Here is a 57,671-nt window from a genome sequence, read left to right on the forward strand (position 1 = left end):
TGCTTGATCAGCATAATGAGTATCTACAAGCCCGCTATGCTCTGTATGATAATATTGCCAACCTAGCGAAGGATGTCGATAACGCCATGGTCATTTTAGACTCCTTTAACCAAGCAGCAACGCAAGATTTAAATCATGCATTGTATGATGCGGGAGAAGTGTATGACTCTGGCGTCTATCGAGCGATTGCGATCGGTTTATTGGTCACTCTATTAGCCGCGGGGATTGGCTATCATATTGCTCATAGTGTAAGAAGCCCACTTAAATATATCCTCACAACCTTAGAAAGCTTAACCCAAGGCGACATGACCAAACGTATTGAAGTTCGCCATCATAATGAATTTGCTCGAGTGAGTTCGCACATTAACTCTTTAGCGGATAATCTACATGATATCCTAATGAAGCTGAACACCGCATCCGATGATCTCACCCTGACCGCAAATACTAACCAATCAACATCACAACGTGCGCAAAATAAACTCAATAGCCAGCGTGAGCAAACCGCGAATGTTGCGACAGCAATGACCGAAATGGCTCATTCGGTACAAGAAGTGGCGAATAATGCGCAAAACTCTTTGCATATGGTCCAACAAGTAGAAAGTGCGTCAGAATCTGGACGACGGATCATGAATGACAACATCACCACTATCAATCAACTTGAATCGCGCCTGACCGATTCTGTCAGTGCCGTCAGTGAACTGCATAAAATGAGCAGTAAAATTGGCTCGATTTTGGATGTAATTCGCAATATCGCCGAGCAAACGAATCTGCTCGCATTAAATGCGGCTATCGAAGCGGCACGCGCAGGAGAACAAGGACGGGGCTTTGCGGTTGTCGCAGATGAAGTGCGTGTATTAGCGCAGCGTACTACGCAATCGACGTCTGAAATTGAAACCATGATCAGTAATTTACAATCCAGTTCAAATACGGCCAGTAAAGTGATTGAGAGCTGTATGCAAGATATGGATCAATCGGTAGAAAAAGCTTCAACGGCCAATAGTGCCATGGAGGAGATCCAAGCTCTGATCATCGAGATTAGCCAAATGAGTACCCATATTTCCCAAGCGGCACTCGAACAGAGTGAAACCACCAGCTCAATGGCTCGCAGTATTGAAGACATTAATCATATTGCCGATGAAAGCTATCAAGCGATGAGTGAAATCGCCCAAACCAGTGCGAATTTAACCCGTCTAGCCGAGCAACAAGGACAATTGGTACACCGTTTCACCTTGTAATTTATCCAACCATTATGCCCTGAGTTTTCAGGAACCACACCCAGCCCCGTGAACATAGATACAGCTTGTGAATGGGGCGCTTACTCATACCCCCAGCTAAGCGTATTGTTCTCTCGCGTTGGGTTAGCTCTGTGTCAAAACTGCGCTTCTCTGGTACTTTTATTCACTCTTCTGGTTGTTTTTTCACTGCCTCACCGTTATATCAACACAAAGGCTTGCACACTTCTTATTTCCCCTCTCCACTTTGCAAGCCACACATGAGGATTATCTATGGCCGTTCATGTTGGCATTATTGACCAAGACCCCGTGCGTTTAGTCACCCCCTTACTCGACAATCGGACCATCAGTCGGCACATTGTGTTTATTGGTGACGACTCTCAGCGCCGTCTGTTTTCTCGCTTAAGTACCGTTCTGGATCGGCGTAAGATCACGTCAGAATTTTTTGAAATCCCTGCTGGTGCTGAGATAGCCAAAATAAAAGCCGCAATTCGACAACTGGCAGAAAAACTCAAAAATCGTAAAGAAGATGTAAAATTGAATGCCAGCTGTGGACTTCGTCATCGCTTACTGAGTGTGTACGAGGTATTTCGTACTCATCATTGGCCTATTTTTGTCGTTGAACCCAGCAGCGATAGACTTTGCTGGCTCTATCCAGAGGATGCTGGCGATACACAACTGCAAGATAACATCACCATTGCCGATTATCTGACTATCTTTGGCGCTCGAGGTGAGTTCAGTGAATACCATTTATCGCCTCAGCTCGATCTAAAACTGCACGCTCTAGGACAGCGTTGGGCAAGTCACGCACTGGAACTCGGTCCCGGTCTGGCTACGCTCAACTATCTGGCGACCACGTGCCGAAAAGAGCAACGTTTGGAGGTTGAATTATCAGAAAAGCAGCAAGGCTATCGAGAGTTAAATTTATTGCTCGATGATTTGGTTGACAGTGGAATTGCCACTTATCAACAAGGGATACTGACGTTTGTCAATGAAGATGCACGTCGCTTTGCCAATGGCGAGTGGCTAGAAACCTTAGTCCATAGTACAGTAAAACAGATCCAACACGACCTACCCACTATTCAAGACTGCTCTCTTAATGTACAAGTCTACCGTCAGCTTGGGGAGCGAGAAGTTCGTAATGAGCTAGACGTCGCCACCGTAGTCAACAACAAACTGCACATCATTGAATGCAAGACAAAAGGCATGCGCGACGATGGTGATGACACCCTCTATAAACTGGAATCTTTGCGTGATTTACTTGGCGGCTTACAAGCGAGAGCAATGTTGGTGAGTTTTCGTCCACTACGCCATAACGATATTACTCGAGCAGAGGATTTAGGCTTGGCTCTTATCGGCCCGGATGAGTTAAAGGATCTGAAAACTCATCTTACTCGTTGGTTTAAAGCCGCCGGAGGTGGAGAGGCCGTATAATCTCTTATCGACGACTAGCAGGCGTGAGATGGCAGTAAACCGTCCGGTGCATCAACGCTCAGCAAGATGATGATTCCTCGTTCAATAGTGCATCATGAACGATTGAACGAGGAAAAGGGTCATACTCGAATGACTTGGAGTTGCAGCTTCAAGTAGGAAGGGGATAACTAGTGATCATCTTCGGTAAAGTTCGATGGTAACGTCATCTTCATTTGATTCCAAATCTGCGCACTAGCAATACCATAGTGGCGAATCACATGAGGCAATTGCTCAAAGTTTTCAGTCTGACACACATCCAGCAACTCACGATAAAACGCAAGGGCAAGTTGACGAGCCTCAGGATTAGAAAAATAGTAGCTACCAACACGGTCATACAGCTTCTTAACCCCATTAAAGATCAAGCCATAAATTTGATTGCCCGAATGGAAAGCTAAACGTTGAAAAAGCATGTAATCATAGAAGTTGAACGTTTTAGCGATCAGGGCATCTTGACGTTTTTCTTCATCTTTCTCACCATCTTCTTTGATGTGCTGCTTGATTTTTTCAGCATAAGGCGAAGAGGCAATAAACGCATCCCAACTTTCAGCATTCAGCAGTGCTTCACTGCACTCAATCACATTACTGATCGTTCTTGCCGAGCTCTCTTGATTGTTTTTAAATGCATAACGCATAAAGATTGGGCTGATGTTGGTCCGTGCCGCTAACAGATCCTCAACGATACTGGTGGCATTTTCCGCATCCAATGTCATCAAGGTATCTAATATATGCAAACCTGAGGTTTCCATAAATTGATTCACTTTGGTCGGTTTTCCATGTTGAATGGTTAACCATCCATCACGAGCCAGACGCTGTAAAACCTCACGTAAAGTGGTTCGAGTAACGCCGATAAGTTCTGATAATTCACGTTCTGCGGGTAAAATTGACCCAGGAGCAAAGCGGCCATTCCAAATGCTTTCGATGATGTATTTTTCTGCAAAACCCGCTGGGCTTTTTGCCTTGATAACCATTAACTACTTATCCAGTGTCTGTTGATTTGCGTCGAATAGTACTCATCATACCACCAGTTGTCATTCAGCGGAAACAAACCCTCAGTAAACTTACATGAGCTTTTCTTGGAGTGATTACTCTATTTTTTATGGCAAGGTTTTATTAGTCTTGTCGTATAACTACGATTTTTTCAATGTAACTTACCAAAAACAAAGCGTTAAAAGCCGTGCTACTATATTTACTCTCCAATCCCCATCCTCTACTCTTATCCGTCTCTATCCTCAACGACTGAAAACGCCAACGGCGAAGCTGCTGCGCACATCATGTCATCAAGGTCGCTAAATTAACTGAGAGAAATAACCATGCCGATATCACTCGGAAGTGCCTTTATTAAAAACTTTTTAGGCAAAGCGCCTGATTGGTACAAAGTTGCCATTATCACCTTCCTTATTATCAATCCTATCGTCTTCTTTTTCATCGATCCTTTTGTTGCCGGATGGTTGTTAGTCGCGGAATTCATTTTCACTTTAGCTATGGCGCTGAAGTGTTATCCTCTCCAGCCCGGTGGATTACTGGCGATTGAAGCGATTGCGATAGGCATGACCAGTCCAGAACAGGTCAAACACGAGTTAGTCGCCAACATTGAAGTTCTGCTTTTATTGATGTTTATGGTCGCAGGGATCTACTTTATGAAGAACTTGCTCCTGTTCATTTTCACCAAAATCTTACTCGGCATCCGCTCCAAAATACTGTTATCTGTCGCCTTTTGTCTGACTGCCGCCTTTCTTTCCGCTTTCCTTGATGCGTTAACCGTCATCGCCGTGATCATCAGTGTCGCGGTCGGATTCTATGCCATTTATCATAAAGTGGCTTCTGGGCAGCCCATTCTCGCTACGCACGATCATACTCACGATGAGCAAATCTCTGAACTGACTCGTAATGACTTAGAAGACTATCGCGCTTTTCTACGCTCACTATTAATGCACGCGGGCGTCGGTACCGCTTTAGGAGGCGTGATGACCATGGTTGGTGAGCCGCAGAATCTTATCATTGCCGATCACGCGGGTTGGCTATTTGGTGAATTTTTCATCCGTATGGCCCCCATTACTATTCCAGTGTTGCTTTGCGGTATTTTAACCTGCGTAATAATAGAAAAATTTCAGGTATTCGGCTACGGCGCTCCTCTGCCCGCCAATGTACGGCAAATACTCATGGACTTTGATAGTCAAGCTCGTCAAAACCGAACCAAACAAGATATTGCCAAACTTTGGGTTCAGGCCTTGATTGCCGTTTGGCTGATTATTGGCTTAGCTTTACACCTTGCTGCGGTTGGTCTGATCGGTTTATCGGTGATCATTCTCGCCACCAGTTTTTCAGGTATCGTTGAAGAGCATGCAATGGGTAAAGCTTTTGAAGAAGCGCTGCCCTTTACCGCGTTACTGGCGGTTTTTTTCTCGATTGTCGCCGTGATCATCGATCAACAACTGTTTACACCTATTATCGATGCGGTGCTGCATATTGATGATAAGGGCAGTCAACTGGCTCTGTTTTATGTTGCCAATGGCTTGCTATCGATGGTTTCTGATAACGTATTTGTCGGTACGGTCTACATTAGCGAAGTTCAAGCGGCGTTAACACACGGCATCATCTCAAGAGATCAATTCGATTTACTGGCCGTCGCTATTAATACTGGGACTAACCTCCCCTCTGTAGCAACGCCTAATGGCCAAGCCGCTTTCTTATTTTTACTCACTTCAGCACTAGCGCCATTAATTCGCTTATCGTATGGGCGTATGGTGTTTATGGCGCTACCCTATACCATTGTCATGACCTTAGTAGGATTAGTCGGCGTAATTGTCTTCCTAGAACCGATGACTGGCTATTTTTATGATCTTGGCTGGATAACCCATCATAGCCTCAAAGCGGGAGCCATGCTCAGCAGCCATTAAAATTGTATTGAATAAGAAACCAATCCAAGCTAAAAAGCTCTAATCGACGACGAAATGACTATTTCGTCGTCATCTTAATTTAGCAAGGACAGTCATGTGAATTTTATCTTTCAACTTCAACGCTTTTCCCGCTCTCGCCTATCATGGGCTTTACTGCTTGGCTTAGTGATTTTTTTTGAACTTTGCGCACTTTACTTCCAGCATGTCATGCTACTTGCTCCCTGCGTGATGTGTATTTATGAACGTATCGCTATGCTCGGCATTGTCGGTGCCGCAGGTATCGGCTTAATTAACCCCCAACGCGCTCTATTAAGATGGCTTGGTTTTGCCGGTTGGGGTTACAGCGCTTATCAAGGCTTAAGACTTTCGATCCAACATGTGGATTATCAGTTGAATCCTTCCCCATTCAACACGTGCGATCTGTTTGTTACTTTTCCAAGCTGGGCACCACTTAATCAATGGATGCCGTGGATGTTTGAAGCCTATGGTGATTGTAGCCAAATCTCTTGGCAATTATTCAGCCTATCGATGCCGCAATGGTTAATAGTGATTTTTGCTGGTAATTTACTCGCGTTAAGCCTGATGGTGGCTGTGCAGTTTGTAAAACAGAAATAATAAAAATGCCCACCATCAGGTGGGCAAAATCAGCAGTGCAATTAATTACTTAAAAGAAGTATTTAAAACGAACGCGAACACCCACATCTTGATCATCGTTAGCGTTGTCAACTTTCGAGAAGTAAGAACCCAAGTAGATAGAGAAATCTTGTACATCCATTACGTTAGCAATTTCATAAGATGCCCAAGTTGTATTCATTTTCTCTTTGCTACCAGTATCTGCTTGTGAATAGATATGGCCTAAACCAAAGCGCTTATACTGAATCACTGCACCAATGGAAGTATCTTCTTTGGTACCAGTGACATCAAAATCACGGTAGGCGTAACTCAAATCCAGGCTAAAGTCTTGTACTGAGTAGTTAACCGTTGCACCGTAACCAAGATAATCATTAGCTGCATCGGCTTTATCTGCCGTTAAGTTTGCTTCCAATGCCGCAGCAAAACGTAAGGTATCTGTAGCTTGGAAAGCGACCACTGGGCGAACAAAGACTGCGTTTTTGTCAGCGCCATCATTTTGTTTAAACAGCGAGCCTAATTCAAAATAAAGACTATCGATCGATTTTGCGTAGCTCACTTGACCATAGTCACCACGGCCACGAGCGTCTTTCATACGGTAAGGTTCAATAACGTCACCCGCGACATTAGTACGAGCAAAATCCAGCATCGTATCTTGGCCAACAGGGAACATATCAAAGCCTTCAAAACGACCAATTTTTAATTCCCAATCGGCTTGGCGACCAATAGCGAAGAAAGCATCATCCAGATCCACATCACCACTGGATTTTAGTAGCGGCTGAACTTGAACTTTTAGATAGTGATCATTGGCGACTTCACGTTCTGCAGCGATCTGCACCAAAATACGGCCACTTTGACTAAAGTCTTGAGTACTTTGATTGTTTCTATCTTTATCAACGAAGTTAAGATCATACTCAACATCACCGCCAATCGTAAATAAACCCTGTTCATTCTCAACGCTGATCCCTGCATTCGCAGCCAGTGCAGCAGAGACCAAAACAGAAGCAAGCGAAAGTTTACCAAAGGTATTAAATTTCATTATTATCTCCATTGACCTTAAGGTCATTGTGTTGATTTTATTAGTTTAGTGCTGTCCTTTGCTTTACCCAGACCCCAAGTGTGCGATTAGGGGGTACATCGTTTTCATGTGGTTATCGCTTTGAAGTCCGAGGTCAGTGACCACTGTGCATGAGAATCCCTTCGTGCCGCTGACGAGCTGAGTGTACATTCACCAAATAGATAGAAACCATGAATCTGATCACAATGAAAACCGTTCCCAATTAATAAATTATGAATTATTTCCGTTTCGTCACGCTTATTAAATTAATTTGGATACGAAATTAATTACTGGCATGATTTTTAATGTTAATTTTTTTACTGAAAAAATTAATTAAACTCAAGAATGTTACTAGCTTGATAAAATATATGGGAGTAGGCATAGATAAAATGATGAATGGCGGAGACGAGAATGATATTACTTATGTCTGCCTGATATCGTCAGAGGTGAAATAATGGCTCTCTTCTCTCGGTCTGAAAATAATCTTGCTTTCACCTCGCCATGATTTAGCTTGTCGTCAATCAAGCCTTACCGTCATTGGGCCTGTTACAGTCGACTTGCCGAATTGGTCATGACAAACCTTCCTCTAGCAGCCATAAAAATAGCGCGCCATGTCAATGCGAAAAACAAATATAAATATCCCAATGATCGAACCACTCTCAGTATCCGTAAATGAGCTTAACTGACAGCGAATTAATCGTTTTAGCACTTTTCTTTGTTGACAAAATGAAAAACTGCAGTGAACTCGGTAGCTTTGTTGTGACGTAGAATGCCAAATGGCTACTTAGTTGTAACATACGTGTATAATGTGTTGCAGACTGCTTTGTTTTCTTTAGAATAATGTGCCGAAGCAAACTAGTTGATAGATAATCCCTCATCACTGACTTAGTTTTGACGTTTATTTATCCATTACATAAGACTCTATGGTTTCCTGGGAGGAAAAATGAAAACCAAAAGTAACATTAAAGTTACTTTGATATTGTTAGGGGTTGCGGTTTTAGGTCTTATTGGCGCTATCTTCAGCACTGATATGGTGTTGTTTGATCCCAAAGGACCGATTGGTGAAGCGCAAAAATCACTGATCATTACCTCCGTGCTACTCATGGCAATTATCATTATCCCGGTCTTGTTCATGGCGATTTACTTTCCTTACAAGTACCGTCATAGCAACACTAAGGCTGAGTACAAACCCAAGTGGGAACACTCAACGAAGATTGAAATCATCGTTTGGGCGATTCCATGTTTGATTATTCTCGCGTTGGGCCGCATCACTTATCTTACTGCTTTTTCACTCGATCCGAGGCAAGCAATAGAGTCAGATAAGCCACCGTTGACTATTCAGGTCGTCGCGATGAACTGGAAATGGCTATTCATCTACCCAGAGAAAGGAATCGCCACCATCAACGAAATTTCATTTCCCGTTGATCGCCCAGTGCAATTTCTGGTGACTTCAGATACAACAATGAACTCTTTCTTTATCCCTCAATTAGGTAGTCAAATCTATGCGATGGCAGGGATGGAAAACCGTTTGAGTTTAATGGCTTCTGAAGAAGGTGTTTATCGTGGCATGTCAGCGAACTACAGTGGATTAGGTTTTTCCAATATGCATTTTAAAGCTCATGCCGTCACTGATGAGCAATTTGAGCAATGGGTTAACCAAGTAAAAAGTTCAGGCAACGTGCTTGATGACTATAGCTATCAAGCGCTAGTGGATAATTCCCACGAGCAGATTCGAACTCAGCACCCGATTACCTACTTCTCTACGGTTAATCCACTGCAATTTAAAGACATCATTGAGAAATATTCAGGAGTCCAAAATGGCTTATAAAGGCGATGTTCATGCCGAGCCGAATGCAGTCTTCGGTAAACTGAACTGGGACGTTATCCCGTATCATGACCCGGTTATTTTACCCGTCATGCTTGCGGTTGTTCTCGGCGGTTTAGCACTGCTCGGTTATATCACTTACGCAAAAAAATGGGCTTACTTATGGCACGAATGGTTTACCTCTGTCGACCATAAGAAGATAGGTCTGATGTACATCATCGTCGCAGGTGTGATGATGTTTCGTGGATTTGCTGATGCTGTCATGATGCGTTCGCATCAAGCTGCAGAGAGCGTCGGTCTTGGATACCTTCCACCAGAACATTATGACCAGGTCTTTACCGCTCACGGCGTGATCATGATTTTCTTTGTTGCGATGCCCTTTATCGTCGGCTTAATGAATATCATTGTTCCGCTGCAAATCGGGGCTCGAGATGTCGCCTTCCCTTTCCTTAACTCTTTGAGTTTTTGGTTATTCGTGGCAGGGGCAATTCTTGTCAATATCTCATTGTTTGTCGGTGAGTTTGCGGCAACGGGTTGGTTGGCTTATCCTCCTCTTTCAGGGAGTGAATATAACCCTTGGGTCGGGGTCGATTACTGGCTGTGGGCGCTGCAGATATCCGGGATAGGTACCTTGTTAACTGGGGTTAACTTCATCGCGACGATATTGCGCATGCGAGCGCCTGGAATGAAACTCATGCAGATGCCAGTATTTACTTGGACATCGCTCTGCGCCAACGCCTTAATTGTCGTGGCATTCCCGATTCTAACCGTCACTATTACCCTACTCACCCTTGACCGTTATATCGGTACTCACTTCTTTACAAGTGACATGGGTGGTAACCCAATGATGTACGTAAACTTGATTTGGGCTTGGGGTCACCCTGAAGTTTATATCTTGATTTTACCTGCATTTGGTATTTTCTCAGAAGTGGTGGCGACGTTCTCACGTAAACGTCTTTTCGGTTATACATCGTTAGTTCTTGCTACCGCTGTGATCATGCTGCTTTCTTTTGTGGTTTGGTTACACCATTTCTTCACCATGGGTGCGGGGGCGAGCGTCAATGCCTTCTTTGGTATTGCAACCATGATTATTTCCATTCCAACCGGGGTGAAAATATTCAACTGGCTATTTACCATGTACAAAGGACGGGTCGAGTTCTCAGCCAGTATGTGGTGGACTTTCTCATTCCTTATCACCTTCACTATCGGTGGTATGACAGGGGTTATGCTGGCCGTTCCTGCGGCTAACTTTGTCCTACACAATAGTTTATTCGTTATCGCCCACTTCCATAACGTGATTATTGGTGGTGCGCTGTTCGGCTACTTTGCAGGTTTAACCTACTGGTTCCCGAAAGCAACCGGCTTTAAGCTCAACGAAAAATGGGGCAAGATCTCTTGTGTCCTATGGAGTGTCGGCTTCTTTGTTGCCTTTATGCCTGTCTATGTATTGGGCTTTAACGGCATGACTCGTCGCTTATCGAGCATAGAAAACCCAGAATGGGCACCGCTGTTGTGGATTGCTGCTGCGGGTGTTGGTCTCGGCGCTCTTGGCGTGGCTGCGCAAGTATGGCAAATCTTCATCAGTATCCGTGATCGCAAAGATAACTTAGATACCACAGGTGACCCATGGAATGGCCGCACTCTTGAGTGGGCGACCTCGTCACCACCACCATTCTATAACTTTGCGACATTGCCAAAAATTCACGATCGTGATGAGCATCACTACCGTAAAGAACATGGTATGGCATACGTGAAACCTGAGCGTTACAAACAGATCCATATGCCAAAAAATACTTGGGCTGGCGTCGTAATCAGTGCTTTCTCATTGGTATTTGGATTTGCTTTTGTTTGGCATATCTGGTGGATGGTGATTGTTGGCTTCGTTGGTATGATTGGGGCGTGGATTGCTTACAGCTTCGACCGCAACAAAGATTACTATGTTCCAGTATCGGAGGTTGAAGCGATTGAAACTCCGCATCTAGAGCGCGTTTATCAAGACCACCCGCATTTCAACTCTCAACCAGAGCTTTCTGGCTCTAAACAAACGGTATGAGGATTGAGGAGTAATAATGAGCACACATACTCAAACTAATGACTTACATGATGATCATGATCATCATGATACCGCCGGTGACGATCTCTTTGGCTTTTGGGTTTATATCCTAAGTGACTGTTTATTGTTCGGTACCCTGTTCGCTGTTTTTGCGGTTTTTTCTAACAGCTTTGCTGGAATGGTTGAACCAAGCGCTCTGTTTGACCTTTGGTTTGTTGCTGGCACAACGGCTTTACTATTGCTAAGTAGCTTAACCTTCGGTATGGCAATGCTAAAGCAAAATGCCCATGATATGAAAGGCATGGCGACTTGGCTAGGCATTACTTTCGCGCTAGGCTTTGGCTTCTTGATCATGGAGCTCTATGAGTTCCATCATCTTAGCCTCGCTGGGGCTACTTTTAGCACCAGTGCCTATTGGTCATCTTTCTACGCATTGGTGGCGACTCACGGTCTGCACGTCTTTGCCGGTTTAATTTGGATGATCATCTTATTCTTCCATTTTAAACGCGATGGTTTCACCACAGCGAATAAGACTCGCTTAGCACTACTCAGCTTGTTCTGGCACTTCTTAGATATTATCTGGATCTGTGTATTCAGCGTAGTGTACTTAATGGGGGTAATGTAATGGAACACTCTTATGAACAGACCCATGGTGGTCAAGCGCATGGTAGCGTGAAAGAGTACTTACTGGGTTTCTTGTATTCGGTACTCCTGACGTTAATCCCATTTGCGATGGTGATGGCAGACATTGGCTCGCCAACCACCAAAGTTGTGGTCATTCTGATCTGTGCCGTGGCTCAGATCCTAGTACAACTTGTGTTCTTTCTACATATGAACACCTCATCAGAGCAAGCTTGGAATGTGATTACCGCCGTCTTTTCTGTGGTAATTGTCGCTATCGTCTTAGTCGGCTCTATGTGGATCATGCAGCATCTTAACCACAATATGCTGATGGGACACTAACTGGAAGTAATGATGTTCAAGCACTATTTACAACTTACTAAACCAGGCATCATCCGCGGCAACCTCGTTGCCGCGGCGGGTGGTTTCTTTCTGGCCTCACAAGGCCAGATTGACTGGCAACTTTTTATTGCTGTTTGCCTTGGCACCAGTTTGGTCGTAGCCTCTGGCTGTGTCTTTAATAACTATATTGACATAGACATAGATGCAAAAATGCAGCGTACACGTAACCGTGAACTGGTACAAAAAATCGTTCCCGTTTCACACGCGCTGATGCAAGCTTGCTTACTTGGGCTTGCTGGCTTTGCCATTTTGTATTTTTTCACCTCAAAACTTGCCTTTGGCTTCGGTGTACTGGGTTTTGTCGTTTATGTCGGCTTTTACAGCCTCTATTATAAACGCCATTCTGTGCATGGTACTTTAATTGGTGGTTTATCTGGTGCTTGTCCTCCTGTCATTGGTTACTTTGCCGTCACTCATCAACTTGATATTGGTGGCGCCATTTTATTTTTAACGTTCTGTATTTGGCAAATCCCCCACTCTTATGCGATTGCCATTTATCGATTTAATGATTATAAAGCGGCTAACATTCCTGTTCTTCCTATTCAAGAAGGTATCGCTAAGGCTCGCTACCATATCATTGGTTATATTATTGCCTTTGCTGTGGCATGTTGGGCACTCACTTACCATGGATATGCGGGAAGCTGGTTCGCTTTAGGTATGGGATTGATTAGCCTTTATTGGTTATATATCGCCAAGGTTGGCTTTCAAAAGATGCCGACCGAGCAGTGGGGCAAACAATTAATGTTGTTATCTATTGCTTGTATCATGTTGTTCTGCTTATTGATTTCAGTTGATTTCGCTCATGTAGCAGTACATAACGATATTCAAGCGGCACTGCCAACGTTCAGTTTAGAAGGCCTATCGTCATGAGTTCAAAAGCGATTAAATACACCTTAATAACTGGGGCGATTTTGATCGCCATTGTTATTAGTTTGTATGTTAAATATTCAACCGTCCCCATCGGGGAGCGACCAGTACAACCCAATCAAATCGGTGGTAACTTTAGTCTTCATACCGCACTGGGTGACATTAATTTGGATGATTATCAAGGGAAAGTAGTGGTACTTTACTTTGGTTATCTGAGCTGTGCCGAGGTCTGTCCGGCGTCAATGGGCGTCATGTCGGCGGCTTTTCGCATGCTACCTGCCGAAGTCGGTGATGAGGTACAAGGCTTGTTTATCAGTGTCGACCCCTCGCGCGATGATCTGACATCACTGCATCAATTTGCGCAGCATTTTGATCCCAGAATTAAAGGCGCAACTGGCACTGCAGAAGACATTAATAAAATCACAAACCAATATGGTGTCTATTATGACATGGTTAATATGCAAAATTCCGCATTGAGCTACACCGTTGATCATGTCTCCCGATTCTTTGTTATCGCCCCTAATGGACAGTTTGTTACGTCGATGAGCTACAGTACAACACCGACAGAACTGGCTGCCCGTATCGAACGCACACTACAACGCTACCAAGAAACTAAACAAGGTTAATCATGAATCGTATTGTCCAACTCTTTATTGGCGTCATTTTGCTACTCGTATTAGCAACCATCGTTCGTCATTTCACGGCTGAAAGCGATGCCGCCTCTAGTCATCATCATGCTCATCATTCTTTACAAGATGAACAACTGATTGCTATCGGTAAAGGCTTATCGATTGCAGAGCCTAAAGCGAAAGCCACCATTCCTGGAACCAAAGTCAGTGCCGGATACCTCTCATTGGTCAACCAGTCTGACTCTGATATTGTTTTCATCGCTGCACGTAGCGATGCCGCAACACATACTGAGTTACATCATATGGTGATGGAAAATAGCCGTATGTCGATGCGTCAAGTCGAGAGCATCACGGTGCCAGCTCATGGTCAGTTTGATCTTACTCCAGGTGGCTATCATATTATGTTTATGGATATTGCAACGCCCTTCGTCGCTGGGCAAACTGTTGTTGTCGAATTGATCGATGATGCGCAAAATGTTTATCCTGTTGAGCTACCGGTACTGGATATGAGTAACAACCACACTCACGCCCATTAATCACCTCGGGAGAAAAAAGTGCTTACCTCCGCGAAAAAACTGTCTTTGATTGCGCTCACCAGCACTATATCTTGCTGTGTCATGGCTGAGTCTCCGACAAGACCCACAACCTCAATGGATATTATTGCCGAGCAGCAAGCACTGCCCTGCGAGAGCATGCTCACTGAGTTTGCGGCAGAAGTACTGAAACTCAATCCACACCGCATGCTAGAGCAGATAACCCCTATTAGCCATGATCAGTTGTTTCATGCCTTCACAGTCACCGATTATCGCGACAGAGCGAGCCATATCACTTTTCATGCCGTAGAAAACGCCGCGGGACAATGTCAGGCAACGGCGATCGAAAGTTACTTGTTACAAACCAATTGTGCGGATGCAAGGCACGAAGCGTTCAGTAAGTGGACATTTCAAGGTAAACTGAATCAAGAAACAATGGTTCTTACTAGCGATCGTATCGCTGGTAAACAAGCCTTTCTGACCGATCAGAGTCCCGCCGTTTGCTTGGTGACGACTCGCTATCAAGTGATAAAACCAGCTAGCCAATAACCTACGCGTTTAATGATAAAAAAAGACCCTGTTGAAAACAGGGCCTTTTTTTATAGACTAATTTTAGAGACTACTCTCGGTTAGAGGAAGGCGCTAGCACTTCACGATTACCATTATGGCCTGGTGCACTGACAATACCTTGCGCCTCAAGCTGCTCAACGATTCTTGCCGCACGATTATAGCCAATCTTAAACCGACGCTGAACACCAGAGACCGAACCTCGGCGAGTTTCTACAATATGTTCAACGACTTGATCGAATAGCGGATCCATTTCCTCATCATCGTCCATTTTCTCACCTGGCAACAGCGACTCTGGCCCTTGATCACCGGCGATAATATCACTGATATAGTTAGGCTTACCGCGAGCTTTCCAGTTATTGACCACCGCATGCACATCATCATCTGACGCAAACGCTCCATGAACGCGAATAGTATGGCTCGACCCCGGAGGGAGATAGAGCATATCCCCCATTCCCAGTAATGATTCTGCGCCACTTTGATCAAGAATAGTTCGAGAATCCGTTTTGGTTGATACGGTAAACGCCACACGAGTTGGGATATTTGCTTTAATTAATCCGGTGATCACATCCACTGAGGGGCGTTGAGTAGCAAGAATAAGGTGTATACCCGCCGCTCGGGCTTTTTGCGCCAAGCGCGCGATCAACTCTTCTACTTTTTTACCAACCACCATCATTAAGTCTGCAAACTCATCGACGACGACAACAATATAGGGCAGCTTTTCCAAACGCGGGGGAGCAGTATCCATGCTATCCCCTTCTTTCCAAAGTGGATCGTGAATCGGATGCCCGGCCTCCGCTGCCATTTTGAGTTTATCGTTAAACCCTTTGATGTTACGCACGCCCAATACTGACATTAATTTATAACGACGCTCCATTTCGCCGACACACCAACGTAATGCATTGGACGCATCTTTCATATCGGTGACGACCTCAGACAATAAATGTGGGATGCCTTCATATACCGATAATTCGAGCATTTTAGGGTCAATCATGATAAATCGAACATCTTCTGGCGTCGATTTGTAAAGCATACTGAGGATCATCACGTTAACCCCAACCGATTTACCGGAACCTGTGGTTCCTGCCACTAACACATGTGGCATTTTTGATAAATCGACAACCACGGCTTCACCAGCAATATCTTGCCCAAGAACCATGGTCGTCGGTGACTTCGCCTCTTTAAATTGCGCACTACTGACGACATCCGACAAGTACACCGTTTGTCGACTCATATTCGGCAGCTCTAAACCAACATAAGGCTTACCAGGAATAACCTCCACGACTCGTACCGCCATCGCCGATAAGGAGCGAGCTAAATCCATCGATAAACTCGATATTCGGCTGACCTTGACTCCAGGCGCTAAATCCAATTCAAAACGCGTGATCACTGGCCCAGGAAAAATCCCCACCACTTGAGCTTGAATTTTATAATCAGCCAATTTTGATTCGACTAAACGGGCAATCTCTTCTAACGCTACGCGATCTATGAAGTTTTCACGTTTCTCAGGATGATACAGCAGCTCTAAAGTGGGCATTGGCTCAGCGGGTTTGGGCAAATTGACATTTTGCTGCATCAAAAATGGATTTTGGGTCGCCGCCATATTGGCTTGCGCATCAGACACCATGCTTTGAAATGCCTGTACATCAGCGTCCAATGGCAATGACTCATCTTCAATACTCTCATCGTGGTCATCGCTCATCTCAATATTCTGCTCGTGCTCAGCAGTCAGTATCGGCTCCGATGATGGCGAGTCGCTTAATGTGGGCGACGATGACTCGTCTTCAACAACATCTAAGCGAGATATCACAGGTTGAGTCATGGGATCGTCCCATTCCGTTTCCTCTAACGTTTGAGGATTAAATACAGGTTCATCATCCACGTTCGCTTCGCTCAGCGTCACCGATCCTATCGATTCGACTGGCTGAACAGGATTTTCTTGAACAGGGGGAGTAAAATCCGGTTCTTCAGCAAAGTCGTCGTATTGACGAGCTTGCTGTTCTAACTCTTCTATCGTCGCATTAAGCGAGACTTCCCGCTCCGGTTTCTCTGTATTTTGGTTATCCGGAATATGAATATTGAAGCGTCGCGGTGCTTGCTCTGTCGTTGTTGACTGGCGTTCAACAATCTTATTATTCGTCTCCAAAATACGCTCAGAGATCGAAGTGACGGATGAGGCATTGTCAGGTGCGACATCGGGAGATATGGGCTCAAGATCAACACTCTGTGGCTGAATAAGCTCGTCTTTGTCACCACGGACACGGTTAATCAACCATTGACCGCCTCGGATAACGTTACTGCCGAGCCACTCGACAATCGTTAACCAAGAGATTCCGGTTAATAACGTTAGCCCCGCTCCCCATAAAAAGAGCAGCACTAAGGTCGTACCAAGTAAGTTCAAGGTCGGTAATGCTAAGCTGGTGAGGACATCACCAATCACCCCACCGGACGAAAAATACCAAATATCATCAAAATTGATATCAGCTAACCCACAACTGGTGAGGATCAAAATAACTAAGCCGAGTAAACGGGTCCCCCACAGCATCAAATCAATGCTTTCTTGCTCCTCACGGCGGCGTAACGTTATCCATGCCGTGACAGTAAAAATAATCGGCAATAGATAAGCCAGCGAGCCAAAAACAAAAAAGAGTGTGTCAGCAACCCAAGCGCCGACGATACCACCAGCATTTTGAATCTCAGAACCCCAAGCGGTTTGTGACCAAGAAGGGTCCGCCGGGTGAAAGGTCAGTAAAGCCACCGCCAGTAACACGGAGCAGAGAACCGCCAAGATAAGCCCACACTCTTTTAAACGCTGCTTGCCATTTAAACGTGAGGGAGGCAACTGCTCAGAGGTTTTGATGATCGTTTCAACTTTATTGTTACTGTGTTTGAACATATACCAACTTGACTATGATAATGGCCAGTATAAAAAATACTATAACCTATATTGGAGAGGAGAAAACAGTCTGAGCGGCGATGGCCGCTCAGACTGTTGGTAGATTTAACCATATCACGGTTAAAAACCCAATGTATCAACGTCAGAATGCGGTAAGAAGTCTCTTATTCACATCATCAAGCTTAACGAGTTTTTATCACCAGTTGATTGGTTTGTTTCACTTCTTCCATGACCACGTAGGTGCGCGTATCGTTAACGCCAGGTAACCGCAACAAGGTATCACCCAATAGTTTACGGTAGGCTCCCATATCGGATACTCGTGTTTTCAATAAATAATCGAAATCCCCAGAAACGAGATGACACTCTTGGATGTCATCGAGTTTTTGCACAGCAACATTAAATTGCTCAAAAACATCTGGTGCTCCCCGATTAAGGGTAATCTCAACAAACACGAGCAGTGAGGCATCAAGATACTGGGGATTTAACAGGGCAGTATACCCAGTAATGTATCCTTGACGCTCAAGTCGTCTTACCCGCTCCAAACAAGGGGTTGGCGAGAGACCAACCCGTTTGGATAATTCTACATTCGAAATACGACCATCTTTTTGCAACTCATTTAAGATATTGCGATAAATACGGTCAAGATCCTTGGAGGGCCTTTTATAGTTGTCTGCCATTTTTTATTCCACCTTATTACTTCCTTGCAAAAAAATATATTACAACTTCTTCATATTCAGCATCAAACTTTATATACGCACAACTATACTAGTCATAAACTCGACACAAAATTCCAACAAAAGCCCAACATGAATGATTCATGTAAGGAGTTAGAATGATTATTGGTGTACCTAAAGAGATCAAAAACCACGAATATCGCGTGGGAATGATACCCGCCAGTGTAAGAGAGCTCACTTTACATGGCCACCAAGTGATTGTCGAAACCGAAGCAGGATCCGGTATCGGCTTTTCAGACGATGATTATATCGCTGCAGGGGCATCCATTGTTCCTAATGCAGCAAACGTATACTCGCAAGCCGAAATGCTCGTTAAGGTCAAAGAACCTCAAGCCACAGAACGCGCTATGCTCAAAGAAGGGCAAATTTTATTTGCCTATTTGCATCTTGCTCCAGATTTTCCACAAACTGAAGCACTTATCAAGAGTAATGCTGTCTGTATTGCCTATGAAACTGTAACAGATAGTATGGGTCGATTACCACTACTAGCACCAATGTCTGAGGTGGCTGGCAGAATGTCCATTCAAGCCGGAGCTCGTATGTTGGAAAAATCTCACAAAGGAATGGGAATTCTCCTCGGCGGCGTGCCCGGTGTCGCGCCAGCCAACGTATTGATATTGGGAGGTGGAGTAGTCGGCGCGAGTGCCGCAAGAATCGCCATTGGCTTACGTGCGAATGTCACTCTACTCGACCGTAATCTAGAAACCTTACGCAAATTAGATGAAGAGTTCCAAGGTCGAGCGACACTGCTCTACTCCACCGCTGACGTCATTGAACAACAAATTATTCACGCCGATCTAGTGATTGGTGCGGTGTTGATCCCTGGAGCCAGCGCACCAAAATTGGTCAATGAACAACATATTAAACGCATGAAACCCGGATCGGTGGTTGTCGATGTCGCTATCGATCAGGGGGGATGCTTCGCGACTTCTCATCCCACTACCCACGATCAACCCAGTTATGTCGTGCATGATGTGGTTCACTACTGTGTCGCGAATATGCCGGGAGCCGTAGCGCGAACCTCCACTTTTGCTCTCAATAACGCCACCCTTCCCTACATTGTAAAACTTGCCAATCTGGGTTATCAACGAGCGTTGATCGAGGATAAAGGATTATTGGCGGGACTGAACATCCTCAAAGGACAAGTAACTTGTAAAGAAGTCGCAGACAGCTTTAATTTACCTTATATCAACGCGATAGAGGCGCTAAAATCTACGCATTGAGTTTAAGTCGACGCTAAAACTGGCTGCACGTAACGATAGTGTCGACTGATACGACCGCTTTACCCCAGTAAAGAAGCCTGCTTGGCATGAATGAGCAAGTTTCTTGGTGTTACCTCTCGCGGACAAAATTCACTGACTGACACTTGATAACCTTGCTCTTCTAAGAACAGCGCCTTATCACAAACGAGCCACATTTCTAATAAGCGTCTAAAGCCTTGTTGAACAAGGCTCAATTTTTCCATACGCCAATAACGGGCTAACCCTTGCTGTTCATAGTTCGCAAAATTAATCTTATCTAACGCCAACAAAAAGCCTTTTTGTTCTGCTGCCCAAAGACAAAATGCTTTAAAGCCTTCAGAAAGCTGTGATTTTTTAATGCTTGGTGTCGGTTGATAGTCTATTAAACCTAATTCCGCTTTAAGTAACTCATCCCAGCCTAAGCGATAACTCATCTCTTGTTGACGGTGACGTTTCACTCGCTCACCTCCAGTAACCGTCTCTTGAACAGGAATACGTAACTCTTGGCGAGTGAGATTCAACTCAGACTGCTGACCTAAACTCGATAATGGTTGATAGTGATCCGCTTCGATAAGATGATAACAACAAGGCGCAACACTCACTGCAGACACCGAAGCTTGCGCAGCGTATTGCATTAAGCGCACATGTAAATCACCACAAGCGTGCAAAGCCACAGCATGTTGACAGGGTTTAAACAACTTTTGGCTACTCGGTTTAAAAGCATCGCCTTGCACAAACATCATCGCTAATTGGCGCTTATCCGCTTCAGCTTGTCCTTGTAGACATAAGGCCTCTTGATATTCAAAACTGAGCACTGGACTATCAGAATAAGTGGCTAAAAAACGCCCCAGATACCCTTTACCTGCACACCACTCTAACCATGATTGACCTTGATGCCGAGCGATCAACTGTTGTCCCAATCGCTTAATTTGTTCAATTTTTCGCCCAGGAATACCCGTATAGAGCGAATGCAGCCTTTGCGTATTCTCGTCAGTAGGCAATACCGTGAGTAATGGCTGTTTTACAAGAAAATCGTGAGTGCTGGCAATGATCTCAGCAAGTCCTTCAATATATATCGATAGATGGCAAAGCAAAACATCCGGTTGCTGTTTCAGTTGAGCTATTTGCTGTGGAGAGAGCGAGTTAAGCCAACGATCCAGTTCAGAGTTAACCCCATGCCAATGATCAGTATCATCCACACTATTATGAAAGGGCTCAAAACGCCAAAACAACGCGGTTTGAGAAAGAAATGTATCGAGCTGAGTAAAAAGTGTCTGCATTATGCCCCCTAACTAAAGCGCTATTTTAGGGTCAAGTTAACGAGGAAGAAAGAAGACCATTGGCAAAAAACCGTACTATACTGCCAATAGATCGCCTATCCTCATCTAAAATGACGGCTCGGTTACACTTTTTTATGCTTAACACATAAATAATTAAGATTGTCTATTTGTTGGTGATGTCGATACAGGTAGGATAGTGTATCCTTTATTATCGGGCTCTAAAAAAGATACGGATTTTATGAATATAGGTTTACTTATCGCTCTCGGAGTCGTGCTTCTGGTTTTGATCTTAGGCTACAACATTATGTTGCAGTATCGATTGAAAATAGAAACGGCCAAGAAACAAGAATCTGCACGTTATCTAACCATTATTGATGCTACTGAAGATTTAATCGGTAATGCGCATCATATGCCATTTAGTAAAGATTTGCTGGTTTGTTTAAATAACCGAATTCTTGATGCTCTGCAAAACATGCTTGATTTAGATCCCAAAAATAAGCAATTGGCACAGCGCGTCGAAAATATGCAGGCACAAATTAAACACCTAAAAGAAAACCATCCCGGTGGAGAAAGTACGCCATTTAAAGTTCCAAGTAGCGATAAGCAAGCCATTGTCATGCTCAAACTGGTTAAACGACTCCGAGATACGGTACGCAGTGAACACAACAAAGGTCGCTTTGATACCCAAGCCTTCGTCGCAGAAAACGCTCGGCTTGAAACCATTCAAATTCGAATTAATATTGAAAACGTGATTAAGCGTGCCAACGATTCGATTGTTCGTGGGCAACCAGGTACCGCACTGCAACTTCTCCGCAAAGGGATTGATGTGCTGAATACCAAAAACGACAGCTATTCGACTCAAGCAAGAGAAAAACTGCAAACCATGCATGATGACATTGAACAACGCCGTCAAACTAAAAGTGCTGCTGATGTCCAACAAATGGAAGACAAAGAGCGCAACAGTGATATGGAAGCATTATTTGGTGAGAAGAAAAAGTGGTAAAGGGACAACTCGATACTTTTCCCATAGCCATCCTCCATCATCAAATGCCAGACAGACGACAGTTCACCATTTACCGTCTTTTATCCCGAGACAAGTAACCGTATAGGACGTTACCATTGTTCCCCATGAATATCGACTAATGGTATGATTGGGGCTCCACGTCAAGTTCATCCTATCACTACTGATCCAAATGATAGCTTAAACCGATACTTTTTAATGACCATGATACAGACCGCCATTCAACCATTACTCGCTCCAATTGAGCAATTCCTACTCTGCCCGACGCCCGACTCTTGGATAGTTCAAGCCAAACGACCTGAGAATTTAAACGTTATTTTACGAGATCATTTATTGTGTGAGCTGAAGGCGGCGCAAAGCGCCATTTTTTTACTCAAACGCTATGTGCTAACCGATGAAGCCGCTCAGCAATTGACAGCCTTAATTCAACCCTATGAACGTTTTGCTTATCAATGCCAAGGCGATTTGCTTTCTCTCAAAGGAACCAGTCAGTTGTCGAAATCGATTCACGCGAGAAGTGACTGTGCCTATGGCGAAGCGATGATTGAGAAAATGGTTTTATTGATCAAAGAAGAGTTGCATCATTTTTATCAAGTAGCAGAAATTATTGAACGCCAAGAGTTAGAATATCAGCCAATCAATGCGAGTCGCTATGCCAAAGGCATGCTTAAGCACGTTAAAACCTTCGAACCGGATGCATTGATTGATAAATTGATCATCGGTGCGTTTATCGAAGCTCGATCTTGCGAACGATTTGCTAAGTTAGCCCCTCACTTACCGGAAGAGATTGGACGATTCTATCTCTCATTATTGCGTTCTGAGGCTCGGCACTATCAAGATTATCTAGCATTAGCTGAACACATTGCAGCAAACGATATCCGTCAACGTATCGACTATTTTGCTGCTATTGAAGCTGAGCTCATCCAGAGCCCAGATGATGATTTTAAATTTCATAGCGGTGCGCCAATTTAATTGGCGCACTCTCAATGCTAAACAGCCATCAGTGAGGCATTAATCTCAGCTAAGACTTGAGCGGGATGATTAGCTTGAGTGATAGGCCGTCCAATCACTAAATAGTCCGAGCCCGCTTCTAGGGCTTGAATCGGCGTCATAATCCGTTTTTGGTCACCAACATCAGCTCCAACCGGACGAATCCCCGGTGTAACCAACTTAAACGATGAGCCTAAATGCTGTTTTAATGCAGAGGCTTCTTGAGCAGAGCAGACCACGCCATCTAAGCCAGCATTTTTAGTTAAGGTCGCTAAACGTAGTACATGCTGCTCTGGCGCAAGGTTAATCCCTATCCCTGCCAAATCGACCTGCTCCATACTGGTTAATACGGTCACCGCTATCAGTAACGGACGCTCGTTACCATAAGGTTCGAGTATTTCACTAGCGGCCACCATCATTCGCTCACCGCCACTAGCATGGACATTTACCATCCATACGCCAAGCTCTGCTGCAGCGCGAACCGCTTTCGCACAAGTATTCGGAATATCATGAAACTTTAAGTCAAGAAAGACAGAGAAGTCACGGCGATGCAATTCACGTATCAACTCCGGGCCAAATAGGGTAAACATTTCCTTACCCACTTTTAATCGACAGCTCGATGGGTCAATCTTATCGACGAAGGCAAGCGCCTCTGCTCGTTTTTCATAATCCAAGGCAACAATGACTTTTTGGTCGTTCATTTTTACTCCTAATAATGACCTATCGTTTTGATACTTAACCTTTGTTCCATTCAATACGTACCGATGGATGCTCGGTCTATTTCTGGTTAAACATGCATGAGGGAATTACTCACCATCTAAACCGCGGATCGGCTTAATTGTCCCCCACCCCTTACAAGAGGGGCAATGCCAATACAACGAGTGAGTCGAGAATCCGCAATGACGACAGCGATAGTGAGGTTTGGCTTTTAGCTGTTCTCCAACCAATTTTTGTAAAGTAGAAAGGCTGGCTTTCGCTCTGCCTTCTTCCGCTTCTGCGATGTGATAACCAATTAAGCGATAAAAACCTTTCATGGTCGGGTTTTTAACTAATTGACGAGTTAACAGCTCCTGAGCACTTGCCACACCATCATGTTGAGCGACCAACTGCGCAAGCATTAACTCCGCAGAAACTCCGGCATTGTTATCAATACATTGGCGCAAAAACTCAACCAGAGCATCTTCTTGACCAAGGTGATGATAACATTCAGCCAAGGTTGGTAACACTTCACCAATAAAGTCAATATCTTGGCTTAAGACACGCTCTAAATGACTGATCGTCTGCTGATATTGCTGATTCGCGAGACACAGCTTACCCAGCGAAATACTGGCGCGGACACATTTAGGATCTTCATGCAATGCGCGTTTAAAAAACTGCATCGCTTTATTATCTTGCCCGTCAGATTGCTCTAGCATTGCTAACTCACACCAAAAATGAGCGATACTATTTTTCATCCGCTTGCGCCCCAACTTCACTAACGCCTGTGCACACTCAATCGCTTTATGCCATTCGCGTGTTTGTTGGTAAATCGCCGTTAATTGTTGCAAAGCGGACTCTCGGTGCTCAGGTTCATCGATCAATTGTTCAAATATTTTTTCTGCGCGATCGAGAAAACCTGCCACCATATAGTCTTTAGCAAGCTGTTGCAGTGCGAGATTTTTTTGATCAATCGTTAAACCTGATCGAGAAATAAGATTCTGGTGGATGCGAATGGCGCGATCGACTTCACCACGGGAACGAAACAGATTACCTAACGCGAGATGAGTATCAATCGTTTCATTATCAACTTGAAGCAGTTCAATAAAATGGTCAACGGCTTTATCAGATTGATCAGAAAGTAATAAGTTTAACCCCGTAACGTATTGGCGGGAGATTTGGTGAGAGTGCTTCTGCTTGTCTTGCTGGGCGCTACGATTGCCCATATACCATCCGTAAGCGGCAGCAATGGGCAAGAGCAAGAAGAGAAGTTCTAACATTAATTATTCCAGATTAGCTTTTGGCTTGATTGGCGTTTGCGGCACGACTTGCTTGGCTATTTTACGATTAAGCTTACGTATCTCAAGCTTCGCTTTAAGATACAAACCACCAAATAAAATCCAAGCCACTAAAAAACCGGTCACAAACACGCCGCCCAATAACGTTGATAAGTGAAACTCACCTTGGGCAAGCAGATAATTAAACGTCACGATCGCTTGATTTTGAGCACCTAACGCTAACGCGATAAGAAATAAGGCCAATAACACGATAATTTTTATTATTTTCATAATACCTATCCTATTTAGGTTCATATTCACCAATTCGCTTGCTGATTATGCAGTAAATTCGTCTGACAAACCATGCTCAATCTAATAATCCAGTGACTTTTGAGACACAAAAAAGCGGCATACTGAAAAAGCATGCCGCTGGTGTACTTGTCGTATTACTAAATGTTCTGGTTAACCCGCTCACGTAGTTCTTTACCCGGCTTAAAGTGAGGTACATATTTTCCCTCTAACTCTACTTTTTCGCCAGTCTTTGGATTACGTCCAATGCGAGGCTCACGATAGTGTAAAGAGAAACTGCCGAAACCACGAATTTCGATTCTCTCTCCGTCTTCTAACGTTTTGGACATGTGTTCAAGAACATCTTTTACGGCATCTTCAATTTCTTTGGCTGACAGATGCGTTTGTACTGCACACAGCCTTTCTATCAATTCAGACTTAGTCATAGTTTCCCTCATTGAGTTTTTACCTTGATTATAGTCAGTAATAGCAGTTCCAACAAACACTTGCTTAATTTTGTAGAGAAAAGGCAAAAAAAAGGAACCTATGCAGGTTCCTTTCTATTTACGAATTTAACTTATTCGCCTTTAGCAGCTTTGAAAGCATCAGCCATTGCATTACCAAAAGCAGCTTCATCTTGCTTGTTGATAGTTGCCATTGCTTCTTGCTCATCAGCTTCATCTTTCGCTTTGATAGATAGGTTGATTACGCGGTTTTTACGGTCAACACCAGTAAATTTCGCTTCAACTTTATCACCAACGCTTAGAAGAAGAGAGGCATCTTCAATGCGGTCACGAGCAATTTCAGAAGCGCGGATATAACCTTCTACGCCATCTTCAAGAGTGATCGTTGCGCCTTTAGCATCAACGGCTGTTACTGTACCGTTAACTAGAGTGCCTTTCTTGTTGTCTGCAACGTAAGCATTGAATGGGTCATTTTCCATTTGCTTAACGCCTAGAGAGATGCGCTCACGCTCTGCATCTACTGCTAGAACAACTGCTGAGATCTCATCGCCTTTCTTGTAATCACGTACCGCTTCTTCTCCAGGAACATTCCAAGAGATATCAGATAGGTGAACAAGACCATCGATACCACCGTCAAGACCGATAAAGATACCGAAATCAGTGATAGACTTGATCTTACCAGTTACTTTGTCGCCTTTAGCTTGCGCTTCAGCGAATGACTGCCAAGGGTTAGCTTTACACTGTTTTAGACCTAGAGAAATACGACGACGCTCTTCATCGATATCAAGAACCATCACATCTACTTCGTCGCCAACATTAACAACTTTAGATGGGTGGATGTTCTTGTTAGTCCAATCCATTTCTGAAACGTGTACTAGACCTTCAACGCCTTCTTCGATTTCTACGAAGCAGCCGTAATCTGTTAGGTTAGTAACACGACCAGTTAGTCGGTGACCTTCTGGGTAACGCTTAGCGATAGCTACCCATGGATCTTCGCCTAGCTGTTTTAGACCTAGTGATACACGAGTGCGGTCACGGTCAAACTTAAGAACTTTAACTAGGATTTCGTCACCAACGTTAACGATCTCTGATGGGTGCTTAACACGTTTCCACGCCATATCAGTGATATGTAGTAGACCATCAACACCGCCAAGATCAACGAATGCACCGTAATCAGTAAGGTTCTTAACGATACCTTTAACTTCAGTACCTTCTTGTAGAGTTTCAAGAAGTTCGTCACGCTCAACACTGCTTTCTGATTCGATAACAGCACGACGAGAAACAACAACGTTGTTACGCTTCTGGTCTAGCTTGATAACTTTGAACTCTAGCTCTTTGTTTTCTAGGTGAGCAGTGTCACGGATAGGACGTACGTCAACTAGAGAGCCTGGAAGGAATGCACGAATACCGTTCAATTCAACAGTGAAGCCACCTTTAACTTTACCATTGATGATACCGATAACCGTTTCAGCTTCTTCGTAAGCTTTCTCAAGAACGATCCAAGCTTCGTGACGCTTAGCTTTCTCACGAGAAAGTTGAGTTTCACCGAAACCGTCTTCAACAGCGTCAAGTGCTACGTCAACTTCTGAACCAACTTCTACTTCTAGTTCGCCCGCAGCGTTTTTGAACTGTTCTGCTGGAATAGCAGACTCAGACTTAAGGCCTGCATCAACAAGTACATAGCCATTTTCAATCGCAACTACAGTACCTTTAACGATAGTACCTTGTTGAAATTGGGTTTCGTTTAGAAACTCTTCAAAGAGTTGAGCAAAAGATTCAGTCATGTATTTAATCTTCAATAATTAAACGTCCACGGGTATCCTACCGCATGGGGTTGTTAAAATCGCCAGTCATCATCCTTGCGACCAACGTTCTTAGCTAACGTGGTTTATTCCGCTAACTTCGATTCGATGTATTGTAATGCTTGAGCCACAACCTCGTCGATAGACAAAGTCGTTGAATCTAATAATAGCGAACCTTCCGCTGGACGCAGTGGCGCCACTGAACGATTACGATCTCTATCGTCACGTTCTTGAATTTCGCTTAAAAGGGCGTCAAATTTAACATCAAGGCCCTTCAGTTGCAACTGCTTATAGCGTCTACGCGCACGCTCTTCTGCACTTGCATCAAGGAAAATTTTCACCGCAGCTTCAGGAAAGACCACTGTTCCCATGTCTCGCCCATCGGCCACTAAGCCTTTACCTTGCTCGAACGCGCGCTGTCTACGCAATAACGCCTCACGGACACGAGGTAAGGCAGCAATTTTTGAGGCGGCCATACCCGTTTCTTCTTTACGCAAGGCCTTAGAAACATCTTCACCTTCTAAAATCACTTTAACCAAGTCGCCTTCAGCAATGAACTCAACATCAAGGTGTGTGGCTAGAGGAACTAATGCCTCTTCAGAGTCAGGGTCAACACCATGATGAATCGCGGCTAAGGCAAGTACGCGATAGATTGCGCCCGAATCTAACAGTTGAAAACCGAGCTTTTTCGCCAACAACATACACAGTGTGCCTTTACCAGCACCACTAGGTCCATCCACGGTAATTACCGTTGTTTGCAAGGACATGCTTTACTCCATTCGTTTGGTTCACGACTCATCGCGTGATTGGTCAACGATGAATTATATACTGAACTGGCAATAAGATGCGAGTTTCAGGCGAGGAGTTCCCCTCATAAAAAACTCAGGGCTAAGCCTGAGTTTCTTGTTCGCGGGTGGTTCACATTACAGTAAAATACGTTTATCGTTTCTTGCCACGATTGCTGGCCCAATTCCCTTCACTTTAGTTAGATCTTCTTTTGTTAAAAACTGACCATTTATCTCACGGTATTCAACAATCGCCTGAGCTTTTTGCAAGCCAATACCTTGTAACAAAGTCGCGATCTCTTCTGCAGAGGCGGTATTAACATTCACTGTGATCTCAAAGCCCTGATTAACGCTGACCGTTTCTTCGCTCATCGCTTGGCTAACAGGCAGGCTTAAGCCCAACAGCAGGGCAAGTAAATAATTCTTAACCATTGTTCCTTCCTTGTTTAAGTGTTTATCGCATCCCTACACCATCAGATAGAACAAGAATCACCGGCCAAACAAGCTGGAGCTTGGTGAACAACAACGTTGTATATTCTCATAGCACAGGGGTAGACAAAACGATAATAAAGGATTACTCACATCGACTATTTGAACAAAACAAGAAAATAAAATGGGCTGCAAATGCAGCCCAAAATGATAAACATGTTATTTACATAACAGGCCGTTATTGTTCTAAACCATAATATTGGATTTTCGTATTTTGACGTAATACACCCAAAATACCCTCAACATTTTGTTGTAGTCCAATGCGAGATAACTGAGCGCCAATTTGCTGATTCAATTGTGGGTCAACCTCAGTCGTCACAGCGGCCAAAGCGATAACAACAACATTGCCTTGTGCATCTTTGCCATGTGCATAAACATGATGCTCACCTTCTGGCTTCGGCATAGAGAAGACGATTTCAGCCAATGGAGAACTTCTATCCATACGCTGAATCTCACTAAAGGCTAATTGATGAGTGTCTAATAAACTATTATCGCCAGCGTTTAAACCCGTAACTAAATCATTCGCCAACTGCAATGCTTGCTGTTCCGCTTTTAAACGCGATAACGTCGCAACGATTTGCTCACGTACCTCAGCTAATGGCAAAATAATTTCTGGGCGGGTTTGCTCAACACGGACAACCACAACATGTTCAGGGGCAATTTCAATCGCATCCGAGTTCAGTTGATCTTCTTTCACTTCTGGCTGTCGTAGCGCTTGTATAACCGCTGGAGCACTCAATATAGCTGGTAATTCTGCAACCGAAATAAAATCCGTGTGTTGAATGTCTGCGCCAATCGCCTTAGCGGCTTCGTCTAAAGAGTCTGGTGATTCAAAAGCGATGCGTTCTAGCTCAGTTTGTAACTGATAAAACCGATCAACCGCTTGCTGATCTTGTAACTCTGCTTTTATCTCAACAGCAACTTGCTCATAAGGCTTAATCACTGGAGCCTTAAGTTCATCAAGTTTAATGACGTGGTAACCAAAATCTGATTTAACCAGTCCACTGATCTCACCCACTTGTTGAAGAGCAAAAGCCGCACTTTCAAAAGCCGCGTCCATCGTATCAGGTTCAATCCAACCTAGCTCACCACCCTCTTGTGAACTACCGATGTCTTGTGATTTCTCTTTCGCCAATTGAGCAAAGTCCGCCCCGTTGTGTAATTGATCTAAAATCGCTTGAGCTGCTTGTTCATCATCACCTTGAATCATGATGTGGCTTACTTTACGCTGTTCTTTAGAAGCATATTTATCTTGATGCGCGTCATAGAATGCTTTGGTCTGCTCATCCGTAATCGTGATAGCTTCTTTCAACTGCTGCGCAGCCAACTCAATATAAGAAATTCTCATCTGTTCAGGACGAGTATATCGATCATCATTTTGTTGATAATACTGCTCAATCTCTTGATCTGTTAGCTGAACGTCTTTTGCGAAATCAGTGGTCGGTAGCGTGATGGTGCGCACATCTCTAGCTTGAGCCACTAACGCACTCAACCCTTCGACTTCACCAGGTAAAGTAAACTCGCTGGTCTGTAAAGCCGCAACCAGTTGATCACGGACCAGGCTACGACGCATATACTCGGCAAAAGCATCGGGGGTAAACCCTGCACGACGCAGAGCAGATTGATAGATATTTTGATCAAATTGACCTGCCGATTGGAACTCTGGCATGGCAATAATGGCTTGACGAACTTGATTATCACTCACACGTAAACCGAGCGACTGTGCATGCTGCTCAATTAAAATATCATTGATCATGCTATCAAGCACTGAACGTCGTAGTGAAGCGACATAAGTTGGGTCTGCTAGTAATGTAGAAAAGTAATCGCCAAGTTGTGACTGCATGCGATTACGTTCATTTTGATACGCCTGTTCAAATTCCCCACGACTGATCTCTGTCTTGCCGACTTTGGCCGCTGCATTATTGCCGCCGCCAACGATATAGTTACCCACGCCTGCAAAGATAAACGATAGGATGATGAGTCCTAGGATAATTTTCACCGCGATGCTGTTCACGCCTTCGCGTAATCGTTCCATCATAGTTGTACTGCTCTCCGGGTTTGAAGCTAAATGCTTCAGCCAAAATTGAATAGCGCGATAATATCAGAAAAAGAAATGCGCATCAGTAGGATGCGCATAATTTCAAAAGGTTCGAATTATTTTTGCGTTAAAACGGCAAAAAACACCCTGTATTAGTTACAAGCGTCTTTTAAAGCTTTGCCAGCCTTAAACGCGGGTACTTTAGCTTCAGCAATTTGGATCTCTTCACCCGTTTTTGGGTTACGGCCAGTACGAGCTGCACGTGAGCGGACAGAGAAAGTACCAAAACCTACTAACGCTACTTGATCACCAGATTGAAGTGTATCGGTCACTGCTTCGATAAATGCATCCAGTGCGCGACCTGCGGATGCTTTTGAAATATCCGCATTTTCTGCGATTTTTTCTACTAGTTGTGTCTTATTCACTGTAATTCCCCTTTGGTCACCAAGTTATTGTTTTGTTCGGTGCCGATTTCGTTCCATTAAGATTAAAAACAGGCTTAATGCCTTATTACAACAGGGCTTAAGCCATAGTTGGTAACGTTAGCTCCCAAAAAAAACGCTGACAAGCCTTTTTCGACCTATCAGCGTAATCTTTTAGTTATTTTTGCTACACATCACTATTTTACAACAGCAAAACTAACCCCAGCAGGGTCATTTTCTAAGGCAAGCTGTAATACTTCATCGATCCACTGGACAGGGATCACTTGCAGATCCGCGATGACATTATCTGGGATCTCTTCCAAATCACGTTCATTGTCTTTTGGAATTAATACCATTTTTATGCCGCCACGATGCGCTGCTAACAACTTCTCTTTTAAGCCACCGATAGGGAGCACTTCACCACGTAACGTGATTTCTCCCGTCATTGCGACTTCAGCTTTAACAGGGTTACCCGTTAAGCTAGATACCAGTGCCGTACACATTGCAATACCAGCGCTTGGCCCATCCTTCGGAGTTGCACCTTCAGGAACGTGGACATGGATGTCTTTTTTCTCGTAAAAATCGCTATTGATGCCTAATTTATCGGCACGAGAACGAACGACGGTCATGGCGGCCTGAATAGACTCTTGCATCACATCGCCAAGTGAACCCGTTTGGGTTAACTTACCTTTACCTGGCATCGATTGAGTCTCAATCGTCAGTAAGTCACCACCAACTTCTGTCCACGCTAACCCCGTTACTTGACCAATTCGATTACTATCATCGGCTTTACCGTAATCAAAACGCTGTACCCCTAAAAACTCTTTTAAGTTTTCTTGGTTGACCGTTACCGTTTTCACTGAGGCATTGAGCAGGATCTTCTTCACCGCTTTACGACAAATTTTCGAAATTTCGCGTTCCAGTCCACGTACACCAGCTTCACGCGTGTAATAGCGAATAATGCCGGTGATCGCTGAATCTTCGATGATGATTTCACTGGGCTTTAGTCCATTACGCTCAATCTGCTTATTCACCAAATGGCGCTTAGCAATATTGAGCTTTTCATCTTCGGTATACCCAGATAAACGAATCACTTCCATACGATCCAACAGTGGCCCCGGAATATTCATCGAGTTTGATGTTGCAACGAACATCACATCAGATAAATCGTAATCCACTTCCAAGTAATGGTCGTTAAACGAATTGTTCTGTTCTGGATCCAAAACTTCTAACAGCGCTGAAGCAGGATCGCCACGCATGTCTGAAGACATTTTATCAATTTCGTCCAACAGGAAAAGTGGGTTTTTTACCCCAACCTTAGCCATTTTCTGAATTAATTTTCCAGGCAGTGAGCCAATATAAGTCCGACGGTGACCACGAATCTCCGCCTCATCACGTACCCCACCTAGTGCCATACGCACATACTGGCGACCCGTTGCTGATGCAATAGAACGACCTAATGACGTTTTACCAACCCCTGGAGGTCCAACCAAACATAGGATAGGGCCTTTGAGTTTATTGATCCGAGTTTGCACCGCAAGATACTCTAAGATGCGCTCTTTAACTCGTTTCAAACCGTAATGATCAGCGTTAAGGATTTCTTCCGCTTTCGCGAGATCTTTTTTAACCTTCGAACGCTTCGTCCAAGGCACGCTGACCATCCAATCGATGTAGCTACGCACCACGGTTGCTTCTGCTGACATCGGTGACATCATTTTGAGTTTGTGTAGCTCTTGCTGAGTTTTATCGCGAGCTTCTTTGGGCATTTTTGAATCATCGATTTTCTTTTGCAGAGTCTCGAATTCATCAGGCGTGTCGTCCATCTCACCGAGCTCTTTTTGAATAGCTTTCATTTGCTCATTCAAATAATACTCACGCTGAGATTTCTCCATCTGTTTTTTCACTCGAGTGCGAATACGCTTCTCAACTTGTAACAGATCGATTTCCGACTCCATTTGCCCCATTAAAAATTCTAAACGCTCAGAAATGTCTAAAATCTCTAATACTTTTTGCTTATCCACCAATTTTAAAGGCATGTGAGCGGCGATGGTATCAGCTAAGCGAGCGGCTTCATCAATCCCATTCAGTGAAGTAAGTACTTCAGGTGGGATTTTCTTATTCAGTTTGATAAAGCCTTCAAATTGATTGATCGCACTGCGGACAATCACTTCTTGTTCTTTTTCATCCAACTCTGGTGTCAGCAGATATTCCGCCTCTGCTGAAAAGAAATCACCCTCATGAAATTGATTAATTTTCGCGCGCTGCTGACCTTCAACCAAAACCTTGACCGTACCGTCTGGCAGTTTTAATAGTTGAAGAATGGTCGCTACCGTTCCTACTGCAAATAGATCGGAAACTTTCGGCTCATCGGTTTCAGCTTGTTTTTGAGCAACCAAGAGCACTTGTTTGTTGTTATCCATCGCTGCTTCTAAGCATTGGATGGATTTTTCACGGCCAACAAACAGAGGAATGACCATATGTGGGTATACCACCACATCGCGCAGAGGTAGTACTGGGATCTCGATACGCTCGGAACGTTCCAAGTTCATATTATTCTCTCTTCCGCTTTTATGTATATCGGAGTATATGGGGCCTAACTGACTGGATTCAATGACGGAATTAAAAAAAGGAGGTATCACTACCTCCTTTTAAAAATGGTTGAACACTTTTTACTCAGCGCCTGCTGCCTGACTCTCATTTCCAGAATAAATAAGTAGCGGCTCTGACTCACCATTAATGACGGATTCGTCAATCACGACTTTTTCAACGTCTGCCATTGAAGGGAGCTCGTACATGGTTTCTAACAGAACATTTTCGAGAATTGAACGTAAACCACGTGCTCCTGTTTTGCGTTTCATCGCTTTAGCAGCGATAGCACGCAAGGCATCTTCACGAAATTCAAGTTCTGCTTTCTCTAACTCGAAAAGAGCAGCGTACTGTTTAGTCAGCGCGTTTTTAGGCTCACACAAGATTTGAATTAACGCTTTTTCATCCAACTCCGTCAACGTTGCGGTCACTGGTAAACGACCAATAAACTCAGGAATCAGACCGTATTTAACCAAATCTTCTGGCTCAACTTGGGTGAATAATTCACTCAATGACTTACTGTTGTCTTTTGAACGAACTTCAGCACCAAAACCAATCCCAGTGCCTTTAGCAACGCGTTGCTCAATCACCTTATCCAAACCAGAGAAAGCACCACCACAAATGAAGAGGATTTTGGAGGTATCAACCTGTAAAAACTCTTGCTGAGGATGCTTACGTCCACCTTGTGGCGGAACAGAAGCAACGGTACCTTCAACCAATTTAAGCAGTGCTTGTTGAACGCCTTCACCAGAGACATCTCGAGTGATCGACGGATTTTCTGCTTTGCGTGAAATCTTATCGATTTCATCAATATACACGATTCCGCGCTCCGCTTTTGCAACGTCGTAATCGCATTTCTGTAGCAATTTTTGGATGATATTTTCAACATCTTCGCCCACATAACCCGCTTCCGTCAGGGTCGTAGCATCGGCCATGGTAAATGGCACATCCAAAAAGCGAGCTAACGTTTCTGCCAACAGTGTTTTACCGCTACCGGTTGGACCGATCAGCAAAATATTACTTTTACCGAGCTCCACACCATCACTGGTCGTATCACCGTTACGTAAACGCTTATAGTGGTTATATACCGCAACAGCGAGCACTTTTTTCGCGTGTTCTTGGCCAATCACATAGTCATCAAGATGTTCACGAATTTCACGCGGTGTTGGTAACGCCGACGACTCTTTCTTCGGTAAAACATCTTTGATCTCTTCACGAATAATATCGTTACAAAGATCGACACATTCATCACAAATGTAGACTGAAGGACCTGCGATTAGCTTGCGAACTTCGTGCTGGCTTTTGCCACAGAAAGAGCAGTACAGTAGCTTACTGCTACTACCCTCTTTGCTTTTATCTGTCATTCGCTAACCTCTTAGCCTTTACTCTTGATAATTTGAGTGTATAACAATTTACCCCAAATTGCGTTAATCAATTATTACGATTGTTATTCACCGCGATGGGTAAGTATCGCATCAACAATACCGTAATCGACTGCTTGCTGCGCTGACATAAAGTTATCTCGGTCAGTATCGCGTTCAATGACATCTAGTGGCTGTCCGGTATGCTCTGCAAGTAGCGTATTTAATTTATTCTTGATGCTCAAAATTTCTTGCGCATGGATCTGAATATCCGATGCCTGCCCTTGGAATCCACCGAGTGGTTGGTGAATCATGACACGTGAGTTAGGCAGAACGTAACGTTTGCCAGGAGCACCACCTGCCAATAAAAAAGCACCCATAGAGCAAGCTTGTCCAACACACAGGGTACTTACATTCGGTTTAATAAACTGCATCGTGTCATAAATCGACATACCTGCGGTTACGCTGCCACCGGGTGAGTTGATGTATAGAAAAATATCTTTATCTGGATTTTCAGATTCTAAGAAAAGCAGTTGAGCCACGACAAGATTTGCCATGTGATCTTCTACTTGACCCGTTAGGAAAATAACACGGTCTTTCAATAAGCGAGAATAGATGTCGTATGAGCGCTCACCACGAGAAGTTTGTTCCACCACCATGGGTACTAGCGCGTCAATAATTGGCGACATTGCATTTTTTTCTTGGTAGCTCATAGTCTTAATATCCCTAAAATAAATGGCCCGAATGATGGGCATCACACGGACCATTGTTAGCAGAAGAGTCGAGGTTTCGTCAACCCTTCTTGCTGATCACCGACTAAAATTAAGCCGCTTCTGGGTTCATTAGCTCATTAAAGCTAACGGTTTTTTCCGTTACTTGTGCTTTGGCAATGATGGCATCAATCGCTTGCTCTTCTAGAGCTACATTGCGCATGTTGTTCATCATTTGCTCATTTTGCTGGTAGTAAGCAATCACTTCACTTGGATCTTCATAAGCGGTGGCCATCTCTTCGATGATCGCTTTTACTTTCTCTTCATCCGCTTTCAGCTCTTGAGTACGGATCACTTCACCAAGTAGTAGGCCAACAACAACACGGCGTTTCGCTTGTTCTTCAAATAGCTCACGTGGAAGTTGGTTAGCCGCTTCAGTGTTACCACCAAAACGTTGGGCTGCTTGCTGACGTAGTACGTTGATTTCTTGGTCAACCAAAGCAGAAGGAACCAGTAGTTCGTTCTCTTTTACTAAGCCTTCAATCGCTTGCTCTTTAACGCGTGCTTTGATGGCTTGCTTTAGCTCACGTTCCATGTTTTTGCGAACTTCAGCTTTAAGACCTTCAAGACCACCGTCTGCAACGCCAAATTTAGCAACAAATTCATCGTTCAACTCTGGCAGCTCGCGAGCCTCAACTTTGTTTACTTTGATAGCAAACTTAGCCGCTTTACCTTTTAGATTTTCCGCATGGTAATCTTCTGGGAAAGTTACGTCGATTTCAAATTCCATGCCTTTGGTTTTTCCAGCAATACCGTCTTCAAAACCAGGGATCATACGGCCTGCACCCATTTCTAGTGGGAAGTTTTCAGCTTTGCCACCTTCAAACTCTTCACCGTCAATCGAACCGATGAAGTCGATAGAAACACGCTTACCTTCTTCAGCCGCTTCATCCACTTCTACCCAAGTCGCTTGCTGCTTACGAAGCGTTTCTAGCATTTCAGCGACGTCGGCGTCGGTCACTTCTGCTGCTGGTTTTTCTACCGTAATGTTTTCTAAACCTTTCAACTCAACTTCTGGATAAACTTCAAAAGTAGCGGTGAATACCAAATCTTGGCCTTCTTCCATTGAAACAGGAGCAAACGTTGGTGCGCCCGCTGGGTTGATTTTTTCTTTTACGATAGCTTCGATAAAGTGACGCTGCATCACTTCACCAAGCATATCTTGACGTACTGCTTTGCCGTACATCTTAGCAACCATCTTCATTGGCACTTTGCCTTTACGGAAACCATCAAAACGACGGTTTTTCGCGATGTTGCGTAGTTCCGCTGTCACCGCATCTTCGATGTTTGCAGCTGGAACAGTAATATTGAGACGGCGCTCTAGGCCTTCTAGCGTTTCAACAGTAACTTGCATTATTTATAAACCTCAAAACTGGCTCAGTATTACTGAGCATCATGAGCCAATACGTTGACTGGCTGCATCCTTGTGTGGTGCTCGATTGAACACTTAGCGATAAAACATTGAGCATCGGCGTATCCAGTTAACTCACCTTCACGCCGGACTAATGAGTGATATCTTTGCCGATTTGCGCCGAATAAAGGTATCTCTGATTAGTCTCAGGACAAAAATTTAGACGCGACATTCTACCGACCCAAGCTTTTGCTGTCGAGTTAAACCCCAAGCCGGAACCCGTCAATCTGATAAAAACTCGCCTAAGTGCTAAAAAATCCATCACCTCGTTTCAACACGCTGTAATCGAAATGGGGACAATAAAGGCTTTTTCAAGAGAATCGAGGTCTTTTTTTATCCAAATCGATAAAAAGAGATCTTGCTCTTACTTTTATACTTTAAAAAATTCGACACTCGGCGGTCCCACCGTAATGACGAGTCTATAGTCAACAAGGCATCGTCGAGATGAGAATAGGATGAAGGTCCTACTTAAAAAAGACCGATAGTAACCTCGAGGTGCAAGAGCTCATAAGCTAAGAAGAGCAGCTTATCGACAGCGTCTTTCCCCAATCTGGCGGCAATTGAGCATAATGCTCGTTCTCGACTTGTTCAGAAAAAGGGTCACGTAATACGTTGGTTAACCGCTCCAGTTCACGATAGTCCCCCTGCTCAGCGCGTTCAATTGCGATCTGTGCCAAGTAATTTCGTAAAATGTATTTCGGATTATGCTTACGCATCGTGGCACAACGTTGAGAGACCGAGACTAAATGGCCTTGAGCGTCTTTCTCTTGCTGACAACGCTGCAGATAATGCTCTAGCCACCGCTGACCAGCGTCTCTATCAGCAACGAGATCGATAACGCTTTGTTCATCAGCATGATCTAAACACGATAACTGACGCATAAAACGCGTGTAGTCGACTCGATGTTTAGCGAGTAACGTAAATAGCTGGTCGAATAACTCACTGTCCCCAGGCTGCTGGGTCAATAAGCCTAGTTTCTGACGCATTAGCTCGCTAAAATATTGATTAAGTAGCGGTTCATAACGGCTCAATGCTTGTTCTAAATCTCCGCGGTCAATAAGTGGTGATAAAGCGTGTGCTAAAGCAGACAGATTCCATAAACCGATTCTTGGTTGCTGATTAAACGCATAACGGCCTTGATAATCCGAGTGGTTACAAATAAAACTTGAGTCATAATCATCTAAAAACCCAAAAGGACCATAATCAAACGTTTGTCCAAGAATAGACATATTATCCGTATTCATCACCCCATGAGCGAAACCGACCGCTTGCCATTGAGCAATCATCTTTGCGGTTCGCTCAACAACCTGTGCAAACCAATCAGCATAAGGGTTATCCGCTTGCAGACATTGCGGATAATGCCACTCGATAACCTTATCGGCCAACAAACGTAGCTCATTGATTTGATTAGTATAAAAGAAATGCTCAAAGTGACCAAAACGCACGTGGCTTTGGCTCATCCTGACTAATAAAGCGCCTTTTTCTGCTTGCTCACGATAGACTAGCGTATCACTAACCATCATCCCCAGCGCTCGAGTGGTGGCAATGCCTAATCCCGCCATCGCCTCGCTACATAAATACTCACGGATTGTCGAACGTAAGACCGCACGCCCATCCCCCATCCGTGAATAAGGGGTAAGCCCAGCACCTTTTAAATGCAGATCAAAGACTTCCCCTGAGAGACTGGTTATTTCGGCTAATAGCACACCTCGCCCATCGCCTAAATCTGGATTATAAACCCCGAATTGATGACCCGCGTATTTCATTGCCAATGGTTTAAAACTCTCCGGCATCTGTAGCCCAGAGAAACAAACAAGCAGTTCTTGATCGGGTTGATCGGGTAAACCGAACTGAGTAGCGAATTCCGCATTCCATGCTATCCATTGTGGATTATCGAGCGGTTGAGGCATTACTTCTCGATAAAAAACCTTGGGTAACGCATGGTAACGATTGGTCAGTGTCGTGGTTTGCCAGATAGACATCAATGCTGCTCTTTTGGTGGTATTTTGCGAAAAATAGCAAATACTTGAGTAAAATACTAGGTTTTATATTATCCTCTGCACACTCGGTTTTCGATGGATAACACTCATCAAAACAACCTTGCGCTGAACGCAGCGTCGCTTTCAGTATGACAAGAAAAAGAGCGCTATCCCCGAATAACGAGAAGTCGCAGCGAAGTGGCAAGTGAGTGAAGCCCGATGAATATAGACACGATGTGATAGAGATAAACAAACGCCGCTCACACCGCTGCAGCTTCAAGTTGGAAGGGTATATACTCACTAAACGTAGCCGAGTGCATTACACCAATAAGGGAAACATTATGTTGTCAATATTTGATATTTTTAAAGTTGGTGTTGGGCCATCCAGCTCTCATACCAACGGACCGATGATCGCTGGCTTTCAATTTTTATCCTTGATTGAGGATATATCGCTGGTGACCAGAATCCAGATTGATTTGTATGGCTCATTAGCATTGACCGGAAAAGGTCACCATACCGATCGCGCGGTATTGCTCGGACTACTCGGTAATCAGCCAGATACTATTAATATCACACAAGCGAAGATGGATTTACACACCATTCAACAAACCGCTACGTTAAATTTAGCAGGTAAAAAAAACATCCCTTTTTCTCATCAAGATGATCTCCTTTTTCATCCACAGAGCTTACCTTTACATGAAAATGGCCTAACGTTTAGCGCGTTTGATCAGCAATATCGCCTTGTCGCTTTTGAAACTTACTACTCAATTGGTGGTGGATTTATTGCTACCGCTGCGCAACTTGAACATGGTCATGCCGCTTCACCCATTAACGTTGAATTTCCTTTTACCTGTGCCGATGACTTGCTCAACAAAGCGCAACGTAATGGGCTTAGTCTCGCCGGTCTCGTTCTTCGCAATGAACTTGCTTTGCGTGATGGGCAAGAGATCGATCGAAAATCAGAACAGATTTGGCAAGTGATGTCCTCTTGCATGGAACGAGGGTTTGAAACCGAAGGGATTTTAGAAGGCGGACTTAATGTGACTCGCCGAGCACCTGCGCTCTTGAAAAAACTCGAAGCCAATGCGTCCACAGAACAAGACCCATTAGAAGTCATGGATTGGATTAACTTATTTGCTTTTGCTGTCAGTGAAGAAAATGCGGCTGGAGGTCAGGTCGTCACTTCCCCAACCAATGGCGCAGCCGGAGTTATTCCCGCAGTACTGATGTACTATCATCGCTTTATTCGCCCTTTGGATCTTAAACAAATTAAAGATTTTCTCGCCGTCGCAGGGGCAATTGGTATGCTATATAAAATGAATGCCTCCATTTCAGGAGCCGAAGTCGGTTGCCAAGGAGAAATCGGCGTATCCTCTTCCATGGCGGCGGCAGGATTAACGTCATTACGTGGCGGCAGTAATGAACAAATTTGTATGGCAGCAGAAATTGCCATGGAACATTCATTAGGAATGACATGTGACCCAATTGGCGGCTTAGTGCAAGTTCCTTGTATTGAACGTAATGCGATGGGCGCCGTTAAAGCGATTAATGCCTCTCGCATGGCACTGAAACGCACAAGTAAGTGCTTAATCTCTTTAGATAAAGTGATTGAAACCATGTTCCAAACAGGGAAAGACATGAATAAAAAATATCGTGAAACGGCGTTGGGAGGTTTAGCGTTAATTCACTTAGCCCCCCCTTGCGAATAATGCTTACCCTGACACGATAGATAGATGCAGATGCGAACCAAGGATGGCTCTTATCTATATGAATGACGCTTCTACCCATACCAACATTATTCTTTAATCAGTAAAGACGGTTTATTTGACGAGGTATCAAGCATGTTATCGATCTGTTTACGCTGTTTAATCCATCGATAACTGAGCGACAATAGACACAGCTCGTAGATCCAAAATGCATAACCCAATATATTCACCAACAATGAAAAACTGACACTTTGATGCCATTGGGCTGACTGATACACCATGAATCCAACCCCTAGTGGTAACACACCAACGAGCAAAAACAGCGATATCTGATAAGGCTGAGACAAACGCCATGCGGTAATGAGCCCGCGTGGTTCATCGTCGATCGATACCGCAGGGATCACTAATAGGCAGCGAGAAAATAACCAAATAACCGGTACAGCCAATAGCAAAAACAGCAACGCTAAACCAAAGAAAGAGAGTTCAAATAGAATCATGACTGAGAAAGTTAATAGAAAAATAAGTACCAATAATCCCGAAAATAGCAATAACCAATAACCGATGACTCTCAATTCCCTTAGCCCAGAGACGGGTTGTGGATTCTTCATCTCGAATGAATGATCGAGTAAAATAGCTCTGTGCATTCTGACGGTAACCCAAGCCGTCACACCAATCATCACTACCCCCGTTAGGAATACCAAAGGCATTTGCTCAGAGAAAAACGGATTGGAAAGAAGCCATCCCCCTAACTGAGTGATCACTAAATGTGGCCAAGAGAGCCATAAAAATTTCCGCCATTGACGTTTAATCAGCTGAGCCGCGCTGACTAAAGTATATAAAAGCGGTAATGGACAGGACTTCATGAGTGTTACCTCAATGTATGGTAAACCGATAAATGTCATCTATCGGTTGACGAAAAATAAGCTAGTACTATGGACCATGGTGACTATTTTTTCAGCGGCAATCGCGTGACAAGCATCCAGGTTGTGCGACAAGTTAATGACATTTCTGTTATAAAATTAACCCTATCGACACCACCTAATGCGGTAACGAATAGATAGCTCACTATCTTTAACCTTGAATCGCGCCAATAAATTAGCCAGTATGGTTAAAAAAGGAGTTCATAAAGTATGAGTAATATCGCGCCACGCTTAACTCTGCGTGTGATTGAAAAGAACGATTATCCTGAGTTAGCCGCACTGATGGATCTCGTTTTCCACGATGTTGGGGGAGCTTGGCCACGAATGACGATCATGGATCTCATTCATCAATTTCCCGATGGTCAGATTTGTATCGAAGACGATGGTAAAATCATCGGTGCCGCTCTCACCATCAAAGTCGATTACAACCGATTCTCTCTACCGCATGTCTACACTGACATTATCAGTGAACATAATGTCATTCAGCATAAAACCAGCGGTGATGCTCTCTATGGCTTGGATGTGTTTGTCCATCCTGATTATCGTGGTTTACGTTTAGGGCGACGGTTGTACGCGGCGAGAAAAGAGTTATGCCGCAGTAATAACCTTAAGGCGATTTTAGCGGGTGGACGTATACCAGGCTATGCTCAACACGCCGATCAAATGCCCGTTGCTGACTATATTGAAAAAGTAAAACGCCGTGAGTTACACGACCCGATCCTCTCTTTTCAATTAGCGAACGATTTTGATGTTAAGCGCATCATGCGCCATTATCTTCCAGAAGATGACCACTCAAAAGGCTACGCAACATTATTAGAATGGGATAATTTTTTCTATGAGGCAGATATTCAGTCGGTACACGACGTTGAAAAAACGCTGGTTCGTATTGGTATCATCCAGTGGCAAATGCGCGCCGTTGATGGCGTAGAGGATTTGCTCGATCAAGCTGAGTTTTTCATTGATTCATTAGCCAAATATCAAGCCGACTTTGCCCTGTTCCCGGAGTTTTTTAATGCGCCACTGATGGGATTAAAACGTGAACAAAACAGCGTCGAAGCGATTCGTTTTCTTGCTTCTTTTAGTGAACAAATCAAACATCATTTCTCAAAGCTGGCCGTTACTTACAACATCAATATTATTGCTGGCAGCATGCCAGTGTTAGAAAATGGTCAATTGTATAACGTAGCGTATTTGCTGCATCGTGATGGTTCTATCGACGAACAATACAAAATACACATTACTCCCCATGAAAAACGTGACTGGGTAATTGATGGAGGCAATCAAGTCCGCGTATTTGAAACCGATGCCGGACGAGTGGGGATTTTAATTTGTTATGATAGTGAATTTCCAGAACTAGGAAGGATGTTAGCAGAGCAAGATGTGCAAATTATTTTTGTGCCATTTTGGACAGATACCAAAAATGGCTATCAACGTGTGCGGCTTTGCTCGCAAGCCAGAGCGATTGAAAATGAGTGTTATGTAGCTATCGGGGGAAGCGTCGGTAACCTGCCACGGGTTGATAATGTCGATATTCAATATGCGCAATCGGCTGTATTTTCACCGTCCGATGTTTTTTTCCCACACGATGCAACGATCACTGAAGCAAGTCCTAACACCGAAATGATCATTTTTGCCGATGTTGATCTCGATAAACTGAAGCAGCTCAATACTGAAGGCTCAGTGACTAATTTACGCCATCGTCGTATGGATCTGTACGGTGGATTTACTCACCCCAAAAACTAACCTTCTCTTAACAAAATGACACGCACTCAAGACAACCTACTGTTAAAAATGAAATTATTCACCGTAGGTTGTCTTTAACTTTGCTACTCACCCCTCAAAACGTTAAATTAATGTTACCAAACTCACCATCATTCATTCCGTTCACGTTAGAATACCCTGTCACACGCACATAGGAACTAACTTTTATGGAACATTTACTCGCTGATTTTCCGGTTATTACTGAAATCCCTGTGGCTTGGGGAGAAATGGATGCGCTACAGCATGTGAACAATGTGGTTTACTTTCGTTATTTTGAAACCGCGCGTATCGACTATTTCAAACAAGTTGCCCTGATGGAAGAAACGCAAAGTACAGGTATCGGCCCAGTGCTAAGTGAAACCCAATGCCGTTACAAAATTCCGGTCACCTTTCCTGATACCTTACTGATTGGTTCACGTGTAGTTGATATTCAAAGCGATCGTTTTACTATGGAATATCAAGCGGTCAGTAAAAAAATGGGCAAAGTGACCACGACAGGCTCGGCGACCGTAGTCATGTTTAACTTCAAAAACGGACAAAAAGCTCACCTATCCGACAAACTGATCCACGCCATTAATACGATTGAAGCAACATCGTGATTCCAACCACCTTCTCCCTGACATCGCTTTAAGATGATTTTGAGAGCTATTAGACAAAACGGCCTTTCTCCGAGAAAGGCCGTCTCTTTTCGGCAACAACCATGATCATTGTCATCATTAACCCCCTTTAATTCGGTATAGTTTCCTCATCTTACAGACTGAAACACTAGGTAATTACTTTTTATAACACTTTATACTCATTATCTAACTCTGAAGTGGTGATATTCTCTGCTCAAAATGGTTCATCATCAACATCTTCGATGCCCAGACAACATGAGATAGCGAGTCGGTGGTCAGTGAATCCGTGGCCTTAAGATTGGTAACATTATGATTAAGTGTCATTGATACATTCAATACCTCGGCAACGGCAAGTGAGAAGGGATCATCAATTACTAAATTAAGAGAGGTACTATGTTACTTATTGCACAATTAGTTATCGGGCTTACCCTGATATTAATGATCAGTGGTCGAACGCCACTGTATATGACCGCGATTATCGGCTCGACATTGGCCGCTTTACTGGCTGGTTTCCCCGTCACCGGCGGTGCGGATATTACTGTTTTGAAAATGGTCAACGGCAGTTTACACCCCGTGATTGCTGATATGGCGGGTGTATTACTTTTTATTGGTGTCATGGAAAAAACCGGCTTCCTCAACGTGATTATTCAACGCATCATTTTGTTGGGTAGCCGCTTTGGAGGAGGCCCTGGCATTGCCAGTGCAGGAACCGTCGCTGCTGGCGTGATTGGTGGTCTGACTGGTTTTACCCAACCCGCTATTACTGCGGTCATTACTGGTCCTGCCGCGATTAAACTCGGTGTTAATCCAGATAAAGTCGCAGGATTACAAGCGCATGCCGGTCACTTAGGTAACTTTGGTGGATTCACTCACCCAACCCTACTTGCTGTCATCGCCACTGCTGGTATTGGCTTTGGTATGATCAACGTCATTGGTGCGGTGACCGCTTTATCAATTATTGCGATCAGCTTTTGGCGTCTACGCGTTGAGCAAAAACGTAGTGGTATTACTTATACTCAAGAGCAAATCAATGCCATATTGCAAGACATTAAAGATAAATATGAAGATAAAAGCTTTTTAATCGCTATTTTACCTTTTATTGCCTTGGTGATTGGTTTTGCTATTGGTTATCCAGTGTTTCTAGTCGGCGTGTTCTCTGCTTTGTTAGTCGCCATTTTAGCCAAAACACCACTAGGACAAGCTGAATCAATGATGCTTGAAGGCGTGCAACGAGTCGCTATCCCACTCATTGCGACTATCGGCTTTTTATTTATGTCGACTGTCATTCGTAATGTTGGTGTTGTGGACATGGTCGCCAACTGGTTTGATCCTGCGCTGAACTACGCACCGATCGTGGTAATGTTGTTAGTGTCAGCGATTGCTGGTTTGATCACTCAATCAAACGCAGCATCAGCGGCCATTGTATTACCATTTTTAACCATTGTTCTGAAATACGATGTTTCTCCACTCGCTGCCGCTGCTGCTGCTGCTGGTGGTTGTGCGGTTATGCAGTACTTCTTAACAGGGGGTCCCGTTGCTGCTCTTTCAACCACCGTGCCCGTTGTCCCTGGTTCAGAGCTAAAAGCGGCGAACCGCTTCCAACGCCCTTCTATTTTGGGGGGATTATTGGTGTTATTGGCGATTGTTGTCATTATCTAAACCTAATAGACTCCTCTCATGCTGAAACATCGCATAAGATAATAAGAAAAAACGCTAAGTAACCCTGTTACTTAGCGTTTTTTATGCAATACGATTTCATATTCACCACTATAGACTATACCCAAACGAGTTGAAGTTGCAGGTAGGCGGCAAGTGAGTAAATCCCCATGAGCACAGGCAAACTATATGATTGGGGTGAACGAACGTAGCCAACACCGCTGCAGCTTCAAGTAGGAAGGGTATTCAATATGTGGTCAATATCCGGTTTAGGTAAACACTCAAAACCAGGTTTAGCAAAGACATAACCTTGAATTAATGGAACACCCAGTGTCATTAAACAACCCAACTCCGCTAGCGTTTCAACCCCTTCAGCCAACGGTGTAATATTCAGATCTTTAAACATAGTTAAACAATTACGCACTATGCTTTGTCGGGTCAGATCCACATCAATACCACGAATTAACTGCATGTCTAATTTAACGATATTGGTTTGAAAATCAGCCAAGAGATTCAATCCAGAATAACCAGAACCGAAATCATCAATCGCGGTTAAAAAGCCCAACGATTTATAATACTCCACCACCCGTTTGACATGTGTCGTATCTTCAAATTTTTCAACTTCAGTAAATTCAAATAAAATCCGGGAGATAGGAAAATCATAGCGTTGAGCAGCTTCTATCGTTGTCCGCAAGCAGCGCTCTGGTTGATAAATCGCATTCGGTAAAAAGTTGATACTCAACATCGAATCTAACCCTAATTGGCTAGCGAGCTGAATCGCCTTCACTCGGCAAGTTTGATCAAACAAATAACGGTTATGCTCATTAATTTGAGAAATTATTGAGTAAGCAGACTGCTCCTGCTCACCTCTGACCAATGCTTCATAGCCAAAAATCATTCGATTTTTAACATCAATGATCGGTTGAAACGCCATCGTAAATGAAAATTCCAGTCCATCATGAGATTGGCAGTGAGCACAACTGACACGAGAAACAGGATCAGAGCAAGAGGTCATAACAACGAGCCTTATCAAACAAACTTATACACCAGAAAATAGTAGCATAATAATCAAACAAAACCTGCGATTCTTTAAAAGCAAACCAAACCGATTCTGATCCTATTTTTAAATAAGCAAGTGGATTTGCCCTATTACGCGATAGCCGATTATCAAATTTGTATTACTCTTATTAATAGAAAGGATTTGATTCACTGCATCCCCTTGCTTAGGATATCGTTATGCGTAATAACCAACCGACGACCAATAAAGAAAAAACCTTTGACCCCAAAACCAAATTAATTACGGTGACCGACACCCAAGGTATTATTTTGGAATGTAACGATGCCTTCGTCGACATCAGTGGTTTCAGCAAGAACGAGCTGATTGGTCAACCACATAATATCGTACGCCATCCCGACATGCCCGCTGAAGCATTTGAGGTAATGTGGCAATATCTAAAAGCAGGAAAGCCTTGGATGGGATTGGTGAAAAACCGCTGTAAGAACGGCGATTTCTATTGGGTAGATGCTTATGCCACTCCAATTACTAAAAATGGAAAAGTTGTGGGTTATGAATCCGTCCGTTCTTGTCCAGAGAGACAAGCGGTTGCTCGTGCAGAAAAGTTTTATCAACGAATTAAGTCTGGAAAATCAACAAAGTCACTAACTTTGCTCGCGCACCCTGAATATCTATTGTTAAGCATCGCTCTCTTGTTCGCCATCGTTTTATGGAATACCGGTTACCCTCAAATCTCTGAGCGCTTTTTTCTATTGAGTGTTGTTATCTTCTCGGCTTGGATCTCATACTCACGCAAAAAAATGTTTGCATCACTCAGCGCACTACTGAAAAACTCATTTAGTCACCCGTTAGCGGTCAGCACTTATACAGACGATAGTGGCGATCTAGGAACGATTAAAGTCTCCCTCTACAGTCAAGCCGCTCATCTCAGTACCATTTTGGCGCGAATTGAAAACGCGGCCAGTGACGTTTCATCGGGCATGAAGCGTGGGCAAAGCTTAACTCAAAGCGCTCGCAAAGAAATCATGCGCCAGCAAGCCGAAACCGAGACTGTCGCTGCGGCAATGAACCAAATGAGCACTTCAATCAACGACGTTTCAGAGCATGTGAATAATACGGCGGGGCAAGCATCAACAGCCAATACGTTGACTCAAAACGGCGTCACAACAGCCCACATTACTCGAGATTCGATTGAAAAGCTTAAACAAACGGTGCAGCAGATTGGTCACTCTGTTGAAAGTGTTTCTGAGCAGACCACTAAAATTGCTCAAGTCGCCCAAATCATTGAAAATATTGCTGAACAAACGAATCTATTAGCGCTTAATGCGGCTATCGAAGCGGCAAGAGCTGGAGAACAAGGACGAGGTTTTGCTGTCGTGGCTGATGAGGTACGCGTACTAGCCACTCGAACTCAGCAGTCAACTCAAGATATCCACAATATTATTTCTGAACTGACTGGTCGAGCTCAGCAAGCAGTAAACGTATCCAAAGTAGGCGTGCAAAATGCTGAAGAAGGGCTAGGATATGTCTTAAAAAGTAGTGAAGTATTGGAAGGTATTTCACAGGCCGTTGAGCAGATTGCTGATATGTCAGCACAAATTGCTACTGCGGTCGAGCAGCAAGCTCATGTGGCAGAGAACGTTAATCAGCAAATCGTCAATATTTCAAACTTAGCGGAATCCACCCAACGGAGTGCAAATCTGTTGAATGACTGTATTAATGATGTCGATAAAGTCTCAGACGATTTACATGAACTTGTCGTGCGCTTCAAACAATAAGCACCGATCAAAAAGCCCCAGTACAAGTACTGGGGCTTAAAATATGGCACGCCCTACAGGATTCGAACCTGTGACCACCTGCTTAGAAGGCAGGTGCTCTATCCAGCTGAGCTAAGGGCGCGTTACGGGGAAGGATTATACGAGTTCAAGCGCGTAAATCAACGCTTTTGACCGTTATTTTCTATCAAGTGCCTAAATATAAAGCAAAAGTGCTATTTTAAAACGGGTTAACGAATAGATAACTCACGATGTTGTCGTCAGCCAACCGCATAACGTCTTATTAAAATAGCATGACTCATCACTATTTAGCTGATCACCTTTACCGAGTTTGAAACAGAAAAGTCCGCACAAACATTAAAAATCAAATAGCAAACGTTTGCTTATGGATATTTTGCTTGTCATCTGCCACAATGCGCGCAAAATTTTGCTCTTTGCAGTGTAAGTAAGGAATGTTATGACGGCTCAATATATTGATGGAAAGTTAATCTCGCAAACGGTGCGATCTGAAGTCGCAGCACGAGTAAAAGCCCGCACCGATTTGGGGCTACGGGCTCCGGGACTTGCGGTTGTTCTTGTCGGCGAAGATCCGGCTTCGCAAGTCTATGTCGGCAGTAAACGCCGCGCCTGTGAAGAAGTCGGATTTGTCTCGAAATCTTATGATCTGCCGGCAACAACGGGCGAAGCTGAGCTCTTAGCGTTAATTGATACGTTGAATCAAGACGACACTATTGACGGTATTCTTGTTCAACTTCCTCTACCTGCTGGAATTGATACGACCCAAGTATTAGAGCGAATTGTACCGGATAAAGATGTCGATGGATTTCATCCTTACAATCTCGGTCGCTTAGCTCAGCGTATCCCTAAACTGCGCTCTTGCACTCCTAAGGGGATCATTACCTTATTAGAACGTTACAATATCGAATTACGGAGTAAGCATGCCGTTGTCGTTGGTGCATCGAATATTGTAGGGCGGCCAATGAGTCTGGAATTACTGCTGGCAGGCTGTACAACGACAACCTGTCATCGTTTCACTAAAGATCTCGAACACCATGTTCGTCAAGCCGACATTTTAGTCGTCGCGGTCGGTAAGCCTAATTTTATTCCTGGATCTTGGGTGAAAGAAGGGGCAGTAGTGATTGATGTCGGTATCAATCGTCTTGCTTCTGGACAGTTGATTGGTGATGTCGATTTTGAAGTCGCACGCACACGAGCCAGTTTTATTACTCCCGTTCCTGGTGGGGTTGGCCCGATGACGGTAGCAAGTTTAATTGAAAACACTATGATGGCGTGCGAACAGTTCCATACCCAAGATAAAACGCAACATTAACCACTCGCATTAATTATCTCTGATTAACAATGAGAAGTAACATGTGAGACAAAAACGGGGCGAGCAATAATCTCTCTCGCCCCGTTTATATTTATAGTGATAAGATAACACCCGCTAGCGCTGCGCTCATTAAATTAGCCAAAACGCCAGCCCCAATCGCTCTAAAACCATATTGAGAGATAAAACTGCGCCGCTCTGGTACTAAACTCCCCAAGCCACCAATCAAGACCGCCATCGTCGAAATATTAGCAAAACCACATAAAGCAAACGTTATGATCGCTTGCGAATGTTCACTCAATTGTGATTGTACGTTGATGAATTGAATAAAAGCGACAAATTCATTGATGACGATTTTATTACCAATCAGCGATCCGGCGGTAATCGCCTCATGCCATGGAATGCCCAATAACCATGCTATTGGTGCAAATAAATACCCCAGTATCAGCTCAAAACTTAATGTGATACCGATCCCGTCCCCTACCCAGCCTAATAGACCATTGAGTAATGCAATCACGCTGACAAAAGCGAGCAGTGTCGCGCCAACCGCAACAGCAATTCGTAGTCCCGACATCGCCCCATCAGCCATCGCCTCGACGACATTGGTCGCCTCGGGGATATCAATATCGATTTCGGCCTTTTGCTGGTAGGTTTCCGTTTCCGGAAACAACATTTTTGCCATTAATAAACCAGCAGGCGCAGACATAAACGCGGCGGCAATCAAATAGTTCAAATTGACACCCAATGACGCATAACCGACCAAGGTGCCTCCGGCAACCGATGCCAAACCACAAGTCATCACCGCAAAAAACTGTGAATCACTCATCTGCTTTAAATAAGGCTTAACCACAAGGGGAGCTTCAATCATACCCACAAAAATATTGGCGGTTGCTGACAGCGATTCTGCTCGGCCAGTACCCAGTAATTTTTGTAGCGCTCCGCCAATCAAGTTAATCACTTTCGGCATCAAGCCAATATGGTATAACCCCGAAATTAACGCAGAAAAAAAGATAATGATACCAAGGACATGAATGGCAAATACAAATCCTACTTTCTCACTGGCTAACCCACCAAAGATAAAACTGATCCCTTCTTGGCCATAATCGATCAAATGAGCAACGGCGCCTGTCACCCCATTGAGTATATCTTTACCGGCTGGCACATAGAGCACCAACAGGGCAAAACCTACTTGCAACAAAAAAGCCAAGCCGACCGTTCTAAGTCGAATATTTTTTCTATCTGCAGAAAATAGCCAAGCCACACTTAAAATGGCTATCACACCGAGCAATGAGATCATAAATCCAATCCGAAAAGTTACTAATAATGCAAGGCGAGGCATTCTATAGTGCAAAAGTAGATGCGCAAGCCGCAAATGTTAACGGAGTAGATCAAAAAAATATCACGCAACAACCGATCATTTAACTCATTGAATTTCAACAAAACAAACGTTTGCTTTTTGGGGCTATTTCCATATGGAAATAATGTTTCTAGTCATGGAAAGAATCACTTAAGAAAAAAGAACAAACTCATGCATAGACGACCAATGTTGCCAGACGAGGAAAACAGGGGGAGATTGAAACATTAAGTAGGCGGCAGACTTAGCATCCTGTCGATGCGAAGCGCACATAAGGCTCTAAGCGGCTGTCCCAGTAACAAGGACTCGCTAATTTGTCTTTGATAAAGTCGATCACCGCCGACGTTTTCTTAGGCATATGCTGACGGCTAGGATAAACCGCATAAAACGGCATATTTTGGTTGGCGTGCCAATCTGGCAATAATTGAATCAATTGTCCGTGACGAAATTCATCTTTAAGCAGATACGTCGCTAGATACGCTACCCCCCATCCAGCCACTGCAGCATCACGTACCGCTTCCGCTAAATCAACCGAGTAGTTACCCGAAACTTGTATGGTCAACTTGTGATCCGATTTTGCAAAAGACCAACGGGTATAGTCACGATCCCAACTGCGATAAATCAAACAATTGTGCTCTGATAACGCTTCCGGAGTATGCGGCGTACCATGGTGGAGTAAATAGTCCGGTGAGGCGACCACAACAAAACGGCTATCCGCTAGACGCTGAGCAATGTATCCCTGAGGTATATGCTCATTGCTGGTTATCCATAAATCGAGCCCCTCTTGTAACATGTCAACACGATGATCAAACAGGTGGACCTCGACTTGTAGCTCAGGATAACGTTGACGCAACGATTCTAGCGCAGGTAAAACATGTAAAGTTCCAAAAGATTGCGATAAACCCAAACGCAGCAGCCCAGCGACTTCATCACGCTGACTTTCAACTTCAGCTTGCGCCTCATCGACCAAACGAAGTAACTCGGCACAATGCCAATAAAAACCTTGCCCCGCTTCGGTAATGGTGACACTCCGCGTTGTACGTTGTACCAACTTAATTCCCAAAGACGCTTCAAGTAAAGCCAACTGTTTACTGACATGAGAGACCGATACCCCCAATTGCTTGGCGGCAGCGGTAAAGCCTTTTTGCTGCACCAAAGTAGCAAAAATCACCATTTGCCCAGCTCGTTCCGCTAACACTGATTTTCCTTCCAGTAAAATGCGCCTTGTTATAAGACAGGTTTGAAGCGGTTAATGCACCGCGCTTTGTAACTGAGCATAACACTGGGTAGTTTCGCTGAGTATCTCTAGCATCTTAGCCGTTTCTGTTTCTTCATTCATAGCAATCCCCTGCTTAGCATTGCTATCGATTTGTGTCGCAAAAGCACACAGCTTATCGGCACCAAAACTGGCGGCACTGCTTTTAAGAGCATGACTAATTTCAATTAAGTAAGTCATATTGCCGCCATCAGCCCCTTGAGTGAGCTGCTGATGATAAAGGCGAAGTTCACCTAAAAAAATATCCATTAAGATAGGAATATTCTCTTTGCCTATCTCTTGAGCCAATGTATCAATTTTTTCGGTATTCATCCACTGCATAACGTCTCTAACGCTCCTTTTCCTGCTCTTTTTCATTCCAGGTTTGCAGTTTGCGATAAATCGTTGAGGGACTGACATCTAAATAACTCGCCGCTCTTGGAATATTGCCATCACACACTTCAATGGCTTTTTCTATCGCTTGCTTTTCCGTTAGCCATAACGGAAAAATATCATGCACAGAAAGCACCTTCTCATCCTGAGACAAAAAGGTAGGCTCTGCCATTCTTGGCGCATTAAGTGGCGGAGGCAGCATCGATAAGGTAATTTCTTGTCCATCATTCAATACCACGACATTACGCAGTACGTTTTGTAACTGACGCACATTACCTGGCCATTCATAATGCTTGAAACGCTCTGTCACTTCTGAAGAGAGACGAACAAATCCTTTGCCTTCCTCTTTCGCCATATGACCTAATAATGAATAAGCAATTTCAATCACATCATCACCACGGCTTTGTTGCTTAAATCGATGGAACTAAATCAAGAAGCTACGATCTGATCGGCTACATCCATTAATCGTCGTAGCCTAATGCCTAAACCTCGTTACAAAACAACCAACTGGAAGCAGTACAATAAAGCCTTAATTAATCGTGGTTCACTGACCTTTTGGGTTGATGAGGAAGCGATAGCTGAGTGGAAGCAAAGCAAACAAGGCAAGCGTGGTAGACCACGCCAATTCAGTGATTTAGCCATTACGACTGCATTAATGGTGAAACGAGTATTCTCTATGCCATTGAGAGCGCTGCAAGGATTTATAGACTCAGTATTTAAACTGGCTAATATCCCGCTATTTTGTCCGCATTACACCTGCATAAGTCGTCGAGCTAAGGAAGTTGATGTTTCATTTAAAACTAAAACCAGAGGAGCGATACAACATCTAGCCATTGATTCCACTGGTCTCAAGGTTTATGGCGAAGGTGAATGGAAGGTTAAGAAGCATGGTACTGACGGGAAGCGTAGAGTTTGGCGTAAACTGCATATTGCAGTAGATGCCAGCACTCACGAAATAGTCGCAGCAGAACTGAGTTTCTCTAACGTAACCGATGCTGAAGTGCTTCCCAACTTACTTAAGCAGACACGTCGTAAAATCATTGAAGTATCAGGTGATGGAGCTTATGACACAAGAAGCTGCCATGAAGCTATACGAATCAAGCGAGCAGTTCCGCTCATCCCGCCACGAGAAGGGGCAGCTTTCTGGGAGCAAGGACATCCTCGCAATTTGGCGGTAGGTTGTCAGAAGCTCTACGGCTCAAACAAAAAGTGGAAAAAGCGGTATGGTTATCATAAGCGCTCTCTATCAGAGACAGCCATGCATCGAGTGAAACAGTTGTTAGGTGGGAAATTAAGCCTAAGAAATTACAACGCTCAGGTTGGCGAGACTTACGCAATGATCAAAGCGCTGAACAAGCTTACGGGGCTAGGTATGCCTGAAACTCAGTATGTTGTTTAAAAATGAAGCATTATGGGCTGGTATGCCTTTTCTCTGAATTAAGCAACAAAGCCCATCACCACGTTCTCGTAGTGGCGGTAAATGCAATGGAATCACGTATAAACGGTAATATAAGTCTTCGCGAAAACGGCCCTGTTGAACTTCTTTCCAAGGATCACGGTTCGTGGCACAGACAAAGCGCACATCCACACTGTGTAGCTTAGAAGAGCCGACTTTTTGAAAAGTACCAGTCTGGATAAAACGCAATAATTTGGTTTGCAGGTCAAGATCCATCTCGCACAACTCATCCAAAAAGAGCGTTCCACCATCAGCTAACTCCGCTGCGCCCTGTCTATCTGAGGCGGCTCCGGTAAAGGCACCTTTGACGTGACCAAACAGTTCACTCTCAATTAAATCTTTCGGAATCGCAGCACAGTTGATGGCGATAAACGGTTTGTCGCCTCGCTTACTGGCGGCGTGAATCGCTTCAGCGCACACTTCTTTACCAGTACCACTTTCACCGGTAATAAAAATGCTGGCTTTACTGCTCGCTGCGGAATCAATCGTGCGATATACCGCCTGCATCGTTTGGCTACTACCAATAAAACCTTGGTAGTTTTGATTATTTGGATCGTAATTTTCGCTTTTAAGCTTATTCGCTTTGCGCATCGCATTATTGACGGTAACACGCAGCCGATCCGCCTCACACGGCTTGATCAGAAAGTCTTGTGCACCTTGACGCATCGCCTCGACCTCAGTATCGATCGAGCCGTGTGCGATCATAAAGATGATCGGCACATCGGGAGATTGTTTTTTTACTGCGGCAAGCACATCCATTCCTGTCATATCAGGCAAACGCAAGTCTAACAGGATTAAATCGGGCTTTCGTCGGTTAAGGCTCTCTATCGCATCGCGCCCGGTGCTGACGATATTAATGTCAATCTCTAGCGGAGTCAGATAGGATCGGTACAATGCTGCCACAGAAGCCGTATCCTCAACCATCAACAGATACTTGGTTTTAACGTTATTTTCGCTCAATTGCCTACCCAGCCATTTTATTTTTGCATTTTGCTTAATTGTTGCATCAAGAGTCGCATTTTGCAAACTTCTTATTACCATTATCTCGTATGCAACTCTTATATTCTCTAGCTATTAGCGATAAACTGCTGACGTAACTGCGTAATTTGATCGCGCTTTTGAGCCGCTAATTCAAATTCGAGATCTTGTGCGTGCTTGTACATTTCAGCTTCGAGCTTCATGATCTGCTTTTCTAACTGCTGGGGAGTGAGTAAGTCATAACTCGCACCGGGTTCGGCAACCTTAGCAAGTGGCACAACTTTGCTCGCTTTCTGCTGTTTCGGCTTCGTCGCATCGCCTAATTCCATAATATCTTTAATGCTGCGTCTTAGCGCTTGAGGTTCTATTCCCCGCTGTTGGTTATACGCTTGCTGCTTCTCACGGCGACGCTCGGTTTCATCAATCGCTTTACGCATTGACTTGGTAATGTTGTCCCCGTACAAAATCGCCTTACCACGCAAATGACGCGCAGCGCGACCTATAGTCTGGATCAATGAGCGCTCTGAACGTAAAAAACCTTCTTTATCAGCATCTAAAATCGCGACTAAGGATACTTCAGGCATATCCAGACCTTCGCGTAATAAGTTGATCCCAACTAAGACATCAAACACTCCTAGTCGTAAATCACGAATAATCTCCACCCGTTCAACGGTATCAATATCCGAGTGTAAATAGCGCACTTTTACCCCGTGCTCGTGTAAATACTCGGTCAAGTCTTCCGCCATACGCTTAGTCAGTGTCGTTACGAGCACTCGTTCCTCTTTGGCGGCCCGAATGCGTATTTCTGATAATAGGTCATCAACTTGAGTGGCTACGGGACGTACTTCAATCTCAGGGTCGAGTAATCCGGTTGGCCGGACGACCTGCTCAACCACATCACCTGCGGATTTCTCTAATTCATAGGCACTCGGCGTTGCAGATACAAAAATCGTTTGCGGTGCTAAGGCTTCAAACTCTTCAAATTTTAAAGGTCGGTTATCCAACGCTGACGGTAAACGAAAGCCAAATTCAACCAAGGTTTCTTTGCGTGAGCGGTCGCCTTTATACATCGCGCCAATTTGCGGCACCGTTACGTGTGATTCATCAATTACCAATAAACCATCATGAGGCAAATAATCAAATAAGGTCGGTGGCGGTTCACCAGCGCTACGGCCACTTAAATATCGAGAATAGTTTTCAATGCCTGAACAAAAACCCAGTTCATTCATCATTTCGATATCAAATTGTGTCCGTTGTGAGATGCGCTGCTCTTCCAATAGCTTATTATTATCTAACAGGGTTTGACGCCGAAGTTGTAACTCTTGTTTGATCTGTTCAATCGCATCAAGAATCCGCTCGCGAGGTGTTACATAGTGGGTTTTGGGGTAAACGGTAAAACGCGCCAAATCACGCTGGCGAATGACACCCGTTAATGGGTCAAACAGACTGATGCACTCAATTTCATCGTCGAACATTTCAACCCGAACCGCTTCTTGCTCCGATTCGGCTGGGAAAATATCAATCACCTCACCGCGAACCCGAAACTGACCACGCTCAAAAGCAACATCATTACGGCTGTATTGTAATTCGGCTAAGCGCCGTAACATGTCACGTTGGTTAAGCACATCGCCGCGTCTTAGATGCAACATCATTTTTAGGTAAGAATCGGGGTCGCCCAAGCCATAAATTGCCGATACCGAAGCGACGATGATCGCATCTTTACGCTCTAATAGCGCTTTGGTCGCCGATAGGCGCATCTGTTCAATATGAGAGTTAACCGAGGCATCTTTTTCAATAAAAGTATCGGTGGTTGGGACATACGCTTCCGGCTGATAGTAATCATAGTATGAGACAAAATACTCGACCGCATTGTGAGGAAAAAAACTTTTCATCTCACCATAAAGCTGGGCCGCTAATGTTTTATTCGGAGCTAACAAAATGGTGGGGCGTTGGGCTTGAGCTATCACATTCGCTAACGTGAAGGTTTTTCCCGACCCCGTTACTCCCAATAAGGTTTGGTGCGCCAATCCCGCATCAATGCCTGCCAATAATCGTTCAATTGCCTCCGGCTGATCGCCAGAGGGTTGGTATTCAGAGACCAGTTCAAACGTTTTGCTCATTACCTATTACCCTACTGCATTC

At 44.1% G+C, this 57,671-nt stretch carries 47 protein-coding genes, 1 tRNA gene and 2 pseudogenes (1 of these 50 running past the window's edge); 22 read left to right on the top strand and 28 right to left on the bottom strand.

Features of this window, described 5'->3' with window-relative positions; translation table 11 throughout:
* Together VIB_RS08890 and VIB_RS08895 are read left to right on the top strand one after the other, a co-directional pair.
* Positions 1 to 1,235: the 3' portion of a methyl-accepting chemotaxis protein gene (locus VIB_RS08890; protein ID WP_004395615.1), read on the top strand. 757 nt of this gene lie to the left of the window's left edge; 1,235 of the gene's 1,992 nt are visible here — the last part of the coding sequence; its start codon lies off the left edge, out of view; it ends in the stop codon at positions 1,233 to 1,235.
* 270 nt (positions 1,236 to 1,505) lie between these two features.
* Positions 1,506 to 2,666: a DUF1887 family protein gene (locus VIB_RS08895; protein ID WP_004395616.1), complete on the top strand. Its 1,161-nt coding sequence runs from the start codon at positions 1,506 to 1,508 to the stop codon at positions 2,664 to 2,666.
* Positions 2,667 to 2,833: 167 nt separating this feature from the next.
* On the opposite strand, the gene fadR is transcribed toward VIB_RS08895, so the two are convergent.
* A complete protein-coding gene (gene fadR / locus VIB_RS08900; protein ID WP_004395617.1) occupies positions 2,834 to 3,673 on the bottom strand; it encodes a fatty acid metabolism transcriptional regulator FadR in 840 nt (279 codons plus the stop codon).
* 342 nt (positions 3,674 to 4,015) lie between these two features.
* Between fadR and nhaB the strand changes: the two genes are divergently transcribed.
* Together nhaB and dsbB are read left to right on the top strand one after the other, a co-directional pair.
* Positions 4,016 to 5,602 (top strand): Na(+)/H(+) antiporter NhaB, encoded by a 1,587-nt coding sequence (gene nhaB / locus VIB_RS08905; protein WP_004395618.1) that lies wholly within the window; start codon positions 4,016 to 4,018, stop codon positions 5,600 to 5,602.
* A gap of 96 nt (positions 5,603 to 5,698) precedes the next feature.
* Entirely contained in the window at positions 5,699 to 6,217 is a 519-nt protein-coding gene (gene dsbB / locus VIB_RS08910) for a disulfide bond formation protein DsbB (protein WP_040904492.1), read from the top strand.
* Positions 6,218 to 6,266: 49 nt separating this feature from the next.
* Here the strand turns inward: dsbB and VIB_RS08915 are convergent, their stop codons facing one another.
* A complete protein-coding gene (locus VIB_RS08915) occupies positions 6,267 to 7,271 on the bottom strand; it encodes a carbohydrate porin (RefSeq protein ID WP_004395620.1) in 1,005 nt (334 codons plus the stop codon).
* 961 nt (positions 7,272 to 8,232) lie between these two features.
* Between VIB_RS08915 and cyoA the strand changes: the two genes are divergently transcribed.
* The 8 genes from cyoA to VIB_RS08955 are packed head-to-tail and all read left to right on the top strand — an operon-like array spanning position 8,233 to position 14,768.
* The gene (gene cyoA, locus VIB_RS08920; protein ID WP_004395621.1) at positions 8,233 to 9,117 is read left to right on the top strand and encodes a ubiquinol oxidase subunit II; all 885 of its coding nucleotides are present in this window, start codon (positions 8,233 to 8,235) and stop codon (positions 9,115 to 9,117) included.
* Positions 9,107 to 11,167 (top strand): cytochrome o ubiquinol oxidase subunit I, encoded by a 2,061-nt coding sequence (gene cyoB / locus VIB_RS08925; RefSeq protein WP_004395622.1) that lies wholly within the window; start codon positions 9,107 to 9,109, stop codon positions 11,165 to 11,167. The genes cyoA and cyoB overlap by 11 nt, the downstream gene beginning before the upstream one ends.
* A gap of 16 nt (positions 11,168 to 11,183) precedes the next feature.
* Positions 11,184 to 11,792, top strand: coding sequence for a cytochrome o ubiquinol oxidase subunit III (gene cyoC, locus VIB_RS08930; protein ID WP_004395623.1), 609 nt, complete (start codon positions 11,184 to 11,186; stop codon positions 11,790 to 11,792).
* Positions 11,792 to 12,130, top strand: a complete 339-nt coding sequence (gene cyoD, locus VIB_RS08935; RefSeq protein WP_004395624.1) for a cytochrome o ubiquinol oxidase subunit IV — start codon at positions 11,792 to 11,794, stop codon at positions 12,128 to 12,130. The genes cyoC and cyoD overlap by 1 nt, the downstream gene beginning before the upstream one ends.
* Positions 12,131 to 12,142: 12 nt before the next feature.
* Positions 12,143 to 13,060: a heme o synthase gene (gene cyoE / locus VIB_RS08940; RefSeq protein WP_004395625.1), complete on the top strand. Its 918-nt coding sequence runs from the start codon at positions 12,143 to 12,145 to the stop codon at positions 13,058 to 13,060.
* Positions 13,057 to 13,683, top strand: a complete 627-nt coding sequence (locus tag VIB_RS08945; RefSeq protein ID WP_004395626.1) for an SCO family protein — start codon at positions 13,057 to 13,059, stop codon at positions 13,681 to 13,683. The genes cyoE and VIB_RS08945 overlap by 4 nt, the downstream gene beginning before the upstream one ends.
* Positions 13,684 to 13,685: 2 nt before the next feature.
* Complete coding sequence (locus VIB_RS08950) at positions 13,686 to 14,222, top strand: copper chaperone PCu(A)C (protein WP_004395627.1); 537 nt, start codon at positions 13,686 to 13,688, stop codon at positions 14,220 to 14,222.
* An 18-nt stretch (positions 14,223 to 14,240) separates the two neighbouring features.
* Complete coding sequence (locus tag VIB_RS08955) at positions 14,241 to 14,768, top strand: hypothetical protein (RefSeq protein WP_040904495.1); 528 nt, start codon at positions 14,241 to 14,243, stop codon at positions 14,766 to 14,768.
* A 70-nt stretch (positions 14,769 to 14,838) separates the two neighbouring features.
* Here VIB_RS08955 and VIB_RS08960 read toward each other — a convergent pair whose 3' ends face one another.
* A complete protein-coding gene (locus VIB_RS08960; RefSeq protein WP_004395629.1) occupies positions 14,839 to 17,682 on the bottom strand; it encodes a DNA translocase FtsK in 2,844 nt (947 codons plus the stop codon).
* 182 nt (positions 17,683 to 17,864) lie between these two features.
* Positions 17,865 to 18,359 (bottom strand): leucine-responsive transcriptional regulator Lrp, encoded by a 495-nt coding sequence (gene lrp / locus VIB_RS08965; protein ID WP_040904498.1) that lies wholly within the window; start codon positions 18,357 to 18,359, stop codon positions 17,865 to 17,867.
* Between the two features lie 155 nt (positions 18,360 to 18,514).
* Between lrp and ald the strand changes: the two genes are divergently transcribed.
* Complete coding sequence (gene ald, locus VIB_RS08970) at positions 18,515 to 19,639, top strand: alanine dehydrogenase (protein WP_004395631.1); 1,125 nt, start codon at positions 18,515 to 18,517, stop codon at positions 19,637 to 19,639.
* A gap of 59 nt (positions 19,640 to 19,698) precedes the next feature.
* Here ald and VIB_RS08975 read toward each other — a convergent pair whose 3' ends face one another.
* Positions 19,699 to 20,937: a methyltransferase gene (locus tag VIB_RS08975; protein ID WP_004395632.1), complete on the bottom strand. Its 1,239-nt coding sequence runs from the start codon at positions 20,935 to 20,937 to the stop codon at positions 19,699 to 19,701.
* A 238-nt stretch (positions 20,938 to 21,175) separates the two neighbouring features.
* On the opposite strand from VIB_RS08975, the gene VIB_RS08980 reads away from it, so the two are divergent.
* On the top strand, positions 21,176 to 21,940 hold the full coding sequence (locus VIB_RS08980; protein ID WP_040904878.1) for a hypothetical protein: 765 nt from the start codon (positions 21,176 to 21,178) through the stop codon (positions 21,938 to 21,940).
* Positions 21,941 to 22,156: 216 nt separating this feature from the next.
* Complete coding sequence (gene miaE, locus VIB_RS08985) at positions 22,157 to 22,930, top strand: tRNA isopentenyl-2-thiomethyl-A-37 hydroxylase MiaE (RefSeq protein ID WP_167535088.1); 774 nt, start codon at positions 22,157 to 22,159, stop codon at positions 22,928 to 22,930.
* 17 nt (positions 22,931 to 22,947) lie between these two features.
* On the opposite strand, the gene pyrF is transcribed toward miaE, so the two are convergent.
* The 14 genes from pyrF to VIB_RS09055 form a co-directional block, all read right to left on the bottom strand.
* Entirely contained in the window at positions 22,948 to 23,649 is a 702-nt protein-coding gene (gene pyrF, locus VIB_RS08990; protein ID WP_004395635.1) for an orotidine-5'-phosphate decarboxylase, read from the bottom strand.
* A 105-nt stretch (positions 23,650 to 23,754) separates the two neighbouring features.
* Positions 23,755 to 24,924 carry a lipopolysaccharide assembly protein LapB gene (lapB, locus tag VIB_RS08995; RefSeq protein ID WP_004395636.1) on the bottom strand — a complete coding sequence of 390 codons (1,170 nt, stop codon included), beginning with the start codon at positions 24,922 to 24,924 and terminating at the stop codon, positions 23,755 to 23,757.
* 3 nt (positions 24,925 to 24,927) lie between these two features.
* Complete coding sequence (locus VIB_RS09000; RefSeq protein ID WP_004395637.1) at positions 24,928 to 25,212, bottom strand: LapA family protein; 285 nt, start codon at positions 25,210 to 25,212, stop codon at positions 24,928 to 24,930.
* A gap of 158 nt (positions 25,213 to 25,370) precedes the next feature.
* On the bottom strand, positions 25,371 to 25,655 hold the full coding sequence (gene ihfB, locus VIB_RS09005; protein WP_004395638.1) for an integration host factor subunit beta: 285 nt from the start codon (positions 25,653 to 25,655) through the stop codon (positions 25,371 to 25,373).
* 131 nt (positions 25,656 to 25,786) lie between these two features.
* The gene (gene rpsA / locus VIB_RS09010; RefSeq protein ID WP_004395639.1) at positions 25,787 to 27,457 is read right to left on the bottom strand and encodes a 30S ribosomal protein S1; all 1,671 of its coding nucleotides are present in this window, start codon (positions 27,455 to 27,457) and stop codon (positions 25,787 to 25,789) included.
* Between the two features lie 104 nt (positions 27,458 to 27,561).
* Positions 27,562 to 28,242, bottom strand: coding sequence for a (d)CMP kinase (gene cmk / locus VIB_RS09015; RefSeq protein WP_040904501.1), 681 nt, complete (start codon positions 28,240 to 28,242; stop codon positions 27,562 to 27,564).
* Positions 28,243 to 28,398: 156 nt separating this feature from the next.
* Positions 28,399 to 28,692, bottom strand: coding sequence for a ComEA family DNA-binding protein (locus tag VIB_RS09020; protein WP_004395641.1), 294 nt, complete (start codon positions 28,690 to 28,692; stop codon positions 28,399 to 28,401).
* Between the two features lie 235 nt (positions 28,693 to 28,927).
* Entirely contained in the window at positions 28,928 to 30,787 is a 1,860-nt protein-coding gene (gene ppiD, locus VIB_RS09025) for a peptidylprolyl isomerase (RefSeq protein ID WP_004395642.1), read from the bottom strand.
* Between the two features lie 152 nt (positions 30,788 to 30,939).
* A complete protein-coding gene (locus VIB_RS09030) occupies positions 30,940 to 31,212 on the bottom strand; it encodes an HU family DNA-binding protein (protein ID WP_004395643.1) in 273 nt (90 codons plus the stop codon).
* Positions 31,213 to 31,406: 194 nt separating this feature from the next.
* Positions 31,407 to 33,758: an endopeptidase La gene (gene lon / locus VIB_RS09035; protein ID WP_004395644.1), complete on the bottom strand. Its 2,352-nt coding sequence runs from the start codon at positions 33,756 to 33,758 to the stop codon at positions 31,407 to 31,409.
* Positions 33,759 to 33,878: 120 nt separating this feature from the next.
* Entirely contained in the window at positions 33,879 to 35,159 is a 1,281-nt protein-coding gene (clpX, locus tag VIB_RS09040) for an ATP-dependent protease ATP-binding subunit ClpX (protein WP_004395645.1), read from the bottom strand.
* A gap of 83 nt (positions 35,160 to 35,242) precedes the next feature.
* Positions 35,243 to 35,869: an ATP-dependent Clp endopeptidase proteolytic subunit ClpP gene (gene clpP, locus VIB_RS09045; RefSeq protein WP_004395646.1), complete on the bottom strand. Its 627-nt coding sequence runs from the start codon at positions 35,867 to 35,869 to the stop codon at positions 35,243 to 35,245.
* A 109-nt stretch (positions 35,870 to 35,978) separates the two neighbouring features.
* Positions 35,979 to 37,280 (bottom strand): trigger factor, encoded by a 1,302-nt coding sequence (tig, locus tag VIB_RS09050; protein ID WP_004395647.1) that lies wholly within the window; start codon positions 37,278 to 37,280, stop codon positions 35,979 to 35,981.
* 569 nt (positions 37,281 to 37,849) lie between these two features.
* On the bottom strand, positions 37,850 to 39,319 hold the full coding sequence (locus VIB_RS09055) for a protein adenylyltransferase SelO (protein ID WP_004395648.1): 1,470 nt from the start codon (positions 39,317 to 39,319) through the stop codon (positions 37,850 to 37,852).
* Between the two features lie 338 nt (positions 39,320 to 39,657).
* Between VIB_RS09055 and VIB_RS09060 the strand changes: the two genes are divergently transcribed.
* A complete protein-coding gene (locus tag VIB_RS09060) occupies positions 39,658 to 41,025 on the top strand; it encodes an L-serine ammonia-lyase (RefSeq protein ID WP_040904503.1) in 1,368 nt (455 codons plus the stop codon).
* A gap of 86 nt (positions 41,026 to 41,111) precedes the next feature.
* On the opposite strand, the gene VIB_RS09065 is transcribed toward VIB_RS09060, so the two are convergent.
* Entirely contained in the window at positions 41,112 to 41,885 is a 774-nt protein-coding gene (locus tag VIB_RS09065; protein WP_004395650.1) for a hypothetical protein, read from the bottom strand.
* Between the two features lie 267 nt (positions 41,886 to 42,152).
* On the opposite strand from VIB_RS09065, the gene VIB_RS09070 reads away from it, so the two are divergent.
* The 3 genes from VIB_RS09070 (at position 42,153) to VIB_RS09080 (ending at position 45,979) form a co-directional block, all read left to right on the top strand.
* A complete protein-coding gene (locus VIB_RS09070; RefSeq protein ID WP_004395651.1) occupies positions 42,153 to 43,685 on the top strand; it encodes a bifunctional GNAT family N-acetyltransferase/carbon-nitrogen hydrolase family protein in 1,533 nt (510 codons plus the stop codon).
* A 185-nt stretch (positions 43,686 to 43,870) separates the two neighbouring features.
* The gene (locus VIB_RS09075; protein WP_004395652.1) at positions 43,871 to 44,302 is read left to right on the top strand and encodes an acyl-CoA thioesterase; all 432 of its coding nucleotides are present in this window, start codon (positions 43,871 to 43,873) and stop codon (positions 44,300 to 44,302) included.
* 411 nt (positions 44,303 to 44,713) lie between these two features.
* Positions 44,714 to 45,979: an SLC13 family permease gene (locus VIB_RS09080; RefSeq protein WP_040904507.1), complete on the top strand. Its 1,266-nt coding sequence runs from the start codon at positions 44,714 to 44,716 to the stop codon at positions 45,977 to 45,979.
* A gap of 226 nt (positions 45,980 to 46,205) precedes the next feature.
* Here VIB_RS09080 and VIB_RS09085 read toward each other — a convergent pair whose 3' ends face one another.
* On the bottom strand, positions 46,206 to 46,991 hold the full coding sequence (locus tag VIB_RS09085) for an EAL domain-containing protein (RefSeq protein WP_004395654.1): 786 nt from the start codon (positions 46,989 to 46,991) through the stop codon (positions 46,206 to 46,208).
* Positions 46,992 to 47,212: 221 nt separating this feature from the next.
* Here VIB_RS09085 and VIB_RS09090 point away from each other — a divergent pair, with 221 nt between their 5' ends.
* Positions 47,213 to 48,769 (top strand): methyl-accepting chemotaxis protein, encoded by a 1,557-nt coding sequence (locus tag VIB_RS09090; RefSeq protein ID WP_040904509.1) that lies wholly within the window; start codon positions 47,213 to 47,215, stop codon positions 48,767 to 48,769.
* 44 nt (positions 48,770 to 48,813) lie between these two features.
* Here VIB_RS09090 and VIB_RS09095 read toward each other — a convergent pair.
* Positions 48,814 to 48,890, bottom strand: a tRNA-Arg gene (locus VIB_RS09095).
* Positions 48,891 to 49,223: 333 nt separating this feature from the next.
* Between VIB_RS09095 and folD the strand changes: the two genes are divergently transcribed.
* Positions 49,224 to 50,096, top strand: a complete 873-nt coding sequence (gene folD, locus VIB_RS09100; protein ID WP_004395657.1) for a bifunctional methylenetetrahydrofolate dehydrogenase/methenyltetrahydrofolate cyclohydrolase FolD — start codon at positions 49,224 to 49,226, stop codon at positions 50,094 to 50,096.
* A 91-nt stretch (positions 50,097 to 50,187) separates the two neighbouring features.
* Here the strand turns inward: folD and VIB_RS09105 are convergent, their stop codons facing one another.
* From VIB_RS09105 to VIB_RS09120, 4 genes and pseudogenes are all read right to left on the bottom strand, one after another.
* Positions 50,188 to 51,390, bottom strand: coding sequence for a NupC/NupG family nucleoside CNT transporter (locus VIB_RS09105; RefSeq protein WP_004395658.1), 1,203 nt, complete (start codon positions 51,388 to 51,390; stop codon positions 50,188 to 50,190).
* A gap of 301 nt (positions 51,391 to 51,691) precedes the next feature.
* Positions 51,692 to 52,645: a LysR family transcriptional regulator gene (locus VIB_RS09110; protein WP_004395659.1), complete on the bottom strand. Its 954-nt coding sequence runs from the start codon at positions 52,643 to 52,645 to the stop codon at positions 51,692 to 51,694.
* Between the two features lie 51 nt (positions 52,646 to 52,696).
* Complete coding sequence (gene luxU / locus VIB_RS09115; protein ID WP_004395660.1) at positions 52,697 to 53,044, bottom strand: quorum-sensing phosphorelay protein LuxU; 348 nt, start codon at positions 53,042 to 53,044, stop codon at positions 52,697 to 52,699.
* 7 nt (positions 53,045 to 53,051) lie between these two features.
* Positions 53,052 to 53,501: pseudogene (locus VIB_RS09120) on the bottom strand (AAA-type ATPase lid domain-containing protein); the annotation flags it as partial.
* Between the two features lie 72 nt (positions 53,502 to 53,573).
* Between VIB_RS09120 and VIB_RS09125 the strand changes: the two are divergent.
* The gene (locus VIB_RS09125; protein WP_004393905.1) at positions 53,574 to 54,494 is read left to right on the top strand and encodes an IS5 family transposase; all 921 of its coding nucleotides are present in this window, start codon (positions 53,574 to 53,576) and stop codon (positions 54,492 to 54,494) included.
* A gap of 54 nt (positions 54,495 to 54,548) precedes the next feature.
* On the opposite strand, the pseudogene VIB_RS09130 reads toward VIB_RS09125, so the two are convergent.
* Positions 54,549 to 55,475 (bottom strand): annotated as a pseudogene (locus tag VIB_RS09130) (sigma-54-dependent transcriptional regulator); the annotation flags it as partial.
* Positions 55,476 to 55,618: 143 nt separating this feature from the next.
* Positions 55,619 to 57,649, bottom strand: coding sequence for an excinuclease ABC subunit UvrB (gene uvrB, locus VIB_RS09135; protein WP_040904511.1), 2,031 nt, complete (start codon positions 57,647 to 57,649; stop codon positions 55,619 to 55,621).
* Between the last annotated feature and the right edge of the window lie 22 nt (positions 57,650 to 57,671).

It is taken from the genome of Vibrio metschnikovii CIP 69.14 (assembly GCF_000176155.1).
Lineage (GTDB): Bacteria > Pseudomonadota > Gammaproteobacteria > Enterobacterales > Vibrionaceae > Vibrio > Vibrio metschnikovii.

Bases quoted from the DNA above. Each gene is read 5' to 3' on its own strand.
- clpP (WP_004395646.1), bottom strand. From the start codon at position 35,869: ATGAGCTACCAAGAAAAAAATGCAATGTCGCCAATTATTGACGCGCTA.
- ihfB (WP_004395638.1), bottom strand. From the start codon at position 25,655: ATGACTAAGTCTGAATTGATAGAAAGGCTGTGTGCAGTACAAACGCAT.
- cmk (WP_040904501.1), bottom strand. From the start codon at position 28,242: ATGTCCTTGCAAACAACGGTAATTACCGTGGATGGACCTAGTGGTGCT.
- clpX (WP_004395645.1), bottom strand. From the start codon at position 35,159: ATGACAGATAAAAGCAAAGAGGGTAGTAGCAGTAAGCTACTGTACTGC.
- lon (WP_004395644.1), bottom strand. From the start codon at position 33,758: ATGAACTTGGAACGTTCCGAGCGTATCGAGATCCCAGTACTACCTCTG.
- miaE (WP_167535088.1), top strand. From the start codon at position 22,157: ATGACCATGATACAGACCGCCATTCAACCATTACTCGCTCCAATTGAG.
- VIB_RS08915 (WP_004395620.1), bottom strand. From the start codon at position 7,271: ATGAAATTTAATACCTTTGGTAAACTTTCGCTTGCTTCTGTTTTGGTC.
- nhaB (WP_004395618.1), top strand. From the start codon at position 4,016: ATGCCGATATCACTCGGAAGTGCCTTTATTAAAAACTTTTTAGGCAAA.
- cyoD (WP_004395624.1), top strand. From the start codon at position 11,792: ATGGAACACTCTTATGAACAGACCCATGGTGGTCAAGCGCATGGTAGC.
- VIB_RS08945 (WP_004395626.1), top strand. From the start codon at position 13,057: ATGAGTTCAAAAGCGATTAAATACACCTTAATAACTGGGGCGATTTTG.
- VIB_RS09125 (WP_004393905.1), top strand. From the start codon at position 53,574: ATGCCTAAACCTCGTTACAAAACAACCAACTGGAAGCAGTACAATAAA.
- rpsA (WP_004395639.1), bottom strand. From the start codon at position 27,457: ATGACTGAATCTTTTGCTCAACTCTTTGAAGAGTTTCTAAACGAAACC.
- cyoC (WP_004395623.1), top strand. From the start codon at position 11,184: ATGAGCACACATACTCAAACTAATGACTTACATGATGATCATGATCAT.
- cyoE (WP_004395625.1), top strand. From the start codon at position 12,143: ATGTTCAAGCACTATTTACAACTTACTAAACCAGGCATCATCCGCGGC.
- fadR (WP_004395617.1), bottom strand. From the start codon at position 3,673: ATGGTTATCAAGGCAAAAAGCCCAGCGGGTTTTGCAGAAAAATACATC.
- VIB_RS09065 (WP_004395650.1), bottom strand. From the start codon at position 41,885: ATGAAGTCCTGTCCATTACCGCTTTTATATACTTTAGTCAGCGCGGCT.
- VIB_RS09055 (WP_004395648.1), bottom strand. From the start codon at position 39,319: ATGTCTATCTGGCAAACCACGACACTGACCAATCGTTACCATGCGTTA.
- uvrB (WP_040904511.1), bottom strand. From the start codon at position 57,649: ATGAGCAAAACGTTTGAACTGGTCTCTGAATACCAACCCTCTGGCGAT.
- VIB_RS08975 (WP_004395632.1), bottom strand. From the start codon at position 20,937: ATGCAGACACTTTTTACTCAGCTCGATACATTTCTTTCTCAAACCGCG.
- VIB_RS08960 (WP_004395629.1), bottom strand. From the start codon at position 17,682: ATGTTCAAACACAGTAACAATAAAGTTGAAACGATCATCAAAACCTCT.
- VIB_RS09060 (WP_040904503.1), top strand. From the start codon at position 39,658: ATGTTGTCAATATTTGATATTTTTAAAGTTGGTGTTGGGCCATCCAGC.
- VIB_RS09020 (WP_004395641.1), bottom strand. From the start codon at position 28,692: ATGGTTAAGAATTATTTACTTGCCCTGCTGTTGGGCTTAAGCCTGCCT.
- lapB (WP_004395636.1), bottom strand. From the start codon at position 24,924: ATGTTAGAACTTCTCTTCTTGCTCTTGCCCATTGCTGCCGCTTACGGA.
- VIB_RS09105 (WP_004395658.1), bottom strand. From the start codon at position 51,390: ATGATCTCATTGCTCGGTGTGATAGCCATTTTAAGTGTGGCTTGGCTA.
- VIB_RS08980 (WP_040904878.1), top strand. From the start codon at position 21,176: ATGAATATAGGTTTACTTATCGCTCTCGGAGTCGTGCTTCTGGTTTTG.
- VIB_RS08950 (WP_004395627.1), top strand. From the start codon at position 13,686: ATGAATCGTATTGTCCAACTCTTTATTGGCGTCATTTTGCTACTCGTA.
- VIB_RS09085 (WP_004395654.1), bottom strand. From the start codon at position 46,991: ATGACCTCTTGCTCTGATCCTGTTTCTCGTGTCAGTTGTGCTCACTGC.
- luxU (WP_004395660.1), bottom strand. From the start codon at position 53,044: ATGCAGTGGATGAATACCGAAAAAATTGATACATTGGCTCAAGAGATA.
- VIB_RS09070 (WP_004395651.1), top strand. From the start codon at position 42,153: ATGAGTAATATCGCGCCACGCTTAACTCTGCGTGTGATTGAAAAGAAC.
- VIB_RS09075 (WP_004395652.1), top strand. From the start codon at position 43,871: ATGGAACATTTACTCGCTGATTTTCCGGTTATTACTGAAATCCCTGTG.
- VIB_RS09080 (WP_040904507.1), top strand. From the start codon at position 44,714: ATGTTACTTATTGCACAATTAGTTATCGGGCTTACCCTGATATTAATG.
- cyoA (WP_004395621.1), top strand. From the start codon at position 8,233: ATGAAAACCAAAAGTAACATTAAAGTTACTTTGATATTGTTAGGGGTT.
- ald (WP_004395631.1), top strand. From the start codon at position 18,515: ATGATTATTGGTGTACCTAAAGAGATCAAAAACCACGAATATCGCGTG.
- cyoB (WP_004395622.1), top strand. From the start codon at position 9,107: ATGGCTTATAAAGGCGATGTTCATGCCGAGCCGAATGCAGTCTTCGGT.
- VIB_RS08895 (WP_004395616.1), top strand. From the start codon at position 1,506: ATGGCCGTTCATGTTGGCATTATTGACCAAGACCCCGTGCGTTTAGTC.
- VIB_RS09000 (WP_004395637.1), bottom strand. From the start codon at position 25,212: ATGAAAATAATAAAAATTATCGTGTTATTGGCCTTATTTCTTATCGCG.
- lrp (WP_040904498.1), bottom strand. From the start codon at position 18,359: ATGGCAGACAACTATAAAAGGCCCTCCAAGGATCTTGACCGTATTTAT.
- pyrF (WP_004395635.1), bottom strand. From the start codon at position 23,649: ATGAACGACCAAAAAGTCATTGTTGCCTTGGATTATGAAAAACGAGCA.
- folD (WP_004395657.1), top strand. From the start codon at position 49,224: ATGACGGCTCAATATATTGATGGAAAGTTAATCTCGCAAACGGTGCGA.
- tig (WP_004395647.1), bottom strand. From the start codon at position 37,280: ATGCAAGTTACTGTTGAAACGCTAGAAGGCCTAGAGCGCCGTCTCAAT.
- VIB_RS09090 (WP_040904509.1), top strand. From the start codon at position 47,213: ATGCGTAATAACCAACCGACGACCAATAAAGAAAAAACCTTTGACCCC.
- ppiD (WP_004395642.1), bottom strand. From the start codon at position 30,787: ATGATGGAACGATTACGCGAAGGCGTGAACAGCATCGCGGTGAAAATT.